The organism is uncultured Pseudomonas sp., from assembly GCF_913774235.1.
GTDB lineage: Bacteria > Pseudomonadota > Gammaproteobacteria > Pseudomonadales > Pseudomonadaceae > Chryseomonas.
Map to the genome: position 1 here is coordinate 1 of NZ_CAJYDW010000017.1, position 56949 is coordinate 56949.

The following is a 56949-nucleotide window of genomic DNA, read 5'->3' on the forward strand; positions in this document are numbered from 1 at the left end:
AAAGAATCGGGTCGGGTAAAGGCCGCTACCTGACCGGTCTCGACCTACCCTATGTGGTTTCGTTGCGCTGGCAATCGATGGTCGAGCCCCAGACCTATCATGCGCTCTTCACCATTCCCGATTGGGCCCGGCAGAAGATGGTAGAGCGCATCCCAGGCCAATGCCCGAGTGGCTACCATTTCGATTACCGCGAAGCCCTGACCATCGGCCTGGCCCCGGGCGGTGTCGTCAAGGTCTGGATCATGGGCCCCTGCCTCGACCCCATCGAAGTCCTGACCCTCCAGGCCGAGATCGAGCCCAAGGGCCCCTATGGTGGCAAGTCCAATGGCAAGTACCGCCCGTTGTCACCGGTGGTCAAGAGCTACGTTGACAAGTACGGCGTGCCCTACGGCAGCTGGTGGGCGCCGATTCCCTACACCACTGTAGGCCCCTGAACGCAGCGCATGCCGTTCACGGCTCGCCGTGCCGCGCCAGTGCCCATTCCACATGCTCGCGCACCAGGGGCGAGGGATGGTCGGCGTGGACCTTCAGCGCCTCCAGCACCGGAATGCTGGTCGGGGCATTGCCCAGGCCTACCGCCAGGTTGCGCAGCCAGCGCTCGTAGCCGGCACGGCGGAGTGGCGAGCCTTCGGTGCGGCTGAGGAATTCGCCTTCGGTCCAGCGGAAGAGGTCGGCCAGGGTGGCGTTATCCAGTCCATGGCGTGGCTGGAAGTCGCCTTCGGCGGTGGCTTTGGCGAAGCGATTCCAGGGGCAGACCAGCTGGCAGTCATCGCAGCCGAAGACTCGGTTGCCGATCAGCGGCCGCAGCTCCAGGGGAATGGAGCCCTTGAACTCGATGGTCAGGTAGGAGATGCAGCGGCGCGCATCGAGCTGGTAAGGACCGACGAAGGCCTGGGTCGGACAGATGTCCAGGCAGGCGCGGCAGGTGCCGCAGTGGTCACGCGGCGTGGGCTCGTCTACCGGCAGGGGCACGTCGACGAAGAGTTCGCCCAGGAAGAACCAACTGCCGGCCTTGCGATTGAGCACCAGGGTGTTCTTGCCGATCCAGCCCAGGCCGGCCTGTTCGGCGAGGGCCTTTTCCAGCACCGGGGCACTGTCGACGAAGGCGCGATAGCCGAAGGGACCGATCTCGGCCTGGATGCGCTCGGCCAGGTGCTGCAGGCGCTTGCGGATCAGCTTGTGGTAGTCGCGGCCCAGGGCGTAGCGCGAGAGGTAGGCGGCGGCGCCGTCGGCCAGGCGCTCGCTCATGCGGGTGTCACCGGGCAGGTAGTCCATACGCAGTGAAATCACCCTCAGGGTGCCCGGGACCAGTTCGGCCGGCCGCGAACGTTTGGTTCCGTGCGCGGCCATATAGTCCATCTCGCCGTGGAAACCGGCGGCCAGCCAGCGCTCCAGATGTTCCTCGTGACGTGCCAGATCCAGCCCGGCGATGCCGGTCTGCTGAAAGCCCAGTTCCCGACCCCAGGTCTTGATGAGGTCGGCCAGGGCGGCGAGATCTAGGGCGCAAGCGGACATCGACAGGAACGCACAGGCAGGAGGGCTGCCCATTTTGCCAGACTCCGGAGGCTTTCCCAGCATGCACGACGAACTGCCGTTCCAGCTCTACAGCGCCCAGCAGGTGCGGGATCTCGATGCCCAACTGATCGCCGGCGGCCTGCCGGGGCTCGAATTGATGCGGCGTGCAGCCGCGGCCACCTGGCGCTCGCTGCGCCACGGCTGGCCCCATGCCGGGGCGCTGTGCGTGCTGGCCGGCGGCGGCAACAATGCGGGTGACGGCTATCTGGTCGCCAGCCTGGCTCGCAAGGCCGGTTGGCAGGCGCGGGTCTGGTACCTGGCCGACCCGGCTGGGCTCAAGGGCGACGCCGCTCTGGCCCATGCCGAGGCGCAGGCCGCCGGAGTGGACATCCAGCCCTGGCGCGCGGATGCCCCGCTCGGTGGTGTGGTGGTCGATGCCCTGCTGGGCACCGGGCTCAAGGGGCCGGCCCGCCAGCCCTATGCCGCGGCCATCGAGCGGATCAACGCCAGCGAGTTGCCGGTGGTGGCCATCGATCTGCCGTCCGGGCTGGACGCCGATACCGGCGCCGCGGCCGGTCCTCTGGTGCGCGCCGATCTGACCATCTCCTTCATCGGCCTCAAGCTCGGGCTGTTCACCGGCAAGGGGCCGGATCACGTTGGCAGCCTGGTGTTCGAGCCCTTGATGGAGGAGCCGCAGAATCCCGCCCATGCCACCGCCCAGCGCCTGGCGCCGGGCAACCTGCCGCGGCTGGCGGCGCGACCGCTCAATGCGCACAAGGGACAGTTCGGGCATCTGCTGGTGATCGGCGGCGACGAAGGCACCGGTGGTGCGGCCATCATGGCCAGCGAGGCGGCGCTGCGTTGCGGTGCCGGCATGCTCAGCCTGGCGACCCGGCCGTCCAATGTGGCGCCGGTACTGGCTCGGCGCCCGGAGATCATGGTCGCCGGCGTCCATTCCAGCTTTGCCGTGCTGGAACTGGCGAAGAAGGCCGATGTGCTCGCGGTCGGGCCGGGCCTGGGGCAGGGCGCCTGGGGCAAGGCCCTGGCCAGTGCGGCTGCGACGCTGGACGCCGCCCAGGTCTGGGACGCCGATGCCCTCAACCTGCTCGCCGCTGGCGTGGTGCAGGCGCCCCGTGGTCCCTGGGTGATGACACCACACCCGGGCGAAGCGGCGCGGCTACTGGGCGTGGCGACCGCCGACATCGAGGCCGATCGGCCCGGCAGCGCCCGCGAGCTGGCGCGACGCTACGGCGCCGTGGCGCTGCTCAAGGGGTTCGGCACCCTGATCGCCCATCCGGATGGACGCATGGCGTTGTGTGGCGAAGGGCATCCGGCGATGGCCACCGGTGGCCTGGGCGACGTCCTCACCGGTATCATCGCCGCCCTGTTGGGGCAGGGGCTGGCGCCCTTCGAGGCCGCCTGCCTGGGGGCCTGGCTGCACGGTCGCGCTGGTGCCGAACTGGGGCGCCAGGGACGCGGTCTCGCCGCCAGCGATCTGCCCCCGGTTGCCCGCCAGTTGCTCGAGGAACTCCAGCCATGCCTGAACTGACCCTGCACGCCGCCGACGAAGCCGCCATGTACGCCCTGGGCGCCCGCCTGGCCCAGGCCAGCGGTGGTCGTGGCGTGCTCTATCTGCACGGCGACCTGGGCGCCGGCAAGACCACCCTGTCGCGCGGCATCCTGCGCGGCCTCGGTCATGCCGGCGCGGTGAAGAGTCCCACCTTCACCCTGGTAGAGCCCTATGAACTGGCCAGCGGCGCGGTCTATCACTTCGATCTCTATCGCCTGGCCGATCCCGAAGAGCTGGAATTCATGGGGATTCGCGACTACTTCACACCCGAGGCCTTGTGCCTGGTGGAATGGCCCGAGCGGGGCCAGGGCGTTTTGCCAAAGCCGGACCTGGCCATTACCATTACGCCACGCGCCGACGGCCGTGATCTCCGCCTGGTTAGCCAGGGAGCCCATGGCGAGGCCTGGTGCGCCGCCCTCGCGTCCTAGGCCGGTCTGAAACGACCTGATGTTCGCTCCGCGACTGTCAGGCGATCCCTAGGCGCCGATCCTTCGTTCTCCAGCTATACGGTCGCAGGCATGCGCAAGCGTTTTTTCAGGTCGGGACTCGGCCTGTTGTTGTTGATCCTGAGCAGCCAGCTCCTCGCCGCTACCCAAATCAAGGGGATGCGCGTCTGGCGAGCGCCCGACAATACCCGGCTGGTGTTCGACCTGAGCGGCCCGGTCAAGGCCAGCGTCTTCACCCTCAGTGCCCCGGACCGCATCGTCATCGACCTGTCCGGCGCCCAGCTTTCCGGCGGACTGAGCGAAAAGCCCCTGCGCAACACTCCGGTCACCGGGTTGCGGGCGGCCCAGCGCGCGCCTGGTGAGGTGCGCCTGGTGCTGGACACCAAGGGTGCCCTCACACCCAAGAGCTTCACCCTGGCGCCCAACAAAGAATACGGCAACCGCCTGGTGGTCGACCTCTACGACCAGGGCACCGATCCGGCCGCCAGCGACATCCCCGCTACCGTCGCCCCCAACCTCCCGGCCACCCCGGTGACCCCGGCCCAGCCGGCTACCCGCCTGCCTGCCGGTCCCAGTGGCAAGCGCGACGTGGTGGTGGTGATCGATCCCGGCCATGGTGGCGAAGACCCCGGCGCCATCGGTCGCGGCCGGCTGTACGAGAAGAACGTGGTGCTGGCCATCGCTCGGCAGTTGCAGGCCAATCTCAACCGACAGAAGGGCTTCCGTGCCGAGCTGACTCGCACCAGCGACTACTTCATCCCGCTGCGCCAGCGGCAGATCATCGCCCGCAAGAAGGGCGCCGACCTGTTCATCTCCATCCACGCCGACTCCGCGCCCAGCGCCAGTGCCGAGGGCGTTACCGTGTTCGCCCTGTCCCAGCGCGGCGCCACGTCCGAGGCCGCCCGTTGGCTGGCCGACGCGGAAAACCGCTCCGACCAGGTTGGTGGCGTTTCCGACGCCCTGGACAACAAGGATCCCATGCTCGCCGGCGTGCTCATGGATCTGTCCATGACCGCTACCGTGGCCTCCAGCCTGGAAGTCGGCCAGACCATCCTCAGCCAGGTCGGCCGGGCCACCAAGCTGCTGCATTCGCGGGTCGAGCAGGCTGGTTTCGTGGTGCTCAAGTCGCCGGACATTCCCTCGATCCTGGTGGAAACCGGCTTCATCACCAATGCCAACGAATCGGCCAAGCTGGCCAGTCCGGCGCACCAGGGCCTGCTGGCCCGCCAGATCCAGGCGGGCGTGGTGCAATACTTCCAGCACCGGCCGCCGCCTGGCACCTACCTGGCCTGGCAGCGTGACCAGCGCGGTGGCAAGGTCGGCAGCGTGCGTGGCGTCGACCAGCACCGGGTGCAACCCGGCGAGAGCCTGAGCCTGATCGCCCGGCGCTATGACGTGGACCTTTCCACCCTGCGCGCTGCCAACCGCCTCAAGGGCGACCGCATCCGCTCCGGCCAGGTCCTGACCATCCCCACCCACGAACTGGCGGCCAGCAATGACTGAACCCCGGCGCATCCAGCTGCTCAGTCCGCGGCTGTCCAACCAGATCGCCGCCGGTGAGGTGGTCGAACGCCCCGCCTCGGTGGCCAAGGAGTTGCTGGAGAACAGCCTGGACGCCGGGGCTACCCGCATCGATATCGAGGTGGAGCAGGGTGGCGTCAAGCTGCTGCGCATCCGCGACGATGGCCACGGCATCCCGGCGGATGACCTGCCCCTGGCCCTGGCCCGGCATGCCACCAGCAAGATCTACCACCTGGACGAGCTGGAAAGCGTCACCAGCCTGGGCTTTCGCGGCGAAGCCCTGGCCTCGGTCAGCTCGGTGTCGCGTCTCACCCTGACCTCGCGCTACCGGGGCGAGGACCAGGCCTGGCAGGTGGAGACCGAAGGCCGCGAGATGCAGCCGCGGGTGCTGCCCGCCGCCCATCCCCAGGGTACCTCCGTGGAGGTGCGCGACCTCTTCTTCAATACCCCGGCGCGGCGCAAGTTCCTGCGCGCCGAGAAGACCGAATTCGACCATCTGCAGGAAGTGGTGCGGCGCCTGGCGCTGGCGCGCTTCGACGTCGGCTTCCATCTGCGACACAACGGCAAGAGCGTGCTCGCCCTGCATCCGGCGGGCGATCCGCAGAGCCAGGGCCGGCGGGTCGGCGCCGTGTGCAGCCCGGCCTTCCTCGAACAGGCCCTGCCACTGGAGCACGAGCGCAATGGTCTGCGCCTCTGGGGCTGGGTCGGCCTGCCGACCTTCTCGCGTAGCCAGGCCGATCTGCAGTACTTCTACGTCAACGGCCGCATGGTGCGCGACAAGCTGGTCGCCCACGCCGTGCGCCAGGCCTATCGCGACGTGCTGTACAACGGTCGCCATCCGGCCTTCGTACTCTTCCTCGAACTCGATCCGGCGACGGTGGACGTCAACGTCCATCCCACCAAGCATGAGGTGCGCTTCCGCGACAGCCGCCAGGTACACGACTTCCTTTACGGCACCCTGCACCGCGCCCTGGGCGACATCCGTCCGGACGACCAACTCGCCGTGGTGGCGCCCACCGCACCGGCACCCCTGAGCGGTCCGGCCGCCGGTGAATTCGGTCCCCAGGGCGAGATGCGCCTGGCCGCCGCCGTGCTCCACGACAGCCCCGCACCGCCCGCGCAACCCTTCGCCAGTGGCGGCGGAGCCGGTGTCGCACGCTATAGCCCGGCACCGCAACCCTATGCCGGGGCGCCGGTCGCCGAGGTGCAGAGCGCCTACAAGGCCTTCTTCGCGCCGCTGCCGGAGGGCGAGCAGGCAGCGGCGTTACCGGCGGAGCAGGGCGACATCCCGCCCCTCGGCTACGCCCTGGCCCAGCTCAAGGGCATCTACATCCTGGCCGAGAACGCCCAGGGCCTGATCCTGGTGGACATGCACGCCGCCCATGAGCGCATCACCTACGAGCGCCTCAAGGTCGCCATGGCCAGCGAAGGCCTGCGCGGTCAGCCGCTGCTGGTACCCGAGTCCCTGGCGGTCAGCGAGCGCGAGGCCGATTGCGCCGAAGAGCACGGGCAGTGGTTCGAGCGCCTCGGCTTCGAGCTGCAGCGCCTCGGCCCGGAGACCTTGGCCATCCGCCAGATTCCCGCGCTGCTCAAGCAGGCCCAGGCCGCCCGGCTGGTGCAGGACGTGCTCGCCGATCTGCTCGACTACGGCACCAGCGACCGCATCCAGGCGCACCTCAACGAGCTGCTCGGGACCATGGCCTGCCACGGCTCGGTGCGCGCCAACCGGCGGCTGACCCTGCCGGAGATGAATGCCCTGCTGCGCGACATGGAAACCACCGAGCGCAGTGGCCAGTGCAACCATGGTCGTCCTACCTGGGCCCAGCTCAGCCTGGACGACCTGGACAAACTCTTCCTGCGCGGCCGCTGACCACCCCGCCGCGGCTTCCGCGGCGCCTGCCGAGAACCCGACATGACCGCCCCCCTGCCGCCCGCCATCTTCCTCATGGGGCCGACCGCGTCCGGCAAGACCGACCTGGCCATCGAACTGGCCCGACTGCTGCCCATCGAGCTGATCAGCGTCGACTCTGCGCTCATCTACCGCGGCATGGACATCGGCACCGCCAAGCCCAGCGCCGAGCTACTGGTGGCCCATCCGCACCGGCTGGTGGACATCCGCGATCCCGCCGAGAGCTACTCCGCCGCCGAATTCCGCAGCGACGCCCTGGCCGCCATGGCCGAGATCACCGCGGCTGGCCGCATCCCGCTGCTGGTGGGCGGCACCATGCTCTACTTCAAGGCCCTGCTCGAAGGCCTGGCCGACATGCCCAGTGCCGATCCGGCGGTGCGTGCCGAGATCGAGGCCCTGGCGGCGCAGGCCGGGTGGAGCGAAGTCCATCGGCAACTGGCGGAGGTCGATCCGGTCTCCGCGGCACGCATCCATCCCAACGATCCCCAGCGTCTGCTACGGGCGCTGGAGGTGTTTCGCCTCAGCGGCCGGTCGATGACCGAGCATCGGGCGCAGCAAATGAGTGCCAATACCGATTCGAACGGGGCGTCCCAGACACAATTGCCCTATACTGTCGCCCAATTGATCCTGGCGCCTGGCCGTCGCGACGTACTCCATGCGCGAATCGCCGAGCGCTTCGAGCTGATGCTGGAACAGGGCTTCATCGACGAAGTCTCAGCCTTGCGGGAACGTCCCGATCTGCATCTGGGTCTGCCCTCCATGCGATCCGTGGGCTATCGTCAGGTCTGGGAGTTCCTCGAGGGGGGCTGCACGCGGGAAGAGATGGTGGCGCGTGGCATCGCGGCGACGCGGCAGTTGGCGAAGCGGCAGTTGACCTGGTTGCGTGGCTGGCCCGCCGCGCACACCTTCGACAGCCTGGCTTGCGACAATCTGCCACGGATCTTGAAATGCCTCGCTGGCGACTCCATATCGCCCCGCAGCTGAATCGTTTTTGTCCGCATGTCCATGGTGGGCAGCGGAAACTGGCATGTCGCCAGATAGTTATTTTCATTCTTTAGGAGAGCGACACGATGTCAAAAGGGCATTCGCTACAAGACCCTTACCTGAACACCCTGCGTAAAGAGCGCGTTCCGGTTTCCATCTATCTCGTCAACGGCATCAAGCTGCAGGGCCAGATCGAGTCCTTCGACCAGTTCGTGATCCTGCTCAAGAACACCGTCAGCCAGATGGTCTACAAGCACGCGATTTCCACCGTGGTGCCGAGCCGCCCGGTCCGTCTGCCCAGCTCCGAGACTGGCGAGTCGGATAGCGAATAAATAACAAGAGGAGCGCCCTGTTGTTCTTCGAGCGTCACGAAGGTGGTGAGCGGGCCATTCTGGTCCATCTGGAAGGCCTGCATCCCGAGGCGCGCGAAGACCCTCAGGAGTTCCTCGAACTCGCGCGGTCGGCGGGTGCGCAAACCGTGGCTTTCGTCACGGTGAACCGCAGCCAGCCGACCGCGCGTTTTCTCATCGGTACCGGCAAGGTCGAAGAGCTGCACGATCAGGTGCATGCCAACGAGGCCGACCTGGTCATCTTCAATCACGACCTCACGCCCAGTCAGGAGCGCAACCTCGAAAAAGCCTTCGAGTGCCGCGTCCTCGATCGTACCGGTCTGATTCTCGACATCTTCGCCCAGCGCGCCCGTACCCATGAGGGCAAGCTGCAGGTGGAGCTCGCCCAGCTCGAACACATGAGCACCCGGCTGGTCCGCGGTTGGACTCACCTCGAACGCCAGAAGGGTGGTATCGGCCTGCGTGGTCCGGGTGAAACCCAGCTGGAAACCGACCGTCGTCTGCTACGGATCCGCATTCGCCAGATCCGCCAGCGCCTGGACAAGGTGCTGAGCCAGCGCGAACAGGCTCGCCGCGGTCGGCGTCGCGCCGAGATTCCCGCCGTCTCCCTGGTCGGCTATACCAACGCCGGCAAGTCCACCCTGTTCAATAGCCTCACTGAATCCACCGTCTATGCGGCTGATCAGTTGTTCGCGACCCTTGATCCTACCCTGCGCCGTTTGCAGCTGCCGGATCTGGGGCCGATCGTGCTGGCCGACACGGTGGGCTTCATCCGCCATCTGCCGCACAAGCTGGTGGAAGCTTTCCGCGCGACGCTGGAGGAATCCAGCAACTCCGACCTGCTGCTGCATGTGATCGATGCCCATGAAGAGGATCGCCAGTTGCAGATCCAGCAGGTGGAGGCGGTCCTGCACGAAATCGGTGCGGACGAGCTGCCGATGCTGGAGATCTACAACAAGATCGATCTGCTCGACGGCGTCGAACCGCACATCCAGCGCGACGACGAAACCGGTCGCCCGATTCGGGTTTGGGTCTCGGCACGCAACGCCCAGGGTCTGGAACTGGTCGGCCAGGCTATCGCCGAACTGCTCGGCGAAGACCTCTTCGTCGGGGTGCTACGCCTCCCGCAACGCTATGCTCGCCTGCGCGCGCAATTGTTCGATTTGGGCGTGGTGCAAAGCGATGACCACGACGACGAAGGCAACATCCTGTTGTCTGTACGAGTACCCCGCGCCGAACTCAATCGACTACTCAGCCGGGCCGGTGAGGAACCGGAAGTCTTTATCCAGCAACATGTTTTGCAATAAACCCCCGCTCGGCGCTTTTGTTCGGGCGGGGACCATCCGGTAGCATTGGTCGACGCGCCATTTCGGCGCGTTTTCGCGTTATCAGTAGGGAGAGCGCTATGGCTTGGAACGAGCCCGGTGGCAACTCGAATAATCAAGACCCCTGGGGCGGCCGCAACGGCGGTGGCAACAATGGTGGACGCAAGGGGCCGCCGGATCTCGACGAAGCCTTGCGTAAATTCCAGGATCGCATCAACCGTCTGGTCGGCGGCAAGAAGCGCTCTGGCGGCAGCGACGGCAATAGCCTCGGCTCCGGCGGCGGCAAGGGCCTGCTGCTACTCGGCGTGGTGCTGGTCGGTGCGCTCTGGCTGTACAACGCCGTCTACGTCGTCGACGAGCAGGAGCAGGCTGTGGTCCTGCGCCTGGGCAAGTACTACGAGACCGTAGGGCCCGGCCTGAACATCTACTTCCCGCCCTTCGAGACCAAGTACCAGGAAAACGTCACCCGCGAGCGGGCCTACAGCAAGCAGGGCGCGATGCTGACCCAGGACGAGAACATCGTCGAGGTGCCGCTGACGGTCCAGTACCGCATCACCAACCTCAAGGACTTCGTCCTCAATGTCGACCAGCCCGAAGTGAGCCTGCAGCAGGCCACCGACAGCGCGCTGCGCCACGTCGCCGGTTCGTCGACCATGGACCAGTTGCTGACCGACGGCCGCGAGCAGGTCGCGACCAGCGTCCGCGAACGGTTGCAGCGCTTCCTCGACACCTACGGCACCGGTATCACCGTGACCCAGGTGAACATCCAGAGCGCCTCGGCGCCGCGTGAGGTTCAGGAAGCCTTCGACGACGTCATCCGCGCTCGCGAAGACGAGCAGCGCGAGAAGAACCAGGCCGAAGCTTACGCCAACGGCGTGATCCCCGAGGCTCGCGGTGCTGCCCAGCGCATCATCGAAGAAGCCAACGGCTATCGCGACGAAGTCGTCGCCCGCGCCCAGGGTGATGCGTCCCGCTTCAGCCAGCTGGCGGTCCAATACGCGCTCAACCCGCAGCTGACCCGCGAGCGTCTGTACATCGAGACGATGCAGGAAGTGCTGGGGCAGTCGAGCAAGGTCATGGTCACCGGTCAGGCCGGCCAGAACCTGCTCTATCTGCCGCTCGACAAGCTGATGCAGAACCGCGCTCCGGCACCGACCTCGGCCATCAGCAGTGGCGCGGCTCCGGCGGCGTCCAGCGATACGGCTGCCTCGGTCATTCGTAATTTGCCGCAGTCAACCGAAGCGCGTACCAGGGAGAGCCGCTGATGAGCAATAAATCGCTGGCCGCGCTGATCGTCGTGGTCGTCCTGGGCCTTGGCGCCTGGAGCAGTCTGTTCATAGTGAAGGAGACCGAGCGGGCGGTGATGCTGCGTTTCGGTCGCGTGGTCGAGCCCAATCTGGAGCCCGGTCTGCACTTCAAAATTCCCTACGTCAACCGCGTGCGCAAGTTCGATGCCCGCCTGCAGACCCTCGACACTCCGACTCAGCGCTTCCTGACGCTGGAGAAGAAGGCGGTCATGGTGGATGCCTATGCCAAGTGGCGCATCTTCAATGCCGATCGCTACTACACCGCGACTTCGGGTCTCAAGCAGATCGCCGACGAGCGCCTGCTGCGCCGCCTGGAGGCGGGGCTGCGCGACCAGTTCGGTCGTCGCACCCTGCATGAGGTGGTCTCCGGCGAGCGCGACGCTATGGTCGGTTCCTTGACCGCCTCGCTGAACAAGATGGCCAACCAGGAGTTGGGTATCGAGGTGCTGGATGTGCGCGTCAAGGCCATCGACCTACCCAAGGAAGTCAGCCGCAGCGTCTACGAGCGGATGAGTACCGAGCGTGAGCGGGAAGCCCGCGAGCATCGGGCCAAGGGCCGCGAGCTGGCCGAAGGCATCCGTGCCGACGCCGATCGTCAGCGCCGCGTGCTGCTGGCCGAAGCCTATCGCCAGGCCGAACAGGCCCGCGGTGAGGGCGACGCCCAGGCGGCTCAGGTGTATGCCCAGGCCTACTCGAAGAATCCGTCGTTCTTCTCCTTCTATCGCAGCCTGCAGGCCTATCGCTCCAGCTTCTCCAGCAAGAGCGACGTCCTGGTGCTGGATCCGAAGAGCGATTTCTTCAAGTATTTCCAGAGCCCGGGGCAGTGAGGTCCGGGATGAACGGCGCCTAGGCTTCGCTCGTCGTTCATCCCCGATCGCCGATTTTTTCGTGTTATCATGAATCAGCCGGGGCCATCCCCGGCTTTTTTGCGTCCGTACGAAACCCGTGGCAGGGCAACGTCCTGGCCGATCCGGGTAGCAATCCACGGCAGAGCGGCTCGATCCGGCCGATGACTCCCTGAGAGTCCATCGCGCTGACCGTGTCGGCCGCGTGCCGATCCATGACATGGAGAAGAGGCCTAATGGCTACGGTAGACCGCTGGCTGCTGCCTGACGGTATCGAGGAAATCCTGCCGCCCGACGCGGCGCGCATCGAAGGCGCCCGGCGCCGGGTGCTGGAGCTGTTCCATTGCTGGGGCTACGAATTCGTCATCACCCCGCACCTGGAGTTTCTGGAGTCGCTGCTCACCGGCGCCGCCCAGGAACTGGAGTTGCGTACCTTCAAGGTGACCGACCCCAACTCCGGGCGCCTCATGGGTTTCCGCTCCGACATCACGCCCCAGGTCGCGCGCATGGACGCCCATAGCCTCAAGCACGACGGCGCCAGCCGCCTGTGCTACGCCGGCAGCGTACTGCACACCCGACCGCGGGCCCTGTCCACCTCCCGCAGCCCCATCCAGGTCGGCGCCGAGCTCTATGGCGTGCCGGGTAGCGAAGGGGATCTCGAAGTCATCAGCCTGATGCTCGACGTGCTCGAGCAGGCCCAGGTGCCTGATGTCCACATGGATCTCGGTCACGTGGGCATCTACCGCGGCCTTTGCCAGGTCGCCGGAGTCTCCGGCGCCAGCGAGCAGGAGCTGTTCGACGCCCTGCAACGCAAGGCCGTGGATGAGATCGATCGACTGACCGCCGACCTGCCCGCCGCACCGCGTGGCTGGCTGCGCGCCCTGGTGGAGCTCAGCGGCGATGCCAGCGTGCTCGGCCAGGCGCGTCAGCGGCTGGCCGGTGCCCCGGCAGAGGTACTGCAGGCGCTGGATGAATTGGTCGCGTTGGCCGAGTCACTGCAGGGGCGTTTCCCGAACGTACCGCTGTATTTCGACCTCGGTGAACTGCGTGGCTACCACTACCACACCGGCGTGGTCTTCGCTGCCTTCGTGCCGGGGACCGGGCAGTCCATCGCCCAGGGTGGCCGTTACGACAACATCGGCGCCGATTTCGGCCGTTCGCGGCCGGCGACCGGTTTCTCCACCGACCTCAAGACCCTCGTCGAACTGGGTACCGCCGTGCTCGAAGAGCCGCGGCGCGGCATCTGGGCGCCAGCCGGGCACGGGGCGCCGCTCTGGCAGGCCGTGCGTGCGCTGCGGGCTGCCGGCGAGCGCATCATCCAGGCCACCAGCCTGGAAGACGAAGCCCAGCTGCGCGCTGCCGGTTGCGACCGACGGTTGGTCGAGCGGCAGGGTGCCTGGGTGGTGGAGCCCTTGAATTCCTAAGCACCGGATCGTGCATCCGGGTGAACATTGAGCATCGTCGGCCTGGCCGACAGAAATCTTCCTGACAGGGGATAAGGTTATGGGTAAGAACGTCGTCGTCCTGGGCACCCAGTGGGGTGATGAGGGCAAAGGCAAGATCGTGGACCTGCTGACCGACCAGGCCGCTGCCGTGGTGCGTTACCAGGGTGGCCACAATGCCGGTCACACGCTGGTCATCGATGGCCAGAAGACCATCCTGCGGCTGATTCCCTCGGGCATCCTGCGCGCCGACACCCAGTGCCTGATCGGCAATGGCGTGGTGCTCTCGCCGGAGGCCCTGTTCAAGGAAGTCGGCGAGCTGGAAGCCCGCGGCGTACCGGTGCGCGAGCGCCTGCGCATCAGCTCGGCCTGCTCACTGATCCTGCCTTACCACGTCGCCCTGGACCAGGCGCGCGAGAAGGCCCGCGGTGAAGCCAAGATCGGCACCACCGGTCGTGGCATCGGCCCAGCCTATGAAGACAAGATCGCCCGCCGCGGCCTGCGCGTCGGCGACCTGTTCCATCCCGAGCGTTTCGCCGCCAAGCTCAAGGAAGTGCTGGACTACCACAACTTCGTCCTGCAGAACTACTTCAACGAGCCGCCGGTGGACTTCCAGAAGACCTACGACGAGGCCATGGAGCACGCCAAGGTCATGCAGCCGTTGGTCATGGACGTCGTCAGCCGTCTGCACGAGCTGCGCAAGGCCGGTGAAAACCTGATGTTCGAAGGCGCCCAGGGCACCCTGCTGGACATCGACCACGGTACCTATCCCTTCGTCACCAGTTCCAACACCACCGCCGGTGGCGTGGCGACCGGTTCCGGCGTGGGTCCGCTGTACCTGGATTACATCCTCGGCATCACCAAGGCCTACACCACCCGCGTTGGCTCCGGTCCCTTCCCGACCGAGCTGTTCGACGAGACCGGTGCCTACCTGGCCAAGCAGGGCCATGAATTCGGCTCCGTCACCGGCCGTCCGCGCCGTTGCGGCTGGTTCGATGCGGTCATCCTGCGTCGCTCCATCGAGATCAACAGCATCTCCGGCCTCTGCCTGACCAAGCTGGACGTACTCGACGGCCTGGAAACCGTGCGCATCTGCACCGGCTACCAGGATGCTGCCGGCAACCTGCTGACCGAAGCCCCCACCGACGCCGACAGCTACGCGGGTCTGCAGCCGGTCTACGAGGACCTGCCGGGCTGGAGCGAGTCCACCGTGGGCGCCCAGAGCCTGGAAGCGCTGCCGGCCAACGCCCAGGCCTACATCCGCCGTATCGCCGAGCTGGTCGGCGCGCCGATCGACATCGTCTCGACCGGTCCGGATCGCAAGGAAACCATCGTGCTGCGCCATCCTTTCGCCTGAGTGCACTAGAAGGATGCAGCTTACAAAGCCCCGCCCCGCGGGGCTTTGTGCTTTTCGGGGGCGAACGTCTCTGCCATCTGCGGGTAACTGCCGCTGGTCTAGAATGGCCGGCAAATTGCTATGACAACTGACCACTTGGCTCCAGCCTGCGAGGAGTTGGCCGACAGCCTGTAATTGTCCCTTGTCGCCGGAGACCCCCCATGTCGTTTCTCTTGTCGTTGCTACGTAGTCGGCTGTTGTTGCCGGTGTTCATCAGCCTGTTGCTGGCGGTCGTTATCCAGGTGGCTCTGGCCGTGTGGTTGACCCAGGGTGCGGTGCGGGACCTGCAGCTCGGCCTGGCCGAGCGCCTGTCTGGGGAGTCCGAGCGTCTGGCTGATACGCTGCGTCAGGCGGGGAGCGAGGTAGGTGGCAGCCTGGCCGAACTGGCTGGCCAGACCCGTGGGCGACTGGCCGAAGGGCTGTCGCAGCGGCTGACCCGCGAGCGGGAGCAGGTGGGAGAAACCCTTACCGATACCCTCAAGGGGAATGCGAAGAACCTGGCGGAGCTGCTGGCTGGCGTATCGCCCAAGGCGATGTGGGATGCCGACGTGCCGGCGCTCTCCGATCTGGCACGGCGGGCCCAGAGCAATCCCGATGTACTCTTCGTGATCTTCCAGGATGCCCAGGGCCAGAACCTGACGCGCTATCTCAATCGCCAGGACCCACGCATTACCCATTTGCTCGAGGTGGGGCAGGGCGAGGGCGCCCTGGCCAAGGTACTCGACGCGGCGACCCGCGACCCGTCGGTTTATCGCGTTGACGCCTCCATCAGCCCCAATGGCGTGGAGATCGGCAAGGTGCTGGTGGGAATTTCCACGGCGTCCATCGAGCGCGCCGGAGCCAAGCTGGACCAGAGCTTCAAGAGCCTGATCGATGATGCGGGCGGTCTGGTGTCTGCCAGCGTGGCGGAGGCCGCCAAGGGTAGTACTGCCACCCTGGCCACGCGCCTGGAGGGTACTCGCCAGACGGCCCTGGCGATGAGCCGCAATGCGGGTGAGACGGTGGCCGCCATGGCCGCGGCGCTGCGCTGGCAGATCGCCCTGGGGCTGGTGCTGGTCGGCGTGGTTATGGTGTTGGCGGTGGCCCTGGTGCTGGGCCAGCGCGTGCTGCGGCGTATCGGCCTGCTGCAGCGGGCGCTGGACGATCTGGCGGCGGGCGAGGGTGATCTCACCCGGCGGCTGAAGCTGGGCGATGGCGATGAGATCCAGGCGCTTGGCGGCGCGGTCGACCGCTTTATCGCCAAGCTGCAACCCCTGGTGAGCGAGGCCCATAGCGTTGCCGAACGCACCGGCGAGGAAATCCGCGGCTTGGCCGGCAGCAGTGCCACGGCCGAGGCCGCGGCCGAACGGCAGCGCGAAGAGGTGGCCCGCAGTCTGGAGGCGCTGTCCGGTATCGCCGAAGAGGCTCAGGGCGAGAGTGCTGCCATGCAGGGCGCGCTGCAGCAGGTGGAAGCCATTCGCAGCTCCACCCAGACCAATGCGCGGATCGCCAGCCAGGTGGCCCAGGGCATCGAAGGTCTGGTGACCCAGGTTGAGTCCGGGGCCAAGGTGATCGAGCGCCTGGCCGAGCAGAGCGAGCAGATCGAGGTGGTGCTGGACGTGATCCGTGGTATCGCCGAGCAGACCAATCTGCTGGCGCTCAACGCTGCTATCGAGGCGGCGCGGGCCGGGGAGAGCGGGCGAGGCTTCGCGGTGGTCGCCGATGAAGTCCGGGCGCTCGCCAGCAAGACCCAGGAATCCACCGGCAGCATCCGGTCCCATATCGCCGGATTGCAGGACGGCGCCCGCGAGGCGGTGGCGGCCATCGGCGAGGCTCGCCAGCAGGCGGGTAGCGGCCTGGTCATGCTGCGCGACAGCACGCGCATCCAGCAGGACGTCCACCTCGCGGTGGACCAGGTACATGCCAGCATGACCACTGCCGCCCAGGCGGCCCGGCGGCAGGCGGAGGGGGCGGCGGCGGTACGGCTGCGCGTCGAGGTCATCCACGGCGAAGCCCTGAAGGCGGCCGAGTCGATGGCGGCCACCGCCCGCGGCGGTCGCACCCTGGCGGAACTGGCGGCGCAACTGCGCGGCAGCCTGGGGCAGTTCAAGGCCTAGGAGGGGCCGCACCTTTTCGCGGACAAGAAAAAACCGGCCGAAGCCGGTTTTTTCTGTACGTCCGATTCAGGATCGTCCGTTTGGTATTGGTGCCCAGGAGAAGACTCGAACTTCCACGGTGTTGCCACCGCTAGGACCTGAACCTAGTGCGTCTACCAATTCCGCCACCTGGGCCTGCAGCGCGACTTCTGGTCGCTTCCCATCACCCTTACGGGCTACAGGATTAAAAAACCGGCTAGCGCCGGCTTTTCGTCGACCGATCTGCAAATCGATCGACTATAATGAGTGGTGCCCAGGAGAAGACTCGAACTTCCACGGTGTTGCCACCGCTAGGACCTGAACCTAGTGCGTCTACCAATTCCGCCACCTGGGCACTCAGTGCGATGATCGCTCATCGACTCCAACGTCGCAACTGCTCACGCCGTCGTGGGGCGGCACTTTACTCAGGGGGCGTTTGCTTGTAAACCCCTGCTGCGAAAAATATTTTTATTGAGCATGGCAGGCTAACTATTGCGCGGTTTTCACGTTTCAATAGGCGCCATGACAGCTCCTAACGTACACAGACACAGAAGGTAACCCCAGACTGATGGCCGATTGGCAATCCCTCGATCCCGAGGCCGCCCGGGAAGCGGAAAAGTACGATAACCCCATTCCGAGTCGCGAACTCATTCTGGCTCACCTGGCCGATCGCGGCGCCCCGGCCACTCGGCCGCAACTGGCCGAGGAATTCGGCCTCGTCACCGAAGACCAGCTCGAGGCCCTGCGGCGACGGATGCGCGCCATGGAGCGCGATGGTCAGGTGATCTACACCCGTCGCGGCGCCTATGCCCCCATCGACAAGCTCGATCTGGTGCGCGGCCGCATCGCCGGCCACCGCGACGGCTTCGGCTTCCTGATCCCCGACGACGGCAGCGACGACCTCTTCCTCAGCCCGGCGCAGATGCGCCTGGTGTTCGATGGCGACATCGCCCTGGCGCGGGTCGCCGGCCATGACCGTCGCGGTCGCCGCGAGGGTGGGTTGGTCGAGGTGGTCAGTCGCGCCCACGAGTCCCTGGTCGGTCGGTTCTTCCAGGAGAGTGGCTTGGCCTACGTGGTGCCCGACAATCCGAAGATCGGTCAGCAGGTGCTGGTGCCCGAAGGCAAGCACGGCGGCGCCGCGCACGGCCAGTTCGTGCAGGTGCGCATCGACGAGTGGCCCACCACCTTCCGTCAGGCCCAGGGCGAGGTGGTCGAGATCCTTGGCGACTATATGGCGCCGGGCATGGAGATCGAGGTTGCCCTGCGCAGCTACGACATTCCCAACGAATGGCCCAAGGCCGTCGAGAAGGAGGCCGCCAAGCTCAAGCCCGAGGTGGAAGAGAAGGACAAGCAGAAGCGCATCGACCTCCGTCAGCTGCCCTTCGTCACCATCGACGGCGAAGACGCCCGCGACTTCGATGACGCCGTCTATGCCGAAGCCAAGAAGTCCGGCGGCTGGCGGCTGTACGTGGCCATCGCCGACGTCTCCCATTATGTGAAGGTCGGTTCGGCGCTGGACGCCGAGGCGGAGAAGCGCGGCAACTCGGTGTACTTCCCCGAGCGGGTCATTCCCATGTTGCCGGAGGCCCTGTCCAACGGCCTTTGCTCGCTGAATCCCCAGGTCGATCGCCTGGCCATGGTTTGCGAGATGACCATCGCCGCCTCCGGCCGGATGACGGGCTATCAGTTCTACGAAGCGGTCATCCACTCCCACGCGCGCCTGACCTACAACAAGGTCTCCGCGGTGCTGGAGCAACCCAAGTCGGCCGAAGGCAAGCAGTTGCGCAAGCAGCTCGGCGACTTGGTGCTGCACCTGGAACAGCTCTATGGGCTGTACAAGGTGCTGCTGGCCGCCCGCCACGTGCGCGGCGCCATCGATTTCGAGACCCAGGAAACGCGCATCGTCTTCGGTGCCGATCGCAAGATCTCCGAGATCCGCCCGACCCAGCGCAACGATGCCCACAAGCTGATCGAGGAGTGCATGCTGTGCGCCAACGTGGCCACCGCCAAGTTCCTCGAGAAGCACAAGGTGCCGGCCCTGTATCGGGTCCACGACGCACCGCCTCTGGAAAAGCAGACCAATCTGCGGCAATTCCTCGGTGAGATGGGGCTGTCACTGACCAAGGGCAAGGCCAATCCGGTGCCGTCGGACTATCAGGCGCTGCTCCAGCAGATTCGTGAGCGGCCGGATTTCCGCCTGATCCAGACGGTGATGCTCAGGTCCCTGAGTCAGGCGGTCTACAGTCCGGACAACAATGGGCACTTCGGTCTCAACTATGAGGCCTACACCCACTTTACCTCGCCGATCCGTCGTTATCCGGACCTGCTAATCCATCGCGCGATCCGCAGCGTGATCCGCTCCAAGCTGGAGACCAAGCACGTCAAGCGCGCAGGCGCGGCGAGCATGGCCAAGGTGCGCATCTATCCCTACGACGAACTGCGTCTGGATCAGCTCGGCGAACACTGCTCCATGACCGAGCGCCGCGCCGACGAAGCGACGCGGGACGTCTCCAACTGGCTCAAGTGCGAGTTCATGAAGGATCGCGTCGGTGAGACCTATGCCGGCGTCATCACCTCGGTGACCGGCTTCGGTCTGTTCGTCGAGCTGTCTGAGGTGTTCGTCGAAGGCCTGGTGCACGTCACCGCGCTGCCGGACGACTACTACCACTTCGACAGTGTTCATCATCGGCTGTCCGGCGAGCGCAGCGGGCGCAGCTATCGCCTGGGCGATCCCCTCGAGGTGGTGGTGGCCCGGGTCGACCTGGACGAACGCAAGATCGACTTCGTGCTGCCGGCCAGTGCCGGTGCGCCGCGGGTGCGCGAGGAGCGCGAGCCGCGGCGCAAGCGCGACAATCGCCGCCGCGGTGCACCCGCGGAAGAGCAGGGTGCCGCTTCGGTTGCCGAAGCAACCGTTGCGGCCGTTTCGCCGGAGCCGGAAAGCAAACCTCGCCGCTCGCGCAACAGCCGTCGTCGCGGCGCGCCGGTGCAAGAGCCAGCTGCCGCCCCGGTGGCCGAGATCCCGACCGAGGTCGTTTCAGCGGAGCCGCAGTCTGCACCGCGCCGCTCGCGTAACGGCCGTCGCACCGTGCCAGCCCAGGAGCAGAGCGTAGCTTCCGGCGTCGAAACGCCCGCTACAGGCGTTGCACTCGAGTCGGAGCCTGCACCGCGCCGCTCGCGTAGCGCCCGCCGGCGCGCCGCTTCAGCAGGGCAGCCGCAGGGAGCCAATGCGACTACGGAGGCGTCGACTGAGGTAGTCGCTCCGAAGTCGTCCAAGCAAGACGAGCAGGTGCTCGGCAATACCGATGTCAAACGCAGTCGTGCGGTAAAACAGGCGCTCTTGGCTGAAGCCAAGGTCGAGGGTGGCAAGACCAAGGCCCAAGGCAAGACCAGTGGCAAAGCCAAAGGCAGTGCGGGTAAAGACAAGGCCAAGGCCCGTACAGCGCCAGCGCGGCAAGGTAAGGCATCGGCTGCCGAAGGAGCTGCCGCGGTAGAGGTCAAGGTCAAGAAAGCCAAGGCCGCTGGCGCCAAGAAGAAGTCGGCAGGCAAGTCCAAGGACGAAAGCCAGGCCCAGGCCGCGGCCAAGACTAGGGTCAAGGCCAAGGCGAAAAAGCCCCATCGCAAGGGGCAGTCGCGCCCCAAGGGTGATGCATGAGCCAGCTGGAAACCGTCTACGGTATCCACGCGGTGGAGGCGCTGCTGCGCTTTCATCCGCGCCGGGTCAAGCAGCTCTGGATCGCCGAGGGGCGGCGCGAGCCGCGGGTCGAGGCTCTGCTGGAGCTGGCCGCCGGCCAACGCCTGGCGGTGGAGACCAAGCCGCGTGCGCTGCTCGATGAGGTCGCCGAAGGGGTGCACCAGGGCGTCGTCGCCCAGGTCAGCCCCAGTCAGGTCTGGGGCGAGGCCATGCTCGAGGAGTTGCTCGACCGCGCCGAAGGGCCGCCATTGCTGCTGGTGCTCGATGGGGTGACCGATCCGCACAACCTCGGCGCCTGCCTGCGTAGTGCCGATGCCGCCGGCGCGCTGGCGGTGATCGTGCCCAAGGACAAGTCCGCCACTCTCACCGCGGTGGTGCGCAAGGTGGCCTGCGGCGCGGCCGAAGTGCTGCCCCTGGTGGCCGTGACCAATCTGGCGCGGACCCTGGAAAAGCTGCAGAAGCGCGGCCTGTGGATCGTGGGGACCGCCGGTGAGGCGACCCAGGAAATCTACGACGTCGACATGAGTGGGCCGACGGTGGTGGTCATGGGCGCCGAGGGCAAGGGCATGCGCCGCCTGACCCGGGAGCATTGCGATCACCTGGCGCGGCTGCCCATGGCCGGCAGCGTCAGCAGTCTCAATGTGTCGGTGGCGACCGGCGTCTGCCTGTTCGAGGCAGTGCGTCAAAGACGGGCATCCGCGCCCTCAAGGTGAACATGCTGAAACGCTTGGGCGCCATTCCGGTGCGTATCGCACTATACGAATCGCGCCGCAGTCCGCAGAATACTGGGCTCGCCTCGTGCACTTTCGAGGCGAATCCTGCCAACAAGAGGATGCCCGCGTGAGTCAGGAGATCCAAGAGCCGGTAGGTTTGCGAGTGTTGCTCGTCGAGGACGACGCCACGCTGCGTATGCTGACTACGGAAGTCATCGAAGAGTTGGATCATCAGGTCACGGCGGTCGCTTCGGCCGAGGCTGCCCTCGAACTGCTGCCCCAGGGCAATCACGATGTGCTGTTCACCGACATCGGGCTGGGTGGCATGTCCGGGATCGAATTGACCCGTCGCGCCCTGGCGATGGATCCGGCGCTGCGCATCGTCGTCGCCTCCGGCTATGCCTTCGAGCGCGAGCCGGGCATGGAGGCGCGGGTTGGAGTGCTGATCAAGCCCTACGACCTGAATAAGATCCGCCAGGCCCTCGCCGACGTGCAACGCTGAGACCCACACACCGGCCGACGGTCGCACCGGTGATCGCCGCAGTTGCGCCCCCTGGCGCCCTTCTCTAGAATGTCGCCCCTTGCCTGGAGTACGTCCGTACTCCGCCGGGCAAGTCATCCGAACTATTCACTCCTTGCCTGACCGCGTTTCCGCGGCAGGCTGCAACCCGTAAGGAGCATTAAATGCGTCATTACGAAGTCGTGTTCCTGGTTCATCCGGACCAGAGCGAACAGGTGGGCGGCATGGTCGAGCGCTACACCAAGGCTATCGAAGAAGACGGTGGCAAAGTCCATCGCCTGGAAGACTGGGGCCGTCGTCAGCTGGCTTACGCCATCGACAACGTTCACAAGGCTCACTACGTACTCATGAACATCGAGTGCAGCGCCAAGGCCCTGGCCGAGCTGGAAGACAACTTCCGCTACAACGACGCCGTGATCCGTAACATGATCCTGCGCCGTGACGAGGCCGTCACCGGTCAGTCCGAGATGCTCAAGGCCGAAGAAAACCGCAACGAGCGTCGCGAGCGTCGCGAGCGTCCCGCCGAGTCCGAGTCCGCCGATGGCAGCTCCGACGACGCCGACAGCGCCGAGTAATCTGGATCTAGCGAGGAATCATTGTCATGGCACGTTTCTTCCGTCGTCGTAAGTTCTGCCGTTTCACCGCCGAAGGCGTGAAAGAGATCGACTACAAGGATCTCAACACCCTGAAGGCCTACATCTCCGAAACCGGCAAGATCGTCCCGAGCCGTATCACTGGCACCAAGGCCAAGTACCAGCGTCAGCTGGGCGCCGCCATCAAGCGTGCCCGTTACCTGGCCCTGCTGCCCTACACCGACAGCCACGGTCGTTGATCGACGCCTGAGCACGGATAACGGATAAACACGGCATGCGGCCTCTGGCTGAGTTCATCATGCGCGGGCGTACCCAGGCCACCCTGGTGGTGGTGTTGGGAGCGGTCGTGCCGCTGCTGTACTGGATGACCGCTGCCGGTGGCAGCCTGGTGCTGTTGCGCCGGGGACCTGCTGCGGCGGCCGGGGTGCTGATCTGGGCCCTGCTGCCGGCGCTGTTCTGGTTGTACTGGGGCGACGCCAGCATCCTGCTGGTGGTGCTGGGTTCGACGCTGCTGGCGGCCATCTTGCGCCAGAGTCTGTCCTGGACGCGGGTGCTGTTGGCCAGCGTTCCCCTGGGGTTGGTCTTCGCCCTGGTGCTGGGACAGGTCTACGCCGCGGGGATCAACGAGCTGGCGGATACCATCCGCCAGATGTTGCCCCAGGTGCTGGGCCCGAGCGCAGCGCAGTTGCCGCCGGAAAAGCAGGCGCAGTTGCAGCAGTTGCTGCTGCCCGTGCTGACCGGCCTGATGGCGGCGTTCTTCCAGATCACCTGCCTGCTGTGCCTGATGCTGGGGCGCTACTGGCAGGCGGCGCTGTACAACCCGAAGGGGTTTGGCCGCGAGTTCCGGGCCCTGCGTCTGCGTCCGGCCATCGCCCTCGGTCTGCTGGCCCTACTGGTGCTGGCGCCGAACCTGGGCAGTGGGCTTGGCCTGCTGACCCCGCTGTGCAGTGTGCCGCTGGCGTTCGCCGGTATTGCCCTGCTGCACGGACTGGTGGCGGCCAAGCGCCTGGCGGGATTCTGGCTGGTGGGGCTGTACGTGACGCTGCTGCTGTTCGGGCAGTTGATCTATCCGTTGTTGGTGATTCTGGCTGTGATCGATAGCGTGTTCGATTTCCGTGGACGGTCTGTGCAAGAGCCGCAGGGTCCTACGGACGGTGAAGGTTAAAAGTTAAGAGGAAAGACTCAATGGATGTCATCCTGCTGGAAAAGATCGCCAACCTGGGCAACCTGGGCGACAAAGTGAACGTCAAGGGCGGCTACGCCCGTAACTTCCTGCTGCCGCAGGGCAAGGCCACCGCAGCCACCGCTGCCAACGTCGAGGCTTTCGAAGCTCGTCGTGCCGAGCTCGAGAAGCAGGCTGCCGAGAAGAAGGCCCAGGCCGACGCCCGTGCCGCCAAGCTGGCTGAACTGACCGTGACCATCGCCGCCAACTCCGGCGACGAAGGCAAGCTGTTCGGTTCCATCGGCACCCGCGACATCGCCGAAGCCGTCAGCGCCGCTGGCGTCGAGCTGGACAAGAGCGAAGTTCGCCTGCCCAACGGCGCGCTGCGTAACACCGGCGAATACGACGTCGAAGTGCACCTGCACACCGACGTCGAAGCGACCGTCAAGGTCGTCGTCGTCGCTGAATAAGCGCGCCGTCGCCTGACTGGCGGACTTGCGCCCCGGCGCCGGTCTGCCGACAATCGGGCACGTCATTGCCAAGGCAGTGACGTGCCCTTTGTCTTTTCTGCCGTTTCGAAAATCACTTCGCCGCCCGCAATGGGGGCCCAAGACCTGCGCATGAACGAGATTTCCCTGCCCGAGCAGTACGATCTGCAGACCGCTGCCCTCAAGGTCCCGCCGCACTCCATCGAGGCCGAACAGGCCGTGCTGGGTGGTCTGATGCTGGACAACAACGCCTGGGAGCGTGTCCTCGATCAGGTGTCCGATGGCGACTTCTATCGCCACGACCACCGACTCATCTTCCGCGCCGTGGCCCGTCTGGCCGAGCGCAACCAGCCCTTCGACGTGGTGACCCTGTCCGAGCAGCTGGACAACGAAGGCCAGCTGTCCCAGGTGGGTGGCCTGGCCTATCTGGCCGAACTCGCGCGGAACACGCCCTCGGTGGCCAACATCAAGGCCTATGCGCAGATCGTCCGCGAGCGGGCCACCCTGCGGCAGTTGATCGGCATCAGCGCCGACATCGCCGACAGCGCCTACAACCCGGAAGGGCGCGGTGCCAACGAGCTGCTCGACGAAGCCGAGCGCAAGATCTTCGAGATCGCCGAAGCACGACCCAAATCCGGCGGTCCGGTCGGGGTGAACGACATCCTGACCAAGGCCATCGACCGCATCGACACCCTGTTCAACTCCAGCGACGCCATCACTGGGGTGTCCACCGGTTTCGCCGACCTGGACGAAAAGACCAGCGGCCTGCAGCCGGCCGACCTGATCATTGTTGCCGGCCGCCCGTCCATGGGCAAGACCACCTTCGCCATGAACCTGGTGGAGAACGCGGTGCTGCGTACCGACAAGGCGGTGCTGGTGTTCTCGCTGGAGATGCCCGCCGACTCCATCGTGCTGCGGATGCTGTCGTCCCTCGGCCGCATCGACCAGACCAAGGTGCGCTCCGGCAAGCTGGACGATGACGACTGGCCGCGGCTGACCTCGGCGGTCAACCTGCTCAACGACCGCAAGCTGTTCATCGACGATACCGCCGGCATCAGTCCCTCGGAAATGCGCGCCCGGACCCGCCGTCTGGTGCGCGAGCACGGCGATCTGGCGCTGATCATGGTGGACTACCTGCAGTTGATGCAGATCGGCGGCAGCAGTGGCGAGAACCGGACCAACGAGATCTCCGAGATCTCCCGCTCGCTCAAGGGCCTGGCCAAGGAATTCAACTGCCCGGTGGTGGCGCTCTCCCAGCTCAACCGCTCGCTGGAGCAGCGGCCGAACAAGCGCCCGGTGAACTCCGACCTGCGTGAATCGGGCGCCATCGAGCAGGACGCCGACGTCATCATGTTCGTCTACCGGGATGAGGTGTACCACCCGGAGACCGAGTACAAGGGCGTGGCGGAAATCATCATCGGCAAGCAGCGTAACGGTCCGATTGGCACCACGCGGCTGGCCTTTATCGGCAAATACACCCGGTTCGAGAATCTCGCGCCCGGTAGCTACGTTTTCGAGGACGAATGATGGTCAAGGACAAGCTGAAGATCGCGGTCCTGCTCGGCGGCACCAGCGAGGAGCGCGACGTGTCCATCGCCAGCGGTGCCCAGGTGGTGGCGGCGCTGCGCCGGCGCGGGCATCAGGTAGTGACCGTGGACACCGCCCTGGGCCTGCTCGACGAAGACGCCGAGCGAGCCTTGCTGGAAGCCCGGGTCGGCCTCGAACCGCCGGAGCGGACCGCCCTGGTGCGGATGCGCGGCCAGGATGCCGGTGCCGTGCTCAGCCGGGCGCAGCTGGGCGACCAGGATCTGCTGTTCCTCGCCCTGCACGGCGGGACCGGCGAGAACGGTACCCTGCAGACCCTCCTCGACCTGGCCGAATTGCGCTACACCGGCAGCGGCCGGGTGGGGAGTGCGGTGGCCATGGACAAGGACCTCAGCAAGCGGCTGTTCCGCGCTGCGGGCGTGGGCACCGCCGACTGGCTGATGGCGCCGGTGGACGCCCAGACCGTGGCCGACACCCTGGGTTTTCCGGTGATCGTCAAGCCGAGCCAGCAGGGCTCGACCGTGGGCCTGAGCAAGGTCAGCCGCGCCGAAGACCTGCAGCCGGCCATCGAGCTGGCGCTGCGTTATGACCGTGAGGTGATGATCGAGCGTTTCGTCGCCGGGCGCGAGCTGACCGTAGGCGTGCTGGGCGACCAGCCGCTGGCGGTGGGCGAGATCGTCCTCGGCCAGAGCGGCGTGTTCGACTACACCAGCAAGTACCAGCCCCAGGGCGCGGTCGAGGTGTTCCCGGCCGAGGTCTCGCCGGAGATCGCCGAGGAAGCACGGCGCCTGGCCCTGGCTGCGCACCGGGCGCTCAAGCTCGACGGCTACAGCCGCGCGGACTTCCGCCTGGACGCCGAGGGGCGCCTCTGGTGCCTGGAGGTCAATACCCTGCCGGGCATGACCGCCACCAGTCTGTTGCCGCAATCGGCGGCGGCGGTGGGTATCGATTTCGATGAACTGTGCGAGCGCATCTGCCGCCTGGCGCTCCAGAAGTAAAGCCTCTGCCTAGAGCGGCGGATAGCGATGGACGAGCACGATGACAAGCCGATGACGAACTGGCAGAGTCTGTCTCGGCGCTGACCGTGAGGGAGCGGGTTCAGGCAGTACGCCCTCTCGCTCCCGCGTGTCTCCGTTGATCGCGCTCCGCAAGAGCTCTGCCGCCGGCGGCCGTGCGCGGGGCCGATGGTCCTTCACGCCTGCCGCCGACCGTGCAGGCCTCCTGTTCTCCGCTAGGAACGGAATCTTGAATCGGACGTTGACCCCGCTACAGACCCGGCTGTTCTTTCTCCTCGCGATCCTGTTGTTCGTCTTGCCATTCATCCTCGCCGACTTTCCCTATGTCGACGACAACTGGCGCATCCAGTTGCAGAACGGCCTGGAATGGCGTCAGCAGGGGCGGGTGCTCACCGAGATGTTCTATCGGCTGCTGACCTTCAGCGGCACGACCCTCAATATCTTTCCCCTACCGCTGTTGCTGGTGAGTGTCGTCGCGGCCTTGGCCTTGAGCGACCTGGCGCGGCACTACTTCGGCGCGCCGCGGCCGACCCAGTGCCTGGCCATCCTGCCGCTGTGGTTCTCGCCGTTCTGGCTGGGCAATCTGACCTATCAGTATGACGGTCCGGCCATGGCGTTGAGCCTGGTCGCGGTGATCTACGCGGTCTTGTTCCGCAGCCGGCATACCCTGGTGCTGCTGCTGGCGCCGGCGATACTGCTGGCGGCGGCCGTCGCCTTCTACCAGGTGGCGCTCAACGTCTTCATCGGACTCTGTTGCCTGGAGCTGATCCGCGGGGTGCAGCGGCGCGTGGCGCCGGAGCGGCTCTTGCGCCTGGTGGTGCGGCAGGTCGCGCAACTGCTGTTGGGCCTGCTGTTTTACTATCTGACCGCCTATCAACTGGTGACCACCGATCGCCACGCCGGGCTGGGCGATAGCCTACTGGCCATCCTCTGGCAGCGGCTGGGCGAGGTCCTGCGCAGCGTCGAGCTGCTGCTGACGCCCGGCAATACCTGGCTGTGGATCATCTTCGGCAGTCTCGCCGTCCTGGGCTTTGCGCTGGGGGCGCTGGCCTATGCGCGTGCCTATGGTCAGCGGGCGCTGCCGGCGCTGGTGCTGTACGGCGCGACCCTGCCGGTGCTGGCGCTTTGCGTGGCCGGCATCACCCTGCTGTTCCGCGATTTCATCCTCGAAGCGCGGACGCTGATGGGGCTGGCGGTGGTGCTGATGCTGGGCCTGCTACTCGCCCACGATCTGTTGGAGCGGCTGGTACCGCGCCTGGAGTGGCTGGTGATCCTGCCGCTGCTGTGGATGCTGTCGCTGGCCTATGCCTACGGCCAGGTGCTGTCGGCGCAGAAGACCTTCGAGCGGGAGTTGGTGCAGGAGCTGCGCCACGATCTCAGCAGCAAGCCTCAGTTGCGCCAGTTCAAGCGCATCCTCTGGACCGGCGGCCCGTTGGAGGCGACCTGGCTACCCCTGGCGCACCGGACGCTCGAACAATTGCCGGCGCTTCCCTTCATCCTCGGCCTGTCGCCGGGCAACTTCATGATCGCCGAGCGTTTGCAGGACCTGGGGGTGATCGACGATGCCGACAGTGACAGCTGCACCCAGCGCGTGGCGGTACCCGGCGCCGGGGTGCGGCTGGTGGACAACCTGTATTACGACATCTGGGCGGTGGGGGAGGACGGCTGCATCATCATGAAGCCGCGACCGCCGTGGATACCCTTCGAGTAGGGTCGAAGCCCACCCAGGCCAGGCTCGGCTAGGTGCCTTAGGCCATCGCGGCCATGGGCCGCTCCTACGGGTACAGACACCCCTGTAGGAGGGGCCCGTGGCCGCGATAGTTTGCCTGACAGGAGCGGCCGCATCGGTGGACCGCCACCGCCGCGATCAATGGCGTCCCGCCAACATCGGCCTGCGAGAGATCAGGGGTGATCAGCCCCGGCGCAGCTTGAAGCAGAGGAATAGGAAGGCCAGCCAGACCGGAATGGCATAGACCGAGACGGCGATGCCGGGGATGCGCAGCATCAGCACCAGGATCATGCCGACGAAGGCCAGGCACAGCCAGTTGGCGAAGGGCGACCAGAACGCCGGGAAGTGCGAGGTGCGGCCAGCCTGGCGCTGGGCGGCGCAGAATTTCAGGTGGGTCAGGCTGATCAGCGCCCAGGCGATCACCAGCGAGGCCACTACCAGCGACATCAGCAGCTCCAGGGCATTCTGCGGCAGCAGGTAGTTGACCACCACGCAGAGCAGGGTCACCGCCGAGGACACCGCGATGCCCAGCAGCGGTACGCCACGGCGATTGGTACGCAAGAGCGCGCGTGGGGCGTCGCCCTGTTCGGCCAGGCCGTAGAGCATGCGGCTGGTGCAGTAGACGCCGCTGTTGTAGACCGATAGCGCCGCGGTCAGCACTACGAAGTTGAGCAGGTGGGCGGCGGTGTCGCTGCCGAGCAGGGCGAAGGTCTGCACGAAGGGGCTGCCGGCATAGTCGTCACCGCCGGCGCCGATGCTGCGCACCAGTTCGTCCCAAGGGTGCAGCGAGAGCAGGATGGTCAGGGCGCCGACATAGAAGATCAGGATGCGCCAGACCACCTGGTTGATGGCCTTGGGGATGACGCTGCGCGGCTGGTCGGCTTCGGCGGCGGTGATGCCCACCAGCTCCAGGCCGCCGAAGGAGAACATGATGATCGCCAGCACCGCGAACAGACCGCTCCAGCCATTGGGCAGGAAGCCGCCATGGCTCCAGAGGTTGCTCACCGAGGCCTCGGGTCCGCCGGCGCCGCTGATCAGCAGCCAGAGGCCGAAGGCCATCATGCCGAGGATGGCCACCACCTTGATCAGGGCGAACCAGAATTCGGTCTCGCCGAAGGCCTTCACGTTGAACAGGTTGATGGCGTTGACCAGCACGAAGAACACCAGGGCGCTGGCCCAGGTCGGCACCTCGGGCCACCAGTACTGCACGTACTTGCCCACCGCGGTGAGTTCCGACATGCCCACCAGCACATAGAGCACCCAGTAGTTCCAGCCGGAGAGAAAGCCCGGGAAGCGGCCCCAGTAGCGACTGGCGAAGTGGCTGAAGGAACCGGCCACGGGCTCCTCGACGATCATCTCGCCGAGCTGGCGCATGATCAGGAAGGCGATGAAGCCGGCGATGGCGTAGCCGAGGATCATCGCCGGACCGGCCGACTTGAGGACCCCGGCCGAGCCGAGGAACAGACCGGTGCCGATGGCCCCGCCGAGGGCGATCAACTGGATATGACGATTCTTCAGGCCGCGCTGCAACTGGCCGGCGGCGGGTTGGGGCTGGGACATGGACGGGGGTGTCTCGGTGGTGAGGGGGAGCGGGGGGCTATGGTAGCACTCCTGTCGAGTTGGGCCGCTGAGTGAGCTTTCCCTCACCCCGGCCCTCTCCCAGAGGGAGAGGGGGAAGAACGTAGCGTGGCAGGGGTTGCCAGTGAGTTTCCCTGACGGCCCTCTCTCCCCTAGGGAGGGGTACAAGTAGGTGCGCGGGGTGCTTTTGCCCCCTCTCCCTCGGGGAGAGGGTTGGGGTGAGGGCGGGTCCAGAGCCACCGTCGATAGCCAAAGGCAATCGATGTCCGGGGGCTGAACTGGTCATTTTTTGTGCTATTCTGCGCGCCCTCCAAAACACCCCCTTCCCGGAAGCTGCCATGCAAGCCGCGACGCCGCTGTTCGACTATCCGAAATACTGGGCCGAGTGCTTCGGTCCGGCGCCGTTCCTGCCCATGAGTCGGGCGGAGATGGACCAACTCGGCTGGGACAGCTGCGACATCATCATCGTCACCGGGGACGCCTACGTCGATCATCCGTCCTTCGGCATGGCCATCATCGGCCGCCTGCTGGAGGCCCAGGGTTTCCGCGTGGGCATCATCGCCCAGCCGGCCTGGCAGTCGAAGGACGACTTCATGAAGCTCGGCGAGCCGAATCTGTTCTTCGGTGTGGCCGCGGGCAACATGGACTCCATGATCAACCGCTACACCGCGGACAAGAAGATCCGCTCCGACGATGCCTATACCCCGGGCAATGTCGCCGGCAAGCGGCCGGATCGTGCCAGCCTGGTCTACAGCCAGCGCTGCAAGGAAGCCTACAGCCATGTGCCTATCGTGCTGGGCGGCATCGAGGCCTCGCTGCGCCGGATCGCCCACTACGACTACTGGCAGGACAAGGTGCGCCGCTCGATCCTGATGGACGCCACCGCCGATATCCTGCTCTATGGCAACGCCGAGCGGGCGGTCGTGGAGATCGCCCAGCGGCTGTCGCGTGGCGAGCAGGTCGAGTCCATCACCGACGTGCGCGGCACCGCCTTCATCCGCCGGGACACCCCTGAGGGCTGGTTCGAGGTCGATTCGACCCGTATCGACCGCCCCGGTCGCGTCGACAAAATCATCAACCCCTACGTCAATACCCAGGACACCGAGGCCTGCGCCATCGAGCAGGCGAAAGGCGAAGTCGAAGACCCCAACGAAGCCAAGGTGGTGCAGCTGCTGGAAAGCCCGCGCATGACCCGCGACAAGACGGTGATCCGCCTGCCGTCCTTCGAGAAGGTGCGCAACGACCCGGTGCTCTATGCTCACGCCAATCGCGTGCTGCACCTGGAGACCAACCCGGGCAACGCCCGCGCCCTGGTGCAGAAGCATGGCGAGGTGGACGTCTGGTTCAATCCGCCGCCCATCCCCATGACCACCGAGGAAATGGACTATGTGTTCGGCATGCCCTATGCGCGGGTGCCGCACCCGGCCTATGGCAAGGAAAAGATCCCGGCCTACGAGATGATCCGCTTCTCGGTGAACATCATGCGTGGCTGCTTCGGTGGCTGCACCTTCTGCTCCATCACCGAGCACGAAGGCCGGATCATCCAGAATCGCTCCCACGACTCGATCATCCGCGAGATCGAGGAGATGCGCGACAAGGTACCGGGCTTCACCGGCGTGGTCTCGGACCTGGGCGGGCCGACCGCCAACATGTACCGCATCGCCTGCAAGGACCCGGAGATCGAGCGCCACTGCCGCAAGCCGTCGTGCGTGTTCCCCGGTATCTGCGAGAACCTCAACACCGATCATTCGTCGCTGATCGAGCTGTACCGCAAGGCGCGGGCGCTGCCGGGGGTGAAGAAGATCCTGATCGCCTCGGGGCTGAGATACGACCTGGCCGTGGAGTCGCCCGAGTATGTCAAGGAACTGGTCACCCACCATGTCGGCGGCTACCTGAAGATCGCCCCCGAGCACACCGAGCGCGGTCCGCTGGACAAGATGATGAAGCCGGGCATCGGCAGCTACGACCGCTTCAAGCAGATGTTCGAGAAGTACACCAAGGAGGCGGGCAAGGAGCAGTACCTGATCCCCTACTTCATCGCCGCGCACCCGGGCACCACCGACGAGGACATGATGAACCTCGCCCTGTGGCTCAAGCGCAACGGCTTCCGCGCGGATCAGGTGCAGGCCTTCTATCCCTCGCCGATGGCCACCGCCACGGCCATGTACCACTCGGGCAAGAATCCGCTGCGCAAGGTCACCTACAAGAGCGACGGTGTGACCATCGTCAAGAGCGAGCAGCAGCGCCGCCTGCACAAGGCCTTCCTGCGCTACCACGATCCCAAGGGCTGGCCGCTGCTGCGCGAGGCGCTGGAGCGCATGGGCCGCGCCGATCTGATCGGCCCTGGCAAGCACCAGCTGATCCCGGCCACCCAGCCGGTCGGTGACGGCGGCTACCAGAGCGCCCGGCGCAAGAATTCCACCCCGGTGGGCAGCAAGAAGACCGGCACCGGTAGTGGGCGTATCCTCACCCAGCACACCGGCCTGCCACCGCGCGCCAGCGACGGCAGCAAGGCCTGGGACAAGGGCCAGGAAGGCCAGGCCACCGGCTACGCCAAGGGCGGCCCGCGCAAGAAGTCGCGGCGCCAACCGAATATGCCGCGGTGATGATATAGGTTCTAATCGCGGCCATGGGCCGCTCCTACGGAAATATCGGAACCTGTAGGAGCGGCCCATGGCCGCGATTGGATTGACCGAAAGACTTCATCTTCATCACTCAAGGACGAGCGATGTCATCACGCCATGCGGCGCTGCGCAGGGGCCGGGTTTCTTTGCCTGGCCAGCTGTATCTTCTTACCTCCACGACCGTGGATCGCCAGGCGCTGTTTGCCGAGTTCCATTTGGCGTGCGCGGCGGCTCGTGCCTTTAACGATCCTCGTCTGCTTGATGACGCCAGGTTGCTTGCCTGGGTGTTGATGCCGGATCACGTTCACTGGCTGGTTTCGCTAGGCGAGTGCTTCAGCCTGGAAGAGCTGGTGCTCCGTCTCAAATCGGCGAGTGCGCGTCGGGTCAATGCTATCCGCAATACCAAAGGGGCTGTGTGGGCTCGCGCCTATCACGACCATGCCTTGCGGGCGGAGGAGGATGTCCAAGGAGTGGCACGGTACATCGTCGCCAATCCGGTGCGGGCGGGGTTGGTGCGGCGGGTAGGGGATTATCCGTTTTGGGATGCGGTGTGGGTGTAGCTGTTGCCGCAGAACTTATCGCGGCCATGGGCCGCTCCTACAGGCGCCGATATAACCTGTAGGAGCGGCCCATGGCCGCGATGAGATGATCTGCTCCAAGACCGGCCGCATCGGCGGACCGCCATGGCCGCGATAAACCGCGCTACCCGCGCAATTCGGCGAAGTGGGCCTGCATGCGGTCGGCGTTGGCGGTGCGGCCGCTGAAGAGTTCGAAGGCCTTGACCGCCTGGAATACGGCCATGGTGCCGCCGTCCAGGGTGCGGCAGCCAAGGGCGCGGGCGTGGCGCAGCAGTTCGGTTTCCAGCGGGAAGTAGATGATCTCGGCGACCCACAGGCCGGGGTGCAGCAGCTCGGCCGGCAGCGGTAGGCCGGGCAGCTTGGCCATGCCCACCGGCGAGGTGTTGACCAGGCCGTCGGCGGCGGCAACGGCGGCAGCCTGGTCGGTGCCGACCGCGGCGCGGCCGGGGCCGAAGTGGCGGGTCAGGTTGTCCACCAGCGCCTGGGCACGCTCGGCCTCGACGTCGAAGATGAACAGCTGGTCCACGCCCTCGGCGAGCAGGGCATGGGCCACGGCGCTGCCAGCGCCGCCGGCACCCAGTTGCACTACCAGACCCTTGGCCACGTCCGGCAGGCCACGGCGGAAGCCCTCGGCGAAGCCCAGACAGTCGGTGTTGTGACCGACCGCGCGGCCATCGGCCAGCACCACGGTATTCACTGCGCCGATGCCGCGGGCCTCGGGGGAGAGGTCGTCGAGCAGCGGGATGATCGCCTGCTTGCAGGGAAAGGTGATGTTGAGACCGGTGAAACCGGTGCGCTGGGCAGCCTGCAGCAGCTCGGGCAGGGCGTCGGCCTTGAGGCCGAGGGCGTCCAGGTCGATCAGCCGATAGAGGTATCTCAGGCCCTGGGCGTCGCCCTCGCGCTCGTGCATGGCGGGGGTTAGCGAGGCCTGGATACCGGCGCCGATGAGGCCGGCGAGGACGGAGGTGGGTGCGGTCATGGACTCAATTCCCCTGGTGTGCGATGAGCGCGGCGATGGCAGCGCGATAGCCCTGGCTGCCGAGGCCGCAGATGACGCCGACGGCGATGCCCGACACATAGGAATGATGCCGGAAGGACTCGCGACGATGCACGTTGGACAGGTGCACCTCGTAGACCGGCAGTTCGCTGGCCACCAGGGCGTCGCGCAGGGCCACCGAGGTGTGGGTCCAGGCGGCGGGGTTGATCACCACCCCGGCATAGGCGCCGCGGGCCGCGTGGATCCAGTCGAGCAGTTCGCCTTCGTGGTTGGTCTGGCGGAAGTCGACTTCATAGCCATCCGCGGCGGCGGTGCGTTCGCACAGGCGGGCGACGTCGGCGAGGGTTTCGTGACCGTAGGTAGCGGGTTCGCGGGTGCCGAGCAGATTCAGGTTGGGGCCGTTGAGGACCAGGATACGGCGAGACATGGAGGGCTTCTCTGTGTTGTTGTTATGGCCGAAACGGGTCGGCGATGCAGAGAAAATGTACCAGGCGGTTACTTTCGTCAATCGGTGCAGGACGGTCGGCGGCGGAAGCGTTCGATTATCGCCCGCGATCGGAGCCCGCTGTATCGGGCGCCGCCGCGGTCAGCCGACGACGACCGCGGTGCCTTCGCGCGGGCTCAGATCGCCACCAGCCCGCGGACGCCTTCGGCCTCCATGTCGCTGCCACGGCCGCGCTGGACGATCTCGCCGCGGGACATCACCAGGTAGTTGTCGGCCAGTTCGCTGGCGAAGTCGTAGAACTGTTCCACCAGCAGGATGGCCATGTCGCCGCGCTTGGCCAGGTGGGCGATGACGGTGCCGATCTCCTTGATCACCGAGGGCTGGATGCCTTCGGTGGGCTCGTCGAGGATCAGCAGCCGTGGACGGCTGGCCAGGGCGCGGCCGATGGCCAGTTGTTGCTGCTGGCCGCCGGAGAGGTCACCGCCGCGACGCTGGCGCATCTGCCGCAGCACCGGGAAGAGTTCGTAGATGGACTCGGGCACCTCGCGGGCTTCCCGGGCAGGAAAGCGCGACAGGCCCATGAGCAGGTTTTCCTCGACGGTCAGACGCGGAAAGATCTCCCGGCCCTGGGGCACGTAAGCGATGCCGGACTGGACCCGCTGGTGGGGCTTGCGCGCAGTGATGTCCTGGCCTTCCCAGGTGACGCTGCCGCGCTTGGCCGGGATCAGACCCATGAGGCAACGCAGCAGGGTGGTCTTGCCGACGCCGTTGCGGCCGAGCAGGCTGGTGACCTCGCCGATGGGGGCCTCGAAGGACAGGCCGCGCAAGATGTGGCTACCGCCGTAGTATTGATGGAGTTCGTTGACCTGGAGCATGGGGGCCTCGGTTAGGTCTGTCTATCGCGGCCATGGGCCGCTCCTACGGATAGGGTGCCGCTCGTGGCCATGGCGGTTCGTCGATGTGACTGCTCCAGGTAGGAGCGGCCCATGGCCGCGATGCGCATTCTCAAGTCTGAAGCGTCAGCGCCCCAGGTACACCTCGATCACCTGTTCGTTGGCCTGGACCTGGTCCAGCGAGCCTTCGGCCAGGACGTGGCCCTGGTGCAGCACGGTGACGTGGTCGGCGATGCTGCCGACGAAGCCCATGTCGTGCTCCACCACCATCAAGGAGTGCTTGGGCACCAGCGACTTGAACAGCTCGGCGGTGAATTCGGTCTCGGCGTCGGTCATGCCGGCCACGGGTTCGTCGAGCAGCAAGAGTTGCGGCTCCTGCACCAGCAGCATGCCGATCTCGAGGAATTGCTTCTGGCCGTGGGAGAGTAGGCCAGCCGTGCGGCCGCGGGAGTCCTGCAGGCGGATGGTGGTGAGCACCTCTTCCAGGCGATCGCGCTGTTCACCGGCGAGTCGGGCGCGGAGGCTGGCCCAGACCGACTTGTCGGTCTTCTGCGCCAGTTCCAGGTTCTCCCAGACGGTCAGAGCTTCGAACACCGTGGGCTTCTGGAACTTGCGGCCGATGCCGGCCTGGGCGATCTGCACCGGTTGCAGGCGGGTGAGGTCCAGGGTCTCGCCGAACCAGGCCGTGCCGCGGTCGGGGCGGGTCTTGCCGGTGATGACGTCCATCATGGTGGTCTTGCCGGCGCCATTGGGGCCGATGATGCAGCGCAATTCGCCGACGCCGATGTAGAGGTTGAGGTCGCGCAGGGCCTTGAAGCCGTCGAAGCTGACCTCGATGCCTTCCAGGCTGAGGATGGTGCCGTGGCGGGTGTCGAGGCCCTTGCCGGCGCGGTGGCCGAGGCCGCTGGCTTCGCCACCGATGCCGGGATCGAGCAGCTCGGCGGCCGTGGGGGGAACGGGGGCGGCTTTCATGCGTCGCGCTCCTTCTTGATGAGGCCGATCACGCCACGCGGCAGGTAGAGGGTGACGACGATGAACAGGGCGCCGAGGAAGAACAGCCAGTACTCGGGAAAGGCCACGGTGAACCAGCTCTTGGCGCCGTTGACGATGCCGGCGCCGAGCACCGGGCCGATCAGGCTGCCGCGCCCGCCGAGGGCGACCCAGATGGCGGCCTCGATGGAGTTGGTCGGGGCCATCTCGCTGGGGTTGATGATGCCCACCTGGGGCACGTAGAGGGCGCCGGCCAGGCCGCAGAGCACCGCCGAGAGCACCCAGACGAACAGCTTGAAGCCACGCGGATCGTAGCCGCAGAAGGTCACCCGGTTCTCGGCGTCGCGGATCGCCGTGAGGATGCGGCCGAACTTGCTCTGCGCCAGGCGCCAGCCCAGCCAGAGACTGGCCACCAGCAGCGCCACGGTGAGGGCGAAGAGCACCGCGCGGGTGCCCTGGGCCGCCACCGGAAAGCCCAGCAGAGTGGTGAAGCCGGTGAAGCCGTTGTTGCCGCCAAAGCCGGTCTCGTTGCGGAAGAACAGCAGCATGCCGGCGAAGGTCAGCGCCTGGGTCATGATGGAGAAATAGACGCCCTTGATCTTCGAGCGGAAGGCGAAGAAGCCGAATACCAGGGCCAGCAGGCCGGGGGCCAGCACCACCAGACACAGGGCCCAGAGGAAGTGGTCGGTGCCGGCCCAGAACCAGGGATAGCTGGTCCAGGAGAGGAAGCTCATGAAGGGCGGCAGGCCGTCACCGGCGGCCTGGCGCATCAGGTACATGCCCATGGCGTAGCCGCCCAGGGCGAAGAACAGCCCGTGGCCGAGGGAGAGCATCCCGGCGTAGCCCCAGACCAGGTCCAGGGCCAGGGCGACGATGGCGTAGCAGAGGATCTTGCCCACCAGGGTCAGGGTGTAGGCCGAGACCTGCAGGGGGTTGTCGGCCGGCAGCAGGGACAGCAGCGGCAGGGCGATCAGCACGGCGAGGGCCAGGCCGAGCACGGCCAGGCTCAGGCGTGGACCGACTTTCTGCACGGCGGTGAGGGCGAGTGGCTGGTTCAATCGATGACCCTCCCCTTGAGGGCGAACAGGCCCTGGGGCCTTTTCTGGATGAACAGGATGATCAGGCCGAGGATGAGGATCTTGCCCAGCACGGCGCCGATCTGGGGTTCGAGGATCTTGTTGAGGATGCCCAGGCCGAAGGCCGCCAGCACGCTGCCGGCCAGTTGGCCGACGCCGCCCAGCACCACCACCAGGAAGGAGTCGATGATGTAGCTCTGGCCGAGGTCGGGGCCGACATTGCCGATCTGCGACAGGGCCACGCCGCCGAGGCCGGCGATGCCGGAACCGAGGCCGAAGGCGAGCATGTCGATGTGGCCCGTCGGTACGCCGCAGCAGGCGGCCATGTTGCGGTTCTGGGTCACGGCGCGCACGTTCAGGCCCAGGCGGGTCTTGTTCAGCAGGGTCCAGGTGAGGATCAGCACGAAGACCACGAAGCCCAGGATGATCACCCGGTTCCAGGGCAGGAGCAGGTTGGGCAGCACCTGGATGCCACCGGACAGCCAGGCCGGGTTGGCCACCTCGACGTTCTGGGCGCCGAACAGCACCCGCACCGCCTGGATCAGCATCAGGCTGATGCCCCAGGTGGCCAGCAGGGTTTCCAGTGGCCGGCCATAGAGATGGCGGATCACGGTGCGTTCCAGCGCCATGCCGATGGCGGCGGTGACCAGGAAGGCCACCGGCAGCGCCAGCAACGGATACCAGGCCAGCCACTCGGGGGCCAGACGCTGCAGGGTCAGTTGCACCACGTAGGTGGTGTAGGCGCCGAGCATCAGCATCTCGCCGTGGGCCATGTTGATGACGCCGAGCAGGCCATAGGTGATGGCCAGGCCCAGGGCGGCCAGCAGCAGGATGGAGCCCAGCGACAGCCCGGTGAAGGCCTGGCCGAGCAGATCGCCCAGCAGCAGCTTGCGGTCCACCTGGGCAAGGCCGGTGGCGGCGGCCTTGCGGACGTCTTCGTTGGCTTCCACGGCCGGATCGAGCAGGGCCTGCAGGCGGGTCTTGGCCTGGGGCTCGCCGGATTCGCCGAGCAACCGCACCGCGGCCAGGCGCACGGCGGGATCGGGATCGGTCAGCTGCAGATTGGCCAGGGCGGCGGCGAGGGCGGCCTTCACGTCCTTGTCGGCCTCGGTCTGCAGACGCTTTTCCAGGAAGGGCCGTTGCTCGGGCTTGGCCTCCTGGCGCAATGCCTGGGCGGCGGCCAGGCGCTGGGTGGCGTCGCTGGAGAGTAGGCCACCGCTGGCCTGGGCGGCGCCGATGAGCACCCGTAGGCGGTTGTTCAGACGGATCTGCTTGGGCGTGCCGGCGGGCGCGGCGGCCTCGCCTTCGGCGGCGGCGAAGGTGTCGCCGGTCTTGTAGAAGGGGCGCTTGGCGTCATCGACGTAGAGGCGACCGTCCTGCAGTGCCTGAAGCACCGGGAGCTGGGCGGGATCGGGCGCGGCGGCCCAGTCCTGCAGCAGTTTGGCCTGGTCGCTGGCGCTGACGGCGGCGAGATCGGCGGCGGGGCCGGCCTGGACCGTGCCGGCGAGCAGCAAGAGCAGGGGCAGAAGGAAAAGGCGTAGGGACATGCGCGGCCTCGTCGGTGGGTAAAGGCTCCTGCGCGTCGGCTCCCGAGGGAGGGGCGCGCGTGGCCTTGTTTCTGGCGCCGGCGCCCGGCGGTCTGGCCGGGTGCGCTGGCGGGCCCTCACCCCGGCCCTCTCCCAGAGGGAGAGGGGGAAGAGCGAGGGCTCTGGTATAGCTGGTGCGTCCGCCTTGGCGGGAAGCATCTTGACCCTTACCCCGGCCCTCTCCCAGGGAGAAGCGGGGGCTCTGGTGTAGCTGGTGCGTCCGGCCTTGGCGGGAAGCGCCTTGGCCCTCACCCCAGCCCTTTCCCAGGGGGGAAGGGGGAAGAGCTGTTGGCTTCGGCGCGCCTTTTGCCCTCACCCCAACCCTCTCCCAAGGGGAGAGGGGGTAAGAGCGGGGTGCCACCTGTCAGGCTTCGCTCCCCTCTCCCTGGGGGAGAGGGGCCGGGGGTGAGGGCTGACCGTTACTTGCCGCTCTTCACCGGTTCGTCGGACTTCTTGTCGTTGCCGGGGATGTAGGGGCTCCAGGGCTGGGCGCGGACCGGACCCTGGGTTTGCCAGACGACGTTGAACTGACCGTCTTCCTGGACCTCGCCGATCATCACCGGCTTGTGCAGGTGATGGTTCTTCTCGTCCATCTTCACGGTGTAGCCGTCCGGCGCGGCGAAGGTCTGGCCGGCCATGGCCACGCGCACCTTGTCGACGTCGGTGCTGCCGGCCTTTTCCACCGCCTGGGCCCACATGTGGATGCCGATGTAGGTGGCTTCCATGGGGTCGTTGGTCACGGCGGTCTGGTAGTTGGGCAGGTTCTTGGCCTTGGCGTAGGCCTTCCAGGCCTCGACGAACTTCTTGTTGACCGGGTTATCCAGCGACTCGAAGTAGTTCCAGGCGGCCAACTGGCCCACCAGCGGCTTGGTGTCGATGCCGCGCAGTTCTTCCTCGCCCACCGAGAAGGCCACCACGGGTACGTCGGTGGCCTTCAGGCCCTGGTTGCCCAGCTCCTTGTAGAAGGGCACGTTGGAGTCGCCGTTGATGGTGGAGACCACCGCGGTCTTGCCGCCGGCGGAGAACTTCTTGATGTTGGCGACGATGGTCTGGTAGTCGCTGTGGCCGAAGGGGGTGTAGACCTCTTCGATATCCTTGTCCTGGATGCCCTTGCTGTGCAGGAAGGATCTCAGGATCTTGTTGGTGGTGCGCGGGTACACGTAGTCGGTACCCAGCAGGAAGAAGCGCTTGGCGCCGCCGCCTTCTTCGCTCAGCAGGTACTCCACCGCCGGGATGGCCTGCTGGTTCGGCGCCGCGCCGGTGTAGAAGACGTTGGGCGACATCTCTTCGCCTTCGTACTGCACCGGGTAGAACAGCAGACCGTTGAGTTCCTCGAAGACCGGCAGGACCGACTTGCGCGACACCGAGGTCCAGCAGCCGAAGGTGACGGCGACCTTGTCCTGGGTCAGCAGTTGGCGGCCCTTCTCGGCGAACAGCGGCCAGTTGGAGGCCGGGTCGACCACCACGGGTTCGAGTTTCTTGCCCAGGACCCCGCCCTTGGCGTTGATCTCGTCGATGGTCATCAGCGCCATGTCCTTGAGCGAGGTCTCGGAGATGGCCATGGTGCCGGAGAGCGAATGCAGGATGCCGACCTTGATGGTGTCCGCGGCGTGAGCGGCGCTCCAGGGAAACAGGCCGCTCATGAGCAGGGCGCTGGCGGCGAGGGTGGTCTTCAGTAGGGGGCGGCGCTTCATGCGAATGGCTCCTGGCGACGTGCGCTGTTGTTGGGCTGGGCTCGGGGCCCGGCAGACGCCATTTCAGGATTTGTGCCAGCGGGCGGGCGACCGCGCGGTGGCTAGTGACGGCTGGCCTGACCGGTCGTTCAGGAATGGTCGCATGCACTGATTTGGGGCTGCGCGATGCACGCTGATCGGGCTTTGCACGGTACTGGTGCCGAGGGCAGATCCGTTGCCTTTCGCGCAACACGAAAGACCGAATGCCGTATTGGTGGTGATGCCTGGGGCCTCCCATACTCGATCGCAAGGGCTGGCCAGCGGGCCGGTCGACCGTCATCCGCGAAGAGAGGAAGAACAAGGCATGGGCAGTCAGGTCGGGGTAATCGGACTCGGAAACATGGGCGGCAACATGGCGATCACCCTGGCGCGCAAGGGCATACCGGTCATCGGGCTGGACCCGTCCAGTGCGGCCTGCGAGCGGGTCGCCGCCCAGGGTGTGGCCGTCGCCGGTGATCTGGCCGCCCTGGCCGCCAGCAGCGACGTCATCGTGCTGTCGCTACCCAAGGCCGAGCATGTCGAGGCCGTGTGCCTGGGCGAGGCGGGGCTGGTCGGTCGCGTGCGGCCGGGTACCGTGGTGGTCGACACCACCACTTCTACCCCCGAAACCAGTCGCCGGGTGGCGGCGGCCTTCGCCGAGGTGGGCGCCGACTTCCTCGATGCCCCGGTCTCCGGCGGCCCCGCCGGTGCCGCGGCCGGCACCATGACCATGGTCATCGGCGGTAGCGAGGCGGCCCTGGCCAAGGCGCTGCCGGCGCTGGAAGCCATGAGCGCGACCCGCGTGCACGTCGGTACCGTGGGCGCCGGCAACATCGCCAAGATCGCCAACAACCTGCTGGCCGCGGCGCACCTGATCACCACCGCCGAGGCGGTGACCATGGCCGCCCGCGCTGGCGTCGCCCCGGAAAAGCTGATCGAAGGCATCAACGCCGGCTCCGGGCGCAGCGCCGCCAGCCAGGCCATGTTCCCCACCTGGGTGCTGAACAAGGCCTACAACTCCGGCTTCACCATGGGCCTGATGCGCAAGGACGTGGGCCTGGCCCGCGACCTCATCGCCGAACTCGGCCTCGACCTGCCGCTGGCCGCGGCCACCGCCCAGGCCTGGGCGGCGAGTGCCGAGACCCTGGCCGATGGCGAGGATTTCTGCGCCATCGCGCGACGCACCAGCGAAGACCTGTTCGGTAAGGGGGAATGATCATGATGAATGCCAAGGCTCTGGAATTGCTCAAGCCCTTCTGGGGCGACCGCCAGCAGGTCGCCAGCTACGTGGACGGCGAATTCGTCGAAGGCAGCGGCGAGCAGGTCAACGTCCGCAACGCCCATGACGACAGCCTCGCCTACAGCTACCCCGATGCCGACCTGGCCGTGGTCGAGCGCGCCGATGCCGCCGCCCGCCGGGCGCGCGAGGAGTGGCGCGCCCTGACCGCCCAGGCGCGCGGACGCATCATCTACAAGGTAGGCGCCCTGATCCGCGAAGAGGCCGAGGCCCTGGCGCAGCTGGAATCCCTGACCGCCAACAAGCCGATCCGCGATGCGCGCGTCGAGGTGCTCAAGGTCGCCGAGATGTTCGAGTACTACGCCGGCTGGGCCGACAAGCTGCACGGCGAAGTCATCCCGGTACCCACCAGCCACCTCAACTACGTGACCTACGAACCCCTAGGCACGGTGCTGCAGATCACCCCCTGGAACGCGCCGATCTTCACCGGTGGCTGGCAGATCGCCCCGGCCATCACCGCCGGCAATGCGGTGATCCTCAAGCCCTCCGAACTGACCCCGGTGACCTCGCTGCTGCTCGGCGTGCTGGTGGAACGCGCCGGCGCGCCCAAGGGCCTGGTCAACGTCCTCGCCGGCCAGGGCCATACCGTGGGCCAGCAGGTGATCGCCCACGCCGACATCCGCAAGGTGGTCTTCGTCGGCTCGCCGGCCACCGGCCGTCACATCGCCGCCGCCGCGGCCCAGCGCTGCATCCCGGTGGTGCTGGAGCTGGGCGGCAAGTCGGCCAACATCGTCTTCGAGGATGCCGACCTGGACCTGGCCGTACGAGGCGCCCAGGCGGCGATCTTCTCCGGCGCCGGCCAGAGTTGCGTCTCCGGTTCGCGCCTGCTGGTGCAGGAGTCCATCTACGAGCGCTTCATCCAGGCGGTGGCCCGTGCCGCCAGCCAATTCAAGGTCGGTGACCCGAGCGATCCAGAGACCCAGATCGGCCCGATTCACAATGCCAAGCAATTCGCCCACGTGCGCCGGATGGTGGAAGGTGCCCTGGGCGAGGGCGCCCGGCACGTGGCCAATGGCGTCGAGCCGCTGCCGGCCGGCACCGGTTACTACGTCAATCCCACCGTGCTGGCCGGTCACAACGGCCTGGCCTGCGCCCAGGAAGAGATCTTCGGGCCGGTGGTGGTGGCCATTCCCTTCAAGGACGAGGCCGACGCCATCCGCATCGCCAACGACAGTCGCTTCGGTCTCGCTGGTGCGGTCTGGACCCGTGACGTCGGTCGCGCCCACCGGGTGGCCCGCGGCGTGCGCGCCGGTACCTTCTGGGTCAACGGCTACAAGACCATCCACGTCAGCTCGCCCTTCGGTGGCTATGGCGAGAGCGGCTATGGCCGTTCCTCCGGCCTCGACGCCCTGCGCGAATACAGCGAGGTGAAGAGCGTCTGGGTGGAGACCGCTGCGGTGCCCGCCGCGGGCTTCGGCTATGGCGCCAGCTTGGAGTAACGGATGACCATTCACCAATCCCTGCTGGACGATGCCCGCAGCTGGCGGCGCGACTTCCACGCCCATCCTGAACTGGGCTTCGCCGAGCACCGCACCGCGGCGCGGGTAGCCGAACTGCTGGAAGGTTTCGGCCTGGAGGTCCATCGCGGCCTCGGCGGCACCGGGGTGGTCGGGGTGCTGCGCCACGGCGAGGGTCCGAGCCTGGGGCTGCGCGCCGACATGGACGCCCTGCCGATGCAGGAGGTGGGGGACGTCCCCCATCGGTCCACCGCGGCCGGACGTATGCACGCCTGTGGCCATGACGGCCATACCGCCATCCTGCTGGCCACGGCCCGCCATCTGAGCGAAAACCGTGACTTCCGCGGCACCCTCTATTTCGTCTTCCAGCCCGCCGAGGAAAATCTCGGCGGCGCCCAGCGGATGATCGAGGACGGCCTGTTCGAGCGCTTTCCGATGGACGCCATCTACGGCCTGCACAACTGGCCGGGACTGCCGGCCGGCCAGGTGGTGGTCAATCCGGGGGCCATGATGGCCTCGCTGGACACCTTCGCCATCACCCTGACCGGCAAGGGCTGCCACGCGGCCATGCCCGAGCGCGGCCGCGATCCCATCGTTGCCGCCGCGGACCTGATCCTGCAGCTGCAGACCATCGTCGCCCGGCGGATCTCGCCGCTGGCGTCCGCAGTGGTCAGCGTGACCATGATGGAGGCGGGGGAGGCGATCAATGTCATTCCCGAGGTGGCGCGACTCAGGGGGACGGTGCGCTGCCTGGATGGCGCGGTGCGCGCCGAGGTCGAGCGGCTGATCGGCGAGATCGTCGCCCAGGCGCCGCTGGCCCAGGGCGTGCGCGGCGAGCTGGAATTCACCCGGGGCTACCCGGTGACCCAGAATCATCCCGCCCAGGCGGCGCGGGTGCGGAAGGCGGCGGTGAAGGCCTTTGGGGCCGAACGGGTCAGCGACGGGGTACCGCCGTCCATGGCCTCCGAGGACTTCGCCTTCATGCTGGCAGCACGTCCCGGGGCCTATCTCTGGCTGGGCGTCGACGGCGCCCAGCCCTCGGCGCCGCTGCACAACCCGGCCTATGACTTCAACGACGCCATCATCGAGCCGGCGGTCAGGCTGTGGGCGGAGCTGGTGCGGCAGGAGTTGCCGGCCTAAAAACCCTTGCAACGGGTCCGCTGAGCGCTCAGCGAAAGGCGGTCATCCGCTGCACCAGGCTGGTCCGCAGCTCGTCCGCGGCGCGGCTGAGCTTGCGCCCGAGGCGGGTGACCAGCTCGACGTGGGCGCGGGCGAAGCCCGGATCGGCCAAGGGCAGGGCGTGCAGGGCGCCGCTGTCCAGCTCCTGGGTGGCGGCGAACAGCGGCAGCAGGGTCACGCCGCCTTCGCGTGCATAGTGCTTGAGCAGGGCGAAGGTATTGCAGGTGAGGGTCGGTGCCAGGCGCTGGCCGGCGGCCTGCTCCACGGCGTCGAGCATCTGGCGAATGCCGTAGGAAATCTCTGGCAGCGCCAGGCGGTGCCGCGCCAGTTCGTCCAGGCTCACAGGACCCTGCGTCCTGGCCAGCGGATGCGCCGGGGCCACCAGCGCATAGAGCGGCTGCGGCCGGCTGCCGTGTACCCGCAGGTGCGGATCGCGCGGCGGATTGAACACCAGTCCCAGATGCGCTTCGTCTTCCACTACCTGGCGGATCACCTCGTTGGTGCCTACCACGTTGACCCTGACCTCGATCTCCGGATGCCGCGCGGAGAAGTCCCCCAGGGTATGCGACAGGTCGCCGATAAACCCTTCGCCGATGGCCAGCACCACGTTGCCGGTGCGCAGGCCCTGGAGGTCGGCGATGGCGTCTCGCAGGCCGTCGAGCTGGGTCTGGCGCTGGCGGAAGTAGTCCAGGACGAGCTGGCCGGCCTCGGTCGGGGTGATGCCGCGGCGGTGTCTTTCGATGAGGTCGACGCCCAGTTCGGCCTCGACCTGAGCGATCTGCCGGCTGACCGCGGACGGGGCGATGTCGAGGGCGTCGGCGGCAGCGCGCACGCTACCCAGGCGCACGGCCTCGACGAAGTAATGCAGGCGCTGTTCGTGAATTCCACGCATCCTTGTGTTCTCGTAAAGGCAACGGAAAAGGCTGTTTCCAGTATTGGAGAGAGAACAGGCCGCTGTCCATACTCGGGCCAAGACCACGGCTGCACCGGCCTGGACGAGGGCCGCGCTGCAGTGCCCCGGAACCCTGGAAAACCCCGAGCGAGACGCTGTTGACGCCGTGGGCTCCCTCTTCCGGTAAGCCACGCCTGCGCCCTCGACCAGGCACCTAGAACGACCGGGTCACGCTCCCTTGCGGAGCCCTTTTCTGCCCAGCGGGCCTCGCCGCTCGCGTCTGCCAACCATACCTACAACCGAGCCCGCGAGTGGGCCGCAGGGGGAAGAATGAGCGCCAACCCGACTCTGGCCGTCGGCCAGGACCGTGCTGTCAGCGATACCGTGAAACTCTATTTCTGGGCGGCGCTGGTGCTGCTGATCGCCGAGCTGATCGGCTCGGTCAGCATCCCGTTGGGGCCGGGCAAGGTGGTGCTGCTGCCGATGATCTGGGCGCTGTTGCTGGGCGCCGCCGTTGGCCTGGCCAGCAAGCGTCTGCCGCAGGGCTTGAGTGTCAGCCGCAGCGCCCAGGTGCGCTCGGCGGCCATCCTGCAGTACGCCCTGCTGATCTTCATCGCCAAGCTCGGCCTGGTGGTGGGTGGTTCCTTGCCCACGGTGATCGCCGCCGGCTGGGCGCTGGCCTTCCAGGAGCTGGGCCATTTCGTCGGCACCATCCTGCTCGGGCTCCCTGTGGCGCTGCTGCTGGGCATCAAGCGCGAGGCCATCGGCGCCACCTTCTCGGTGGGGCGCGAACCGAGCCTGGCGATCATCGGTGAACGCTACGGCATGGACTCCCCGGAAGGCCGCGGCGTACTCGCCGAATACCTCACCGGCACCCTGATCGGCGCGGTGTTCATGGCCATCGTCGCCGGCTTCATCGCCAGCCTGAACATCTTTCACCCCTATTCCCTGGCCATGGGGGCCGGCATCGGCTCGGGTAGCATCATGGCCGCCGCGGCCGGTGCGGTGGCGGCCCAGCAGACCCCCGAGGTGGCCAAGGAGGTCATGGCCCTGGCCGCTGCGGCCAACCTGATCACCACCACCCTGGGTACCTATTTCACCCTGTTCATCTCCCTGCCGCTGGCGGTCTGGGGTTATCGAGTGCTGGAGCCGCGCATCGGCCGGACCACCAAGGCCTCCTTCGCCCAGAGCGCAGTGGACCAGACGGTGGTGGACGAGCCGGTGGAGCTGGGGTGGTCGGGACGCCTGAGCGCCTGGTTCGCCGCGGCCGGCCTGGCCCTGCTTGGCACCTTCGTGGCGACCAAGGCGCTGCCGGCTGCCGCCCTTACCGCGGTGGCGCTGATGATCGGCGCGGCCTTCATCGGCGAGTTGCTCTGCCAGCTGTTCCGTCGCAAGGTGCCGGCGGTGTGCTGGGTGTCGCTGGTGGCCATGTTCCTCACCTCGCCCTGGTGCCCGCTGGCGCCGCAGATCACCGCCGCCTCCAATACCGTCGGCGTGCTGGCGGTGATCACCCCCATGCTGGCCTTCGCCGGCCTGTCCATCGCCAAGGACATCCCGGCCTTCCGCCGCCTGGGCTGGCGCATCGTGGTGGTGTCCCTCACCGCCGGCTTCGGCACCTTCATCGGTGCGGTGTTCATTGCCGAGCTGTTCCACTAGGAGCCTGTTCATAATCTGCTGCGCGTCGGCCAAACTGCGTTGAAAAGGCCTTCGGAATGCTCATTTACCCTTCGTAAACTCCGCTTCCTCAGGCCTTTCGCCTTGTTTGTCTCTAGCTCGCGAGATTATGAAAAGGCTCCAAGATGCCTGGCCCCGGTCGCCGTGACCGGGGGCGGGGTTCATACTGCAGCCTTCACCCCTGGAGGTTTCCATGCAGCCCGATGCCCCTTCGCTCGCCGCCCATATCGATCATACCCTGCTCGCCGCCGACGCCAGTCGCGTGCGTATCGCTCAGTTGTGCGCCGAGGCCATGACCCATGGCTTCTATTCGGTGTGCGTGAATTCAGGCCAGGTGCCCTATGCGGCCGAGCAACTGGCCGGCAGCCCGGTCAAGGTCTGCGCGGTGGTGGGCTTTCCGCTGGGCGCCGGGCTGAGCGCGGCCAAGGCGTTCGAAGCCGAGCAGGCCATCGCCGCCGGAGCCGGGGAGATTGACATGGTGCTCAACCTTGGCTGGCTCAAGGATGGCCTGCTGGACGAGGTGTCCGCCGACATCGCCGCGGTGTTGGCCGCCTGTGGCGCGGTGCCGCTCAAGGTGATCCTGGAGACCGGCCTGCTCGACGACACCCAGAAGCGCCAGGCCTGCCGCATCTGTCGCGACCTCGGGGTGGCCTTCGTCAAGACCTCGACGGGCTTCGGCCACGGCGGCGCGACCCTGGAAGACGTGCGGCTAATGCGTGAGGAGGTGGGGCCTGAGCTGGGCGTCAAGGCGTCCGGTGGGGTGCGCGACCGGGCTACGGCCCTGGCCATGCTGGCGGTCGGCGCGACGCGGCTGGGGACCAGTTCGGGGGTGGCCATCGTCAGTGGGGGCGAGGGTGGGGCGGGGTATTAGGGCTTCTTTTGCCTGCAAATAGATTGTGTTGAGCGCTCAATAGAGAAAGCTCTCATCTTCAAACTTGCTGAGGGCAGGAATATTTGCAGTTTGCTCCATACTTCGAGAGTTGCTTGCCTACCCCATACCGCTAGGCCAAGGGTGATCTGTCATGATCTATTAGTCCCGGATACTGTTTAAATTTTCCTCGGCAATGGCGGGCGTAACATGCCATGGGATTGATGCGTCCGCTGTTAGTTTTAATGTTGTATCAGCAACCTGCTAATGTCGTGTAGTGTCTGGGTGACTCACAGCTATTGATAGCTACGTCATAGCTGGTCCATAAATAGGCGCATAGAGTTGACCTTATAAGGTGGTGCTATTTAATTATAAATAGTTCGCTTTTTTTTAAAAAAGAATTGATTCTTTTGTTTTGTAGTTCTTCAGGTGTGAACGGCTGCCAGCCTATATAAGCTTTGCTGTTCAAAATGCCGCCTGTACTGTCTCCCTTTAAAAGTATACTCAGAGAAGGGTTCGTCCAAGGCCAGCTGAAGGAATTATACCCATTATAAGGGGCGAGCAGTTTGAATTCGTCGATGGGGGACCATCCTGAAGCTGCTTGCGCCTCTATCTCAAAACGCTTGATCCAATTGGAAAAGTCGATGGAATGGGTGGTGGATACGAAATAAAGTGGCGCGAAAGCGATCAGCGATATAGTTGCCGTAAATTTGGTTTTGCTTTGCGGTAATGAGTAATTTCTATATTTTTTATATATGTCAATCGCAAGTGTTGCAGCGAAAACGTAGCACAAAATTAGACCTGAAGCTGATCTGAATGTGTAGTTCATGCTTGGTGAGTTCCAAGGCTGTTGGCTTGTGATGACTAAAATGACGGTTGCTAAAAATAGCAAGATGGTAAGAGGTTTTGCTTGTTGCAGGGGTATTTGGTTTATGAAGTAGGTTGTGGTTAATAAAATTAGAAATATAAATTGTTTATTTTTTATTGTGCTTAATATGTTCCCTGCTGCTGCTAAATTCGCGGGATCTCTTGGGTATAGCATGGAAGAGGCCGAGACTGTTACAGCGGCTGAGAAAAGGAAAAGCAAGAAGAATAAAGTGAGTTTGCTTCGTGTGTTAATGCTAGGTGCGGTCTCGTTCAGTTTGATCGCTGCAAGAGCAAAAAGGACTGGTCCTATGAAGATCATGGCTTCGTAGGATCTTGTAAGGCATATCGCAGACAAAATAAGCAAGATTGAGTCTGTGCGGTTAAGGCTGCCCTTTATTAAAGTTGAGAAGCAGTAGGCAGATAATGCATATGTTAAATTATACTCACCTATAGCAAAAAAACCAGAGGAAAGATAGGTTGCAGAAAATGCGATAAGTAGGGTCCAGAAGTGACTCGATTTTAAGTGCTGAGCTAAGGCTAGAAGCCAGACGAGCGCTGGGATTCCTATAACTCCAAAATTATATATGTATATCAGGCTTGTGATGTCTTTTATATTTAGTTTGATTCCGATTATAATGGGTGTTTGAGTTACTATTTGAGCAAAGGCTCTGGGGTGATCAAAATCCCAGTATGCTTCTCTTGAGAGGATGTTGTAGAGAAAGAATGATCCGTCGGCATAAAGCCCTTTTACTGCGTAGAGGTCTATTGCAGCGATCAAAAGGATAGCTATGAGGATCGTTTTTTTTATCAACACGTCACAATAATGTGGCCTCATTTTAACTTGCTCTATATGTTGATTTTATTGAAAATAAAGTTTGGCAGGTGTTGTATGATTAACATAATTAATCGCCATTTCTTTGGGGTGTATATGACGGATTTTCCTGACTCCAAGCCTTCGATAATCTGTTTTGCTACATCTTCAGCGGACGCTAGTTTGGCGCCTTTGTCTTTTAGGTGGGCTGTCATTGGTGTATCTGTTGGGCCAGGGTTGATTAATATCACTTTCACCCCTGTGCTTGCAAAGCGGTGCTGCATTCCTTGAGCATAGCGAGTGACCAATCCTTTGGCTGCTCCATATATGTAATTAGATTTGCGTCCCCGCTCGCCTGCCACGGAGCTTATTAAGGCAATAGTACCGTAGGCAGTTTTTTCCATCTCTTTAGCAAAGGCTTCTGCGTAAAGGACAGGTGATAGCCCATTGATTTCTAGTGCACTACGGCAAACCTTAAGATCATATTGGCATTCGGTTTGGTCAGGAAGCGACCCATGCGCGATCAATACGATATCTATTCGGCCTGACTGTGCAATATTTTCAGCTGTAGCAGTTATGGCTACTGAATCCAAAAAATCTGCTTTGACGACTTGGATCTCTGATTCTGGACAGCGTACCCGAAGATCCTTTGCTACTCGTTCGACGCGTTGCACGTCGCGTCCAACCAAAATAAGGTCAAGGTGCTGTTTTTCCAGCCATAGCCTAGCGCATTGTTCGGCGATGGCTGAGGTGGCACCAATAATTACGATTTTTTTCTTGCTGATCATTTAGCTTCCCATTAGGCGGCGCGATAGGCTGGAGCTTATGCCACTGTCACGATATCTCTTGAATTCATCCAGGCGAGGAAAGCCTGCCTCAAAAAGCTCCCTAGGCATTCGAGCATCTTTTGCTGGATAAATACGGCCATTAGCTTCACGCACAATGGCGTCTAAGCGATCAAATAGTTTATGCGTTATCCCTCCAAGATTCGGGAAGTCCATTGCTAATGTTACCCCCGGCTGTGGGAAACTCAGCATGCCTAGTGGTTGGCGGTCACCAAAGGTCTTTAAAACAGCTAGGAAAGAACCACTCATTGATCGTGCAATTTCCTTTAACATGGCCTGCGTTGCATCTTTACCTATGTCTCGAGGCACAACGCTTTGATATTGAAAGAATCCCTTTGGGCCATACAGTCGGTTCCATTGCAGAAGATTGTCTAGCGGGTAGAAAAATTGCTCATAATACGTAATGGATGTCCCTGCTTGTCTTTTTTTGAGATGATAATACATTGTATTGAAAGGACGTAGTGATAGCCTGTTGATTAAGGATATGGGGGGTACTATAGGTATAGTTATGCTGCGCTTTTTAGGAATTGGGCGTTCGACTATTCCAGTGTGATTTCCACGCATGAACAGGCCGCGACCATTGCTGCCACTGATACAGTCTATCCACGATACGGTATATTCCCATCCTGCTTCGGATTCATCTGCGAGATGGAAAAAATCATCTAGGTTTGAATAGGGGATTGTCTCCGTATGCAGCCAGGGACTGCCTACCTTCCTTAACTGAATTTCAGCTTGAGTGATTATACCGGTAAGGCCCATGCCGCCGATAGTGGAAGCAAACCAGTCCGGTCGTTCAGTCGGGCTGCATTGGATAACTTCACCGTCGGTTCGGATTAAAGAAAGGCTTTTTAAATGATCGCCAAAAGAACCTACGGCATGATGATTTTTGCCGTGTACGTCATTGGCAATCGCTCCGCCTACGGTTACCAGCTGAGTACCTGGCGTGACGGGTAAAATCCAGCCGCGTGGAATAGCAAATAGCTGTATGTCTCGTAATGTGACACCGGCCTCGCATACAATGCGCCCATTTTTTTCATCGAAACCGATGAGGTGGTTTAGGCCAGTTGTAACCCAAAGCGTACCCTCTGGGTTTAAACAAACATCGCCGTAGCTGCGCCCCATGCCATGAGCTACACCTGGGTGAGTTGTATGGCAAACGAGTTCTTTAGTCGTAAATGGGTCGCTTAGTCTTACTATGCGATGAGGGGACGCATTCAGTCGTCCCCAAGAGCTAGCTATATTCATATGGAGTTCTTGCAGAAGACGAACCGTTTGTCTAGGTGGTACTTGATAAAATAGCCTATTGCAAGCCCAATAATGCCGCCAAAATAGCGCATTTTCTTGGACTCGAAGATCAAGTGGAAGCCATACTCAAAGCCCCAAAATATCATGGTTGTCACCAGTCCCATGATGGTGTATAGAGCAAAAAGTTGAGTGTCATGAGATGTGTTGAGTGTCTTGAATTTAAAAATATATCGCTTATCAAGAATGTACTTGACAAGGAGGCCTATTGATGTTCCAAAAAAAATCGACGATGGAAGCTGAAGAGCGCCGCTGTACATGCGGGTGACTAGCTCTTGAGCGCCGATATTTGCTGCAGTCGAGATTAATGCGAAAATGGCATAGCTGATAGCCAACCTAGTTGTAGACATTGATGATATCACTGAGGTCAAAGAAAGATGCATGATACCGTAATGCGGCGCTCGCTTCTAGCGCAGGTGCTAGGGCTAGTCAAGTTGATGCGGCCCAAGCAGTGGGTAAAGAACGGTTTTGTTCTGGCGCCATTAGTTTTTGCCGGCTTTTTTTTGGATGCTAGAGCCGTTGGTCACGCGTTGTCGGCAATGGTTCTATTTTGTGTTGCTTCGTCGGCAACATATGTTGTTAACGATATGCACGATATCGAGCGAGATCGTCGACATCCAAAAAAATCAAAAACCCGGCCTTTGGCGAGTGGGATTGTTTCTAAATTCGCTGCTACGATTTTGCTCGTGGTGTTATATGGCGTTTTGGTACTGGGCTGGTTTGTTGCTCCGAAAGTTATAGGTGTTATTGCTTTCTACTTGATTTTGAATGTCGGTTACACTTTTGTGTTCAAGCATCAGCCAGTGGTCGATATATTTGTCATTGCTATAGGCTTTGTGTTGCGCGTTTATGCGGGTGCCATGGCATTGGATGTTCCTGTTTCCTCTTGGATGTTTATCACTACCCTTTGTTTGGCTTTGTATCTGGCCGCCGTGAAGCGTCGCCAGGAACTCAGTAAGAGTGGTAGTGAAGGGCGTCAGGTGCTTGAGAAATACTCCGCATCACTCGTGGATCGCTATGCGGAAATGTCAGCAACTGGAGCATTACTTTTTTATAGCATGTTCGTAATGTCTGCCAAGCCTGAATTGGTGGTTACGATTCCGCTGGTTTTGTTTGGCTTATTCCGTTATTGGTTCGTAGTAGAGGCTCTTGATGGTGGTGAGTCGCCTACAGATGCGCTGTTCGCTGACTGGCAGCTATTACTTACAGTTGTGCTTTGGGTGGTTGCATGTGGTTGGATGCTTTGGCCGGTGCAGGGGTAATCATGGTCATCTCTTATGCTCTTACACCATTTTTGGCATGGCTTGTTGCTGGAACGTCAAAATTTATTATCAATAGTTTCAAGGCCAAGCAACTTGCTTTTGGGCTAGTCGGCTATGGCGGGTTGCCGAGTAATCACAGTGCGATAGTAAGTAGCATGGCCGCGCTTATCGCTTTCAAGGAGGGCATTGGGAGTCCTTCCTTTGGTGTCGCTATTGCGCTGGCTTTTATTGTTATTCTTGATGCTGCCAGTCTTCGTCGGCAAATAGGAAGGCAGGCTGTTATTCTTAACAGGCTGGCGGCTGGATCCTCTGGTTACCGGCCGGTGCGTGAACGTATGGGTCACACTCGAGTAGAAATTGCTGCTGGGGTCATGGTCGGTGTCTTAGTTGCTATGGCTGTCAGTAAATATTTGAGTTGATAGTTGCGTTGCACGATGGTTCTCCGGTATTGGTGGTTGGTCGATGAGTACCTATGCCCTGCTGTTCCCTATTATATAGTTATCAGTCGATATTGATGCGGTTGATCAATAATTATTAAGTCTTGCTCCGAGTTTATTTTCGCTGGACTTTTATATTGCTCATCAATAAAGGCTTACTCTGATCCTTGGCTGTACAGCTTGGAATCGCTGAAGTCCCCCGGCGCCAGTACCTCGCCGACCAGGATCAGCGCGGTGCGGCGGAAGTCCTTGTCGCGGGCCCGTTCGACGATGTCGGCCAGGGTGCCCTGGACGCTGTCCTGGTCCGGCCAGCTGGCGCGGTGGACGATGGCCACCGGGCAGACGGGGCCGTAGTACGGCAGCAGGTCGGCGACGATGCGCTCCAGCTGGCCCACGCCGAGATGGATGGCCAGGGTGGCGCGGTGGCGGGCCAGGTCGGCCAGGGCCTCGCCCTCCGGCATGGCGGTACGGCTGGCGTAGCGGGTGAGGATCACTGTCTGGCTGACCCCCGGCAGGGTCAGTTCGCAACCCAGCAGCGCGGCGCAGGCGGCGGTGGCGGTCACCCCGGGGACGATCTCGTAGGGAATGCCCAGCGCCTGCAGGCGGCGGATCTGCTCGCCGATGGCGCCGTACAGCGAGGGATCGCCGGAGTGCACCCGGGCCACGTCCTGCCCGCGGGCATGGGCGGCGGCCAGGTGGCCGACGATGGTGTCGAGATCCAGGCTGGCGGTGTCGATCACCGTCTCGGCGCTATGACCTTCCAGCACCGCGGGCGGCACCAGGGAGCCGGCATAGAGGATCACCGGGCACTGGCGGATCAGCCGCTGGCCCTTGACGGTGATGAGGTCGGGATCGCCGGGACCGGCGCCGATGAAATGGACGGTCATGGGGTTTCCTTGGTCAGGGCTGCGAGCAGGTCGGCGACGCTGGCGAATTCACGATCGACGGTGGGCAAGGCGGGGCGGCGCAAGATCAGCACCGGCAAGCCCCGCTCGCGGGCCACCTGCAGCTTGGGCTGGGTGGCGGCGCTGCCACTGTTCTTGCTGATCAGCACATCGAACTCTCCGTCGCCAAACAGCGCGCGTTCGGCTTCCAGGGCGAAGGGACCACGGTCGGCGATGATCCGTGCCCGCTCGGCAACGGGCTGAGCGTCGAGCAGGCGCAGGGTCCAGAACTGGTGGGTCGGGATCTCCGCGAGGTGCTCCAGGGGTTCGCGCCCCAGGGTAAAGAAGGGACGCGCGAAGGGCGCCAGCGCGGTTTGCAATTCGGCCCAGTCGGCCACCTCGCGCCAGTTATCGTCGGCTCCGGCCTGCCAGCCCGGGCGGCGCAGGGCCCAGCAGGGGACACCGGCCTGGGCCGCGGCAAGGGCGGCGTTTTTGCTGATTCGGGCGGCGTAGGGATGGGTGGCGTCCAGCAGCAGGTCGATGCTTTCACTGTGGAGAAAGGCGGCCAGGCCCGCGGCACCACCGTAGCCACCGACCCGCACCTGGCAGGGCAGGTCCTGGGGTACGCGACCGAGACCGGCCAGGCTGTAGATAGCCGCGGCCGGCAGCGTGCGAGCGATGGCCAGGGCTTCGGTGGTGCCGCCGAGCAGAAGGATCTTCATCGGGTTGCTTCCAGCTGGGCGCCGTGGGTTTGGTCAGGCATGGCGCGCCCTCACCCCGGCCCCTCTCCCCGAGGGAGAGGGGAGGAAAAGCGGTGCCTGGAGTCGAGTCGGGGAGCAGGACGGCTAGTCTCCCTGTAGAGCAGAATAGGAGGCGTCAGTCCGGACGCCAGACTTCCACCCCACCACCTAGCCGCCCTCTCTCCCCTGTGGGGAGAGGGGGCAAGGAGCAGCTCAGAGTCTTCAAGGATGAAAGGGGCACACCCAACCACCCCCCTTCCCCCGTGGGGAGGGGGCAGGGGTAAGGAGGCAGTGCGCGGCTCAGAGTCTTCAAGGATGGAAGGGACACACCCAACCGCCCCCTCTCCCCCGCGGGGAGAGGGTTGGGGTGAGGGGGCAAGGCGCTGCGTACAGTCTGCACGTATGGAAGGGACACACCCGATCACCCTCTCTTCCCTCGGGGAGCGGCGACCAAGATCAGCACTCACGACTTCACCACCTCCAACAAGGTGATAGGCAGCGCCGCACGCCAGGTGTCGAAGGCGCCCAGCGGCTGGGCCTGGGCCACCTGCAGGCGGGTCAGGTCGCCACCGTGGCGTGCGCGGAAAGCCACCAGGGCGGCCTCGGTCTGCAGGGTCACGGCGTTGGCGACCAGGCGACCGCCGGGACGCAAGGCCGCCCAGCAGGTGTCCAGCACCCCTGGCGCGGTGAGGCCGCCGCCGATGAAGATGGCGTCCGGGGTGGCCAGACCGGTCAGGGCCTCCGGTGCCTGGCCGGCCACCAGGTGCAGGGCCGGGGCGCCGAGGTGATCGCGGTTATGGAGGATATGCGCCTGGCGTCCGGCGTCGGCCTCGATGGCCAGTACCCGGCAACTGGGATGGCTGCGCGCCCATTCGATGCCGATGGAGCCGCAGCCGGCGCCCACGTCCCATAGCAGCTCGCCAGGGCGCGGCGCCAGGCGCGCCAGGGTCACGGCGCGCACGTCTCTCTTGGTCAGTTGGCCGTCGTGGCGATAGGCGCTGTCCGGCAGGCCGGGGGTGAGCGGCAGGCCCGTCTCACCGGTCTCGCTGAGGACCTCGATGGCCACCAGATTCAACGCTGCCGCTTCGGCCAGTGACCAAGCCTGGGCGCTGCCGGTGATGCGGCGTTCCAGGGGGCCGCCCAGGTGTTCCAACACCTGCAACTGGCTGGCGCCAAAGCCCTGCTCCACCAGCAGCTCGGCCAAGGCAGCGGGACTGCGGCCGTCGTTGCTCAGCACCAGCAGCCGGGCACCCGGATGCAGGTGGTGCACCACCCCGGCCAGGGGCCGGGCCACCACCGACAGCAACGCCACCTCCTGCAGGGGCCAGCCCAGGCGGGCCGCGGCCAGGGAATAGGAGGAGGGCGCCGGTAGCACCTGCAGTTCGTCGGCCGACAGCTGGCGCGAGAGGCTCGCGCCGACGCCGAACAGCATGGGATCACCGCTGGCCAGCACGCAAACCGGCGTACCGCGCCGGTCCAGGACCGGGGCCAGGGCGAAGGGCTGCGGCCAGGGCTCGCGGGTGGCGCGGATGCAGGGTGGCAGCAGCGCCAGCTGGCGCGGACCGCCGATGACGACCTGCGCCTCCAGCAGGGCGCGACGCGCCTGCTTGCCGAGGCCGGGGTAGCCGTCTTCGCCGATACCCACCACGGTCAGCCAGGGGATCATGAACAAACCTCATCGAACGTCAGCCGACCGGGCGTTTTCAAGGGGTCGGGCAAAGCGGGCATAATAGCGGCTTTCTCCGTCCAGCCCGACCTTCCGCCGTGAATCCTC

At 64.7% G+C, this 56949-nt stretch carries 50 protein-coding genes and 2 tRNA genes (1 of these 52 only partly in view); 33 read left to right on the plus strand and 19 right to left on the minus strand.

Annotated features, from left to right (window positions below):
• On the plus strand, positions 1-434 hold a 434-nt coding region (locus QZ471_RS17075; protein ID WP_295465977.1), incomplete at its 5' end, for a DUF2931 family protein.
• 16 nt (positions 435-450) lie between these two features.
• Here the strand turns inward: QZ471_RS17075 and queG are convergent.
• Positions 451-1515: a tRNA epoxyqueuosine(34) reductase QueG gene (gene queG, locus QZ471_RS17080; protein ID WP_295466725.1), complete on the minus strand. Its 1065-nt coding sequence runs from the start codon at positions 1513-1515 to the stop codon at positions 451-453.
• Positions 1516-1576: 61 nt separating this feature from the next.
• On the opposite strand from queG, the gene QZ471_RS17085 reads away from it, so the two are divergent.
• The 12 genes from QZ471_RS17085 (at position 1577) to QZ471_RS17140 (ending at position 16706) form a co-directional block, all read left to right on the plus strand.
• Positions 1577-3064 (plus strand): NAD(P)H-hydrate dehydratase, encoded by a 1488-nt coding sequence (locus QZ471_RS17085; RefSeq protein ID WP_295465979.1) that lies wholly within the window; start codon positions 1577-1579, stop codon positions 3062-3064.
• Positions 3052-3513, plus strand: a complete 462-nt coding sequence (gene tsaE, locus QZ471_RS17090) for a tRNA (adenosine(37)-N6)-threonylcarbamoyltransferase complex ATPase subunit type 1 TsaE (RefSeq protein WP_295465981.1) — start codon at positions 3052-3054, stop codon at positions 3511-3513. Before QZ471_RS17085 ends, tsaE begins: the two co-directional genes overlap by 13 nt.
• A 90-nt stretch (positions 3514-3603) precedes the next feature.
• Positions 3604-5034, plus strand: coding sequence for an N-acetylmuramoyl-L-alanine amidase (locus tag QZ471_RS17095; RefSeq protein WP_295465983.1), 1431 nt, complete (start codon positions 3604-3606; stop codon positions 5032-5034).
• A complete protein-coding gene (gene mutL / locus QZ471_RS17100; protein ID WP_295465985.1) occupies positions 5027-6922 on the plus strand; it encodes a DNA mismatch repair endonuclease MutL in 1896 nt (631 codons plus the stop codon). Before QZ471_RS17095 ends, mutL begins: the two co-directional genes overlap by 8 nt.
• 42 nt (positions 6923-6964) lie before the next feature.
• Positions 6965-7945, plus strand: coding sequence for a tRNA (adenosine(37)-N6)-dimethylallyltransferase MiaA (miaA, locus tag QZ471_RS17105; RefSeq protein ID WP_295465987.1), 981 nt, complete (start codon positions 6965-6967; stop codon positions 7943-7945).
• Between the two features lie 86 nt (positions 7946-8031).
• A complete protein-coding gene (gene hfq / locus QZ471_RS17110; RefSeq protein ID WP_059231646.1) occupies positions 8032-8277 on the plus strand; it encodes an RNA chaperone Hfq in 246 nt (81 codons plus the stop codon).
• Between the two features lie 20 nt (positions 8278-8297).
• A complete protein-coding gene (gene hflX / locus QZ471_RS17115) occupies positions 8298-9602 on the plus strand; it encodes a ribosome rescue GTPase HflX (RefSeq protein WP_058768696.1) in 1305 nt (434 codons plus the stop codon).
• A gap of 98 nt (positions 9603-9700) precedes the next feature.
• Positions 9701-10885, plus strand: coding sequence for an FtsH protease activity modulator HflK (gene hflK, locus QZ471_RS17120; RefSeq protein ID WP_295465992.1), 1185 nt, complete (start codon positions 9701-9703; stop codon positions 10883-10885).
• A complete protein-coding gene (hflC, locus tag QZ471_RS17125; RefSeq protein WP_295465994.1) occupies positions 10885-11754 on the plus strand; it encodes a protease modulator HflC in 870 nt (289 codons plus the stop codon). Before hflK ends, hflC begins: the two co-directional genes overlap by 1 nt.
• A gap of 254 nt (positions 11755-12008) precedes the next feature.
• Positions 12009-13196, plus strand: coding sequence for an ATP phosphoribosyltransferase regulatory subunit (locus QZ471_RS17130; RefSeq protein ID WP_295465996.1), 1188 nt, complete (start codon positions 12009-12011; stop codon positions 13194-13196).
• Between the two features lie 79 nt (positions 13197-13275).
• A complete protein-coding gene (locus tag QZ471_RS17135) occupies positions 13276-14571 on the plus strand; it encodes an adenylosuccinate synthase (protein WP_295465999.1) in 1296 nt (431 codons plus the stop codon).
• 200 nt (positions 14572-14771) lie between these two features.
• Positions 14772-16706 (plus strand): methyl-accepting chemotaxis protein, encoded by a 1935-nt coding sequence (locus tag QZ471_RS17140; RefSeq protein WP_295466001.1) that lies wholly within the window; start codon positions 14772-14774, stop codon positions 16704-16706.
• Between the two features lie 87 nt (positions 16707-16793).
• Here QZ471_RS17140 and QZ471_RS17145 read toward each other — a convergent pair.
• Both QZ471_RS17145 and QZ471_RS17150 read right to left on the minus strand, forming a co-directional pair.
• Positions 16794-16880: transfer RNA gene (locus tag QZ471_RS17145), tRNA-Leu, on the minus strand.
• A gap of 112 nt (positions 16881-16992) precedes the next feature.
• Positions 16993-17079 (minus strand) — tRNA-Leu (locus QZ471_RS17150).
• Positions 17080-17292: 213 nt separating this feature from the next.
• On the opposite strand from QZ471_RS17150, the gene rnr reads away from it, so the two are divergent.
• The 10 genes from rnr (at position 17293) to QZ471_RS17200 (ending at position 28163) form a co-directional block, all read left to right on the plus strand.
• On the plus strand, positions 17293-20376 hold the full coding sequence (gene rnr / locus QZ471_RS17155; RefSeq protein ID WP_295466003.1) for a ribonuclease R: 3084 nt from the start codon (positions 17293-17295) through the stop codon (positions 20374-20376).
• Positions 20373-21128: a 23S rRNA (guanosine(2251)-2'-O)-methyltransferase RlmB gene (rlmB, locus tag QZ471_RS17160; protein ID WP_295466005.1), complete on the plus strand. Its 756-nt coding sequence runs from the start codon at positions 20373-20375 to the stop codon at positions 21126-21128. The genes rnr and rlmB overlap by 4 nt, the downstream gene beginning before the upstream one ends.
• A 127-nt stretch (positions 21129-21255) precedes the next feature.
• Positions 21256-21630, plus strand: a complete 375-nt coding sequence (locus QZ471_RS17165; RefSeq protein ID WP_059231666.1) for a response regulator — start codon at positions 21256-21258, stop codon at positions 21628-21630.
• 182 nt (positions 21631-21812) lie between these two features.
• The gene (gene rpsF / locus QZ471_RS17170; protein ID WP_059231668.1) at positions 21813-22223 is read left to right on the plus strand and encodes a 30S ribosomal protein S6; all 411 of its coding nucleotides are present in this window, start codon (positions 21813-21815) and stop codon (positions 22221-22223) included.
• Between the two features lie 26 nt (positions 22224-22249).
• Positions 22250-22480 carry a 30S ribosomal protein S18 gene (gene rpsR, locus QZ471_RS17175; protein WP_058765609.1) on the plus strand — a complete coding sequence of 77 codons (231 nt, stop codon included), beginning with the start codon at positions 22250-22252 and terminating at the stop codon, positions 22478-22480.
• A gap of 35 nt (positions 22481-22515) precedes the next feature.
• Positions 22516-23406 (plus strand): hypothetical protein, encoded by an 891-nt coding sequence (locus tag QZ471_RS17180; RefSeq protein ID WP_295466009.1) that lies wholly within the window; start codon positions 22516-22518, stop codon positions 23404-23406.
• Positions 23407-23426: 20 nt separating this feature from the next.
• On the plus strand, positions 23427-23873 hold the full coding sequence (gene rplI / locus QZ471_RS17185; protein WP_059231672.1) for a 50S ribosomal protein L9: 447 nt from the start codon (positions 23427-23429) through the stop codon (positions 23871-23873).
• Between the two features lie 150 nt (positions 23874-24023).
• Positions 24024-25418, plus strand: a complete 1395-nt coding sequence (gene dnaB / locus QZ471_RS17190; RefSeq protein WP_059231674.1) for a replicative DNA helicase — start codon at positions 24024-24026, stop codon at positions 25416-25418.
• Positions 25418-26434, plus strand: a complete 1017-nt coding sequence (locus QZ471_RS17195; protein ID WP_363287534.1) for a D-alanine--D-alanine ligase — start codon at positions 25418-25420, stop codon at positions 26432-26434. Before dnaB ends, QZ471_RS17195 begins: the two co-directional genes overlap by 1 nt.
• A gap of 247 nt (positions 26435-26681) precedes the next feature.
• The gene (locus QZ471_RS17200) at positions 26682-28163 is read left to right on the plus strand and encodes a glucosyltransferase domain-containing protein (protein ID WP_295466014.1); all 1482 of its coding nucleotides are present in this window, start codon (positions 26682-26684) and stop codon (positions 28161-28163) included.
• A 201-nt stretch (positions 28164-28364) separates the two neighbouring features.
• On the opposite strand, the gene QZ471_RS17205 is transcribed toward QZ471_RS17200, so the two are convergent.
• Entirely contained in the window at positions 28365-29741 is a 1377-nt protein-coding gene (locus tag QZ471_RS17205) for an amino acid permease (RefSeq protein WP_295466016.1), read from the minus strand.
• Positions 29742-30097: 356 nt separating this feature from the next.
• Between QZ471_RS17205 and QZ471_RS17210 the strand changes: the two genes are divergently transcribed.
• Both QZ471_RS17210 and QZ471_RS17215 read left to right on the plus strand, forming a co-directional pair.
• Positions 30098-32365 carry a YgiQ family radical SAM protein gene (locus QZ471_RS17210; RefSeq protein ID WP_295466018.1) on the plus strand — a complete coding sequence of 756 codons (2268 nt, stop codon included), beginning with the start codon at positions 30098-30100 and terminating at the stop codon, positions 32363-32365.
• A gap of 122 nt (positions 32366-32487) precedes the next feature.
• A complete protein-coding gene (locus QZ471_RS17215) occupies positions 32488-32943 on the plus strand; it encodes a transposase (RefSeq protein ID WP_295466020.1) in 456 nt (151 codons plus the stop codon).
• A gap of 142 nt (positions 32944-33085) precedes the next feature.
• Here QZ471_RS17215 and QZ471_RS17220 read toward each other — a convergent pair whose 3' ends face one another.
• The 7 genes from QZ471_RS17220 to urtA form a co-directional block, all read right to left on the minus strand.
• On the minus strand, positions 33086-33940 hold the full coding sequence (locus tag QZ471_RS17220; RefSeq protein WP_295466022.1) for a shikimate dehydrogenase: 855 nt from the start codon (positions 33938-33940) through the stop codon (positions 33086-33088).
• Between the two features lie 4 nt (positions 33941-33944).
• Positions 33945-34385, minus strand: coding sequence for a type II 3-dehydroquinate dehydratase (gene aroQ, locus QZ471_RS17225; RefSeq protein ID WP_295466024.1), 441 nt, complete (start codon positions 34383-34385; stop codon positions 33945-33947).
• 194 nt (positions 34386-34579) lie between these two features.
• A complete protein-coding gene (urtE, locus tag QZ471_RS17230) occupies positions 34580-35278 on the minus strand; it encodes an urea ABC transporter ATP-binding subunit UrtE (protein ID WP_295466026.1) in 699 nt (232 codons plus the stop codon).
• Positions 35279-35422: 144 nt separating this feature from the next.
• Positions 35423-36268, minus strand: coding sequence for an urea ABC transporter ATP-binding protein UrtD (gene urtD / locus QZ471_RS17235; RefSeq protein ID WP_295466028.1), 846 nt, complete (start codon positions 36266-36268; stop codon positions 35423-35425).
• Positions 36265-37344, minus strand: a complete 1080-nt coding sequence (urtC, locus tag QZ471_RS17240; RefSeq protein ID WP_295466030.1) for an urea ABC transporter permease subunit UrtC — start codon at positions 37342-37344, stop codon at positions 36265-36267. Before urtC ends, urtD begins: the two co-directional genes overlap by 4 nt.
• Positions 37341-38909, minus strand: coding sequence for an urea ABC transporter permease subunit UrtB (urtB, locus tag QZ471_RS17245; RefSeq protein WP_295466032.1), 1569 nt, complete (start codon positions 38907-38909; stop codon positions 37341-37343). The genes urtC and urtB overlap by 4 nt, the downstream gene beginning before the upstream one ends.
• Before the next feature lie 458 nt (positions 38910-39367).
• Positions 39368-40642, minus strand: coding sequence for an urea ABC transporter substrate-binding protein (urtA, locus tag QZ471_RS17250; RefSeq protein ID WP_295466033.1), 1275 nt, complete (start codon positions 40640-40642; stop codon positions 39368-39370).
• Between the two features lie 259 nt (positions 40643-40901).
• On the opposite strand from urtA, the gene QZ471_RS17255 reads away from it, so the two are divergent.
• Genes QZ471_RS17255 through QZ471_RS17265 form a run of 3 tightly spaced genes read left to right on the plus strand, consistent with a single transcriptional unit; the run spans position 40902 to position 44554 of the window.
• Complete coding sequence (locus QZ471_RS17255; RefSeq protein WP_295466035.1) at positions 40902-41876, plus strand: NAD(P)-dependent oxidoreductase; 975 nt, start codon at positions 40902-40904, stop codon at positions 41874-41876.
• A 2-nt stretch (positions 41877-41878) separates the two neighbouring features.
• Positions 41879-43396, plus strand: coding sequence for an aldehyde dehydrogenase family protein (locus QZ471_RS17260; RefSeq protein WP_295466038.1), 1518 nt, complete (start codon positions 41879-41881; stop codon positions 43394-43396).
• 3 nt (positions 43397-43399) lie between these two features.
• Entirely contained in the window at positions 43400-44554 is a 1155-nt protein-coding gene (locus tag QZ471_RS17265; protein WP_295466040.1) for a M20 aminoacylase family protein, read from the plus strand.
• A 28-nt stretch (positions 44555-44582) separates the two neighbouring features.
• Here the strand turns inward: QZ471_RS17265 and QZ471_RS17270 are convergent, their stop codons facing one another.
• A complete protein-coding gene (locus tag QZ471_RS17270) occupies positions 44583-45485 on the minus strand; it encodes a LysR family transcriptional regulator (RefSeq protein ID WP_295466042.1) in 903 nt (300 codons plus the stop codon).
• 330 nt (positions 45486-45815) lie between these two features.
• Here QZ471_RS17270 and QZ471_RS17275 point away from each other — a divergent pair, with 330 nt between their 5' ends.
• Both QZ471_RS17275 and deoC read left to right on the plus strand, forming a co-directional pair.
• Positions 45816-47141: a DUF3100 domain-containing protein gene (locus QZ471_RS17275; protein ID WP_295466044.1), complete on the plus strand. Its 1326-nt coding sequence runs from the start codon at positions 45816-45818 to the stop codon at positions 47139-47141.
• Between the two features lie 211 nt (positions 47142-47352).
• Positions 47353-48030, plus strand: coding sequence for a deoxyribose-phosphate aldolase (gene deoC / locus QZ471_RS17280; RefSeq protein ID WP_295466046.1), 678 nt, complete (start codon positions 47353-47355; stop codon positions 48028-48030).
• A 358-nt stretch (positions 48031-48388) separates the two neighbouring features.
• Here deoC and QZ471_RS17285 read toward each other — a convergent pair whose 3' ends face one another.
• The 4 genes from QZ471_RS17285 to QZ471_RS17300 are packed head-to-tail and all read right to left on the minus strand — an operon-like array spanning position 48389 to position 52235.
• Complete coding sequence (locus QZ471_RS17285) at positions 48389-49729, minus strand: hypothetical protein (protein ID WP_295466048.1); 1341 nt, start codon at positions 49727-49729, stop codon at positions 48389-48391.
• An 11-nt stretch (positions 49730-49740) separates the two neighbouring features.
• Entirely contained in the window at positions 49741-50493 is a 753-nt protein-coding gene (locus tag QZ471_RS17290; protein ID WP_295466050.1) for an SDR family NAD(P)-dependent oxidoreductase, read from the minus strand.
• A complete protein-coding gene (locus QZ471_RS17295; protein WP_295466052.1) occupies positions 50494-51795 on the minus strand; it encodes an FAD-binding oxidoreductase in 1302 nt (433 codons plus the stop codon).
• On the minus strand, positions 51792-52235 hold the full coding sequence (locus QZ471_RS17300) for a GtrA family protein (protein ID WP_295466054.1): 444 nt from the start codon (positions 52233-52235) through the stop codon (positions 51792-51794). Before QZ471_RS17300 ends, QZ471_RS17295 begins: the two co-directional genes overlap by 4 nt.
• On the opposite strand from QZ471_RS17300, the gene QZ471_RS17305 reads away from it, so the two are divergent.
• Both QZ471_RS17305 and QZ471_RS17310 read left to right on the plus strand, forming a co-directional pair.
• Positions 52230-53114: a decaprenyl-phosphate phosphoribosyltransferase gene (locus tag QZ471_RS17305; protein ID WP_295466056.1), complete on the plus strand. Its 885-nt coding sequence runs from the start codon at positions 52230-52232 to the stop codon at positions 53112-53114. The two genes, QZ471_RS17300 and QZ471_RS17305, sit on opposite strands and share 6 nt — an antisense overlap.
• A 2-nt stretch (positions 53115-53116) precedes the next feature.
• On the plus strand, positions 53117-53533 hold the full coding sequence (locus tag QZ471_RS17310) for a divergent PAP2 family protein (RefSeq protein ID WP_295466058.1): 417 nt from the start codon (positions 53117-53119) through the stop codon (positions 53531-53533).
• Between the two features lie 173 nt (positions 53534-53706).
• Here the strand turns inward: QZ471_RS17310 and cobM are convergent, their stop codons facing one another.
• The 3 genes from cobM to cbiE form a co-directional block, all read right to left on the minus strand.
• Complete coding sequence (gene cobM, locus QZ471_RS17315; RefSeq protein ID WP_295466060.1) at positions 53707-54438, minus strand: precorrin-4 C(11)-methyltransferase; 732 nt, start codon at positions 54436-54438, stop codon at positions 53707-53709.
• Positions 54435-55157, minus strand: coding sequence for a cobalt-precorrin-6A reductase (locus QZ471_RS17320; RefSeq protein WP_295466062.1), 723 nt, complete (start codon positions 55155-55157; stop codon positions 54435-54437). The genes cobM and QZ471_RS17320 overlap by 4 nt, the downstream gene beginning before the upstream one ends.
• Positions 55158-55638: 481 nt before the next feature.
• On the minus strand, positions 55639-56841 hold the full coding sequence (cbiE, locus tag QZ471_RS17325; protein ID WP_295466064.1) for a precorrin-6y C5,15-methyltransferase (decarboxylating) subunit CbiE: 1203 nt from the start codon (positions 56839-56841) through the stop codon (positions 55639-55641).
• Positions 56842-56939: 98 nt separating this feature from the next.
• Here cbiE and cobG point away from each other — a divergent pair, with 98 nt between their 5' ends.
• Positions 56940-56949, plus strand: the 5' portion of a protein-coding gene (cobG, locus tag QZ471_RS17330) for a precorrin-3B synthase (protein ID WP_295466066.1). It continues 1277 nt past the right edge of the window; 10 of the gene's 1287 nt are visible here — the first part of the coding sequence; the start codon lies at positions 56940-56942; its stop codon lies beyond the right edge, outside the window.

Bases quoted from the DNA above. Each gene is read 5' to 3' on its own strand.
- cbiE (WP_295466064.1), bottom strand. From the start codon at position 56,841: ATGATCCCCTGGCTGACCGTGGTGGGTATCGGCGAAGACGGCTACCCC.
- QZ471_RS17305 (WP_295466056.1), top strand. From the start codon at position 52,230: ATGCATGATACCGTAATGCGGCGCTCGCTTCTAGCGCAGGTGCTAGGG.
- rnr (WP_295466003.1), top strand. From the start codon at position 17,293: ATGGCCGATTGGCAATCCCTCGATCCCGAGGCCGCCCGGGAAGCGGAA.
- dnaB (WP_059231674.1), top strand. From the start codon at position 24,024: ATGAACGAGATTTCCCTGCCCGAGCAGTACGATCTGCAGACCGCTGCC.
- QZ471_RS17140 (WP_295466001.1), top strand. From the start codon at position 14,772: ATGTCGTTTCTCTTGTCGTTGCTACGTAGTCGGCTGTTGTTGCCGGTG.
- QZ471_RS17320 (WP_295466062.1), bottom strand. From the start codon at position 55,157: ATGAAGATCCTTCTGCTCGGCGGCACCACCGAAGCCCTGGCCATCGCT.
- rpsR (WP_058765609.1), top strand. From the start codon at position 22,250: ATGGCACGTTTCTTCCGTCGTCGTAAGTTCTGCCGTTTCACCGCCGAA.
- deoC (WP_295466046.1), top strand. From the start codon at position 47,353: ATGCAGCCCGATGCCCCTTCGCTCGCCGCCCATATCGATCATACCCTG.
- QZ471_RS17135 (WP_295465999.1), top strand. From the start codon at position 13,276: ATGGGTAAGAACGTCGTCGTCCTGGGCACCCAGTGGGGTGATGAGGGC.
- QZ471_RS17275 (WP_295466044.1), top strand. From the start codon at position 45,816: ATGAGCGCCAACCCGACTCTGGCCGTCGGCCAGGACCGTGCTGTCAGC.
- cobM (WP_295466060.1), bottom strand. From the start codon at position 54,438: ATGACCGTCCATTTCATCGGCGCCGGTCCCGGCGATCCCGACCTCATC.
- QZ471_RS17210 (WP_295466018.1), top strand. From the start codon at position 30,098: ATGCAAGCCGCGACGCCGCTGTTCGACTATCCGAAATACTGGGCCGAG.
- QZ471_RS17195 (WP_363287534.1), top strand. From the start codon at position 25,418: ATGGTCAAGGACAAGCTGAAGATCGCGGTCCTGCTCGGCGGCACCAGC.
- QZ471_RS17265 (WP_295466040.1), top strand. From the start codon at position 43,400: ATGACCATTCACCAATCCCTGCTGGACGATGCCCGCAGCTGGCGGCGC.
- queG (WP_295466725.1), bottom strand. From the start codon at position 1,515: ATGTCCGCTTGCGCCCTAGATCTCGCCGCCCTGGCCGACCTCATCAAG.
- QZ471_RS17205 (WP_295466016.1), bottom strand. From the start codon at position 29,741: ATGTCCCAGCCCCAACCCGCCGCCGGCCAGTTGCAGCGCGGCCTGAAG.
- QZ471_RS17260 (WP_295466038.1), top strand. From the start codon at position 41,879: ATGATGAATGCCAAGGCTCTGGAATTGCTCAAGCCCTTCTGGGGCGAC.
- QZ471_RS17085 (WP_295465979.1), top strand. From the start codon at position 1,577: ATGCACGACGAACTGCCGTTCCAGCTCTACAGCGCCCAGCAGGTGCGG.
- QZ471_RS17310 (WP_295466058.1), top strand. From the start codon at position 53,117: ATGGTCATCTCTTATGCTCTTACACCATTTTTGGCATGGCTTGTTGCT.
- QZ471_RS17255 (WP_295466035.1), top strand. From the start codon at position 40,902: ATGCCTGGGGCCTCCCATACTCGATCGCAAGGGCTGGCCAGCGGGCCG.
- urtD (WP_295466028.1), bottom strand. From the start codon at position 36,268: ATGAAAGCCGCCCCCGTTCCCCCCACGGCCGCCGAGCTGCTCGATCCC.
- hflK (WP_295465992.1), top strand. From the start codon at position 9,701: ATGGCTTGGAACGAGCCCGGTGGCAACTCGAATAATCAAGACCCCTGG.
- QZ471_RS17290 (WP_295466050.1), bottom strand. From the start codon at position 50,493: ATGATCAGCAAGAAAAAAATCGTAATTATTGGTGCCACCTCAGCCATC.
- rpsF (WP_059231668.1), top strand. From the start codon at position 21,813: ATGCGTCATTACGAAGTCGTGTTCCTGGTTCATCCGGACCAGAGCGAA.
- QZ471_RS17270 (WP_295466042.1), bottom strand. From the start codon at position 45,485: ATGCGTGGAATTCACGAACAGCGCCTGCATTACTTCGTCGAGGCCGTG.
- aroQ (WP_295466024.1), bottom strand. From the start codon at position 34,385: ATGTCTCGCCGTATCCTGGTCCTCAACGGCCCCAACCTGAATCTGCTC.
- hflC (WP_295465994.1), top strand. From the start codon at position 10,885: ATGAGCAATAAATCGCTGGCCGCGCTGATCGTCGTGGTCGTCCTGGGC.
- urtA (WP_295466033.1), bottom strand. From the start codon at position 40,642: ATGAAGCGCCGCCCCCTACTGAAGACCACCCTCGCCGCCAGCGCCCTG.
- QZ471_RS17095 (WP_295465983.1), top strand. From the start codon at position 3,604: ATGCGCAAGCGTTTTTTCAGGTCGGGACTCGGCCTGTTGTTGTTGATC.
- QZ471_RS17220 (WP_295466022.1), bottom strand. From the start codon at position 33,940: ATGACCGCACCCACCTCCGTCCTCGCCGGCCTCATCGGCGCCGGTATC.
- urtE (WP_295466026.1), bottom strand. From the start codon at position 35,278: ATGCTCCAGGTCAACGAACTCCATCAATACTACGGCGGTAGCCACATC.
- miaA (WP_295465987.1), top strand. From the start codon at position 6,965: ATGACCGCCCCCCTGCCGCCCGCCATCTTCCTCATGGGGCCGACCGCG.
- QZ471_RS17180 (WP_295466009.1), top strand. From the start codon at position 22,516: ATGCGGCCTCTGGCTGAGTTCATCATGCGCGGGCGTACCCAGGCCACC.
- mutL (WP_295465985.1), top strand. From the start codon at position 5,027: ATGACTGAACCCCGGCGCATCCAGCTGCTCAGTCCGCGGCTGTCCAAC.
- QZ471_RS17300 (WP_295466054.1), bottom strand. From the start codon at position 52,235: ATGCATCTTTCTTTGACCTCAGTGATATCATCAATGTCTACAACTAGG.
- QZ471_RS17215 (WP_295466020.1), top strand. From the start codon at position 32,488: ATGTCATCACGCCATGCGGCGCTGCGCAGGGGCCGGGTTTCTTTGCCT.
- tsaE (WP_295465981.1), top strand. From the start codon at position 3,052: ATGCCTGAACTGACCCTGCACGCCGCCGACGAAGCCGCCATGTACGCC.
- QZ471_RS17295 (WP_295466052.1), bottom strand. From the start codon at position 51,795: ATGAATATAGCTAGCTCTTGGGGACGACTGAATGCGTCCCCTCATCGC.
- QZ471_RS17130 (WP_295465996.1), top strand. From the start codon at position 12,009: ATGGCTACGGTAGACCGCTGGCTGCTGCCTGACGGTATCGAGGAAATC.
- rplI (WP_059231672.1), top strand. From the start codon at position 23,427: ATGGATGTCATCCTGCTGGAAAAGATCGCCAACCTGGGCAACCTGGGC.
- rlmB (WP_295466005.1), top strand. From the start codon at position 20,373: ATGAGCCAGCTGGAAACCGTCTACGGTATCCACGCGGTGGAGGCGCTG.
- urtB (WP_295466032.1), bottom strand. From the start codon at position 38,909: ATGTCCCTACGCCTTTTCCTTCTGCCCCTGCTCTTGCTGCTCGCCGGC.
- hfq (WP_059231646.1), top strand. From the start codon at position 8,032: ATGTCAAAAGGGCATTCGCTACAAGACCCTTACCTGAACACCCTGCGT.
- QZ471_RS17285 (WP_295466048.1), bottom strand. From the start codon at position 49,729: ATGAGGCCACATTATTGTGACGTGTTGATAAAAAAAACGATCCTCATA.